The following is a 56,365-nucleotide window of genomic DNA, read 5'->3' on the forward strand; positions in this document are numbered from 1 at the left end:
TCGCTCAGGCGACCGGGACGACGTTCACGACCTTGCGACCACGGCTGGTGCCGAACTCGACCGCACCGGCGGCGAGGGCGAACAGCGTGTCGTCCTTGCCACGGCCGACGCCCGCGCCGGGGTGGAAGTGGGTGCCGCGCTGGCGGATGATGATCTCACCGGCGTTCACGACCTGGCCGCCGAAGCGCTTGACGCCGAGCCGCTGGGCATTGGAGTCGCGACCGTTCCGGGTGGACGATGCGCCCTTCTTGTGTGCCATCTCTCTTCAGTCCCTTACTTCGCAGCGGCGGGGATGCCGGTGATCTTCAGCGCCGTGTACTGCTGGCGGTGACCCTGGCGACGGCGGTAGCCGGTCTTGTTCTTGTACCGCAGGATGTCGATCTTGACGCCCTTGTGGTGGTCCACGATCTCGGCCTGGACCTTGATCCCGGCCAGCACCCACGGGTCGCTGGTGACGGCTTCGCCATCGACCACGAGCAGGGTCGAGAGCTCGACCGCGTCGCCCACCTTGCCCGTGGAAATCTTGTCAACCTCGACGATGTCGCCGACGGCCACCTTGTGCTGGCGGCCACCGCTGCGCACGATTGCGTACACGCGGAACTCACTCTCTCGCTCGGATCGTCACTCCTGACGCCAGCCGTCCCTGCAAAGCGTGGGGGGCCTCTCCCGACCGCAGCCGGGAGGGAGGTGCTCAGGAATGGGCGCTAAAACGCCGAAGGTCAAGGTTACGGGGCGCCCCCGATGGGGTCAAACCGGGATGCGCATGGCGGGGGACGCGCCGCGGGCCGCCCCCCGGTGGGGGACGGCCCGCGTGCGGTGACCCGAGGTCAGGACGCCTCGGTGGGCGCCTCGGCCGTGGCCTTCGCGGCGGACTTCTTCGCCGCCGTCTTCTTCACCGCGGTCTTCTTCGCGGCCGTCTTCTTCGCGGCGGCCTTCTTGGCCGGGGCCTTCTTGGCCGCGGTCTTGCGCGGGGCCCGCTTCTTGGGCTCCGCCTCGGCCTCCGCCTCCTCCGCCGCTTCCGCGCCGGTGTCCGCAGGCTGCCCGTCGGGGGCCGGGATGACCACGACGGCGGCCTCGGCCTCGGCGCTGGACGGGCCCGAGGGCGCCGACACCTTGCGCGTGGCACGACGGCGCGGGGCGGGCGGCGCGACCTCGGCGGTCTCCGCCGCGGGCTCCTCGGCAGGGGTCTGCTCGGCGGCCGGCTCCGCCGCGGCCGGGACGACCACCGTCTCGGCCTCGCCGGCCGGGGCGCTGGGCGCGCTGACCTTGCGGGTCGCCCGGCGCCGGGTACGGGCCGGGGGCGCCGCCTCCGCGACGGCCTCCTCGGCCGCCGGAGCCTGCTCGGCGATCGCGGCGGCCTCCGCCGCCTGCGGCTCGGTGGCGGGGGCCGCAACCGGGACGACCGTGACGACCTCCGCCGTGGCGTCGGGCGAGCTCACCGGGGCGGTGACCCGCCGCGACGCGCGCCGCCGGGAACGCCGGCCGGCCGCCGCCTCGGCCTCCGCCGGGCTGCTGAACCACTCGTCGTCGTCGGCCCCGCCGACCGCGGGCACCAGCTCGGCCTCGGCGACCGCGGCCGGCTCCAACTCGGGGAGCCCTTCGGTCTCGTCGACCTCGTCGGCCTCGACCTCGGCGATGCCGCCGACCGCCTCGGCGGCCCCCGGCTCCTCGCCGCCGCCACGACGGCGCTTGCGCTTGCCGCCACCGCCGACCGCCGTGGCCTGGTCCATGTGGACGATGACACCGCGTCCGTTGCAGTGCACGCAGGTCTCGGAGAACGACTCCAGCAGGCCCTGGCCGACCCGCTTGCGGGTCATCTGCACCAGGCCGAGCGAAGTGACCTCGGCCACCTGGTGCTTGGTACGGTCCCGGCCCAGGCACTCCAGCAGGCGGCGCATGACCAGGTCGCGGTTGGACTCCAGCACCATGTCGATGAAGTCGATCACGATGATGCCGCCCAGGTCGCGCAGCCGCAGCTGGCGCACGATCTCCTCGGCCGCCTCCAGGTTGTTCCTGGTGACCGTCTCCTCGAGGTTGCCGCCCTGACCGGTGAACTTGCCGGTGTTGACGTCGACGACGACCATCGCCTCGGTCCGGTCGATCACCAGCGAACCGCCGCTCGGCAGCCAGACCTTGCGGTCCAGCGCCTTCAGCAGCTGCTCGTCGATCCGGTACGTGGCGAAGACGTCGACCTCGGAGCTCCAGCGGCCCAGCCGGTCCGACAGGTCCGGCGCGACGTTGGTGACGTAGTCGTGGATGGTCTCCCACGCGTTGTCACCGCTGACGACGACCTTGCTGAAGTCCTCGTTGAAGATGTCGCGGACGACCCGGACGGTCATGTCCGGCTCGCCGTACAGCAGCGACGGCGCGTTGCCGGTCTTGGCCCGCTTCTGGATGTCCTCCCACTGCGCCTGGAGCCGCTCGACGTCGCGGCGCAGCTCGTCCTCGCTCGCTCCCTCGGCGGCGGTGCGCACGATGACGCCCGCGTCCTCGGGGACGATCTTCTTGAGGATCTGCTTCAGCCGGGCGCGCTCGGTGTCGGGCAGCTTGCGGCTGATGCCGGTCATCGAGCCCTCGGGCACGTAGACCAGGTAGCGGCCGGGCAGCGAGACCTGGCTGGTCAGGCGGGCGCCCTTGTGGCCGATCGGGTCCTTGGTGACCTGCACCAGGACCGGCTGGCCCGACTTCAGGGCCGCCTCGATACGGCGCGGCCCGCCCGACATGCCCAGCGCCTCGAAGTTGACCTCACCGGCGTACAGCACCGCGTTGCGGCCCTTGCCGATGTCGACGAACGCGGCCTCCATGGACGGCAGGACGTTCTGGACCTTGCCCAGGTAGACGTTGCCGACGTAGGAGGTGGCCTGCTCCTTGTTGACGTAGTGCTCGACGAGGACACCGTCCTCCAGCACGCCGATCTGCGTCCGGTCGCCGTTCTCGCGCACGACCATCACCCGCTCGACCGCCTCGCGGCGGGCCAGGAACTCGGCCTCGGTGATGATCGGCACCCGGCGGCGGCCCTGCTCGCGGCCCTCCCGGCGGCGCTGCTTCTTGGCCTCCAGACGCGTGGAGCCCTTGATGGACTGCACCTCGTCGGCCGGCTCGGCCGCCTTGCGGGGCTCACGGATCTTGACGACCGTGCGCTCGGGGGCGTCCTCGCCCAGGGTCTCCTCGCTCCCGTCACCGCCACGACGGCGGCGACGGCGGCGGCGACGGCTGCTCGTGCTGTCGCCCGCGTGGTCCTCGGCGTCCTCCTCGCCCTCGTCCTCCTCGTCGTCCTCGCCGGCGGCGGTCTCCTCGCCGTCGGCGGCCTCGCCGCGACGGCGGCGACGGCCACCGCGGCGGCGACGGCGGGACGGGCGGTCGCCCTCGTGGTCGTCGTCCGCCTCGTGCTCGTCGGTCTCGGCCTCGTGCTCGTCGGCGTCGTGGTCCTGCTCGTCGGCGTCGTGCTCGTCGGCGATGTGGCCGGCGTGCGTGTCCGCGGCCACGGCCACGGCCACCTCGGCGGGCTCACCCCGGCGACGGCGGCGGCGACGGCGGCCGGCGCTCTCGGCGGCCGGGTACTCGTCGGTGTCGTGCCCGTCGGCGGCGTCGCTCTCGGGCTCCTGCTCGTCCTCGTGCTCGACGGGCCGCTCGGCCTGGGGCCGCTCCACCGGCGCCGTGCCGGGCGCCTGGAACACCGGCGCCTGGAACACCGCCATCGGCGGGCGGGTCGCACGGCGGCGGCCCCGCGACGGCGCGGGCTCCTCCTCAACGGGCTCGGCAGCCTCGGCGGCCTCGGCAGCCTCGGCGGCCTCGACACTGGGGTTCACGGCCTCGTGCCGCCCGCTGCCGGGCACCTCGTCCCGGACCTCGACGACCACGCTGCCGACGGGCACGCCGAAGGCCTCCGCCACGGCCTCGACGGCCCTGGCACGCGCTTCCTCGACGGTGTCGCCGTAGCCGCGGATCTCGTACGCGTCCTCGACCTCGACGGCCCAGCCGGTCCCGTCCTGGATCGCCTTGGCGGTGTAGGTGCGCGGCTGCGCCACGGCGGCGGGGGCCTCGGGGGCGGGCGCCTCCACGGCCTCCGCCTCCTCCTCACGCGGCGCGAGCGCGCCCGGCTTGAGGCGGCGCGAGCCGTCGTCGGCCGCGAGGAACGACGCGGCCGGGGCGGCGCGCTTGCGGCTGCGGCGCGCCTTGGGCTGCTCGGCGGCCGCGGCCTTGCGGGCCGGCTCCTGCAGTGCCTTCGCGGGAGCGTCCGCGGCGGCAGCGGCCTCGACGGGGGCGGCCGGCGACTCGGCGACGGCAGCCGGCTCGGGGCTGGCCACCTTGCGGGTCGCACGACGGCGGGTGCGCGCCGGGGCGGCGGCCGGCTCGGCCTGCTCGGCCGGGGCCTCCGCGTGCAGCGGCAGGTCCGCCTGAAGTTCCTTGGCCTGCGTGTCGGCGGCCTCGGCGGGCGCCGCGGTCTCGACCGGCTCGGGGCTGGCGACCTTGCGGGTCGCACGGCGCCGCGCACGGGGCGGCGCCGCGGACGGCTCGGCCTGCTCCGCGGGCGCGGTCTGCGGGGACGCGGTGTCCTGCGGGGACGCGGTGTCCTGCGGGGTCTCGGGGGTCTCGGCGCTCTGCGCCGGTGCGGCCGTCTTGCGCGTGGCACGACGACGGGCCGGAGCCGGCGCGGCTTCCGCCGTCTCCGCCTCCGCCTCCGCGGGCGCGCTCTCCGGCGCGGCGGCCTTGCGGGTGGCCCGGCGGCGGGTGCGCGCGGGTGCGGCCTCGGCCTCGGCGGATGCCTCGGCCGGTATGGCCGGGGCACCGGCGGGCGCGTCGGCCGCCTCGGGGGCGTTCACGGCGCCGGCGGGCGGACCCGCCGGCCGTGAGGCCGCGCGGCGCCGTCGGCGCGGAGCCGCCGTCGCCTCCGTGTCGGTGCCGCCGGTGCCACCGGTGGCGGTTTCGGGGGCGCCGTTCTCGGGCGCCTCGTTCGGCTCGTTGTTCTCGAGCATGCGGGCATTTCTCCCGTCACGCTCCCGGGCGCCGCGCCCTGATCCGGTCCACGGCGACCCGCGTCTTCGCGGTGCCGCCGCCCGGGGGCGCGGGCGCCACACGGGAGCTGTCGTATCGCTCGTCGGCACCGCCCTGACGGGCCGACGAAAGTCTCGTCTGATGCGTACTGCCGGTTCCGGGTCACCCCGAACGCCTCGGCGGCACAACGACGGCAGTCCTACGCTGAGCCTTCCGGTACCGTCGCGGCATCGCGGTCAGGCGCGAGCGGATCGGTCACCGTGCCGGTCTCCTCGTCGAGCGGCCCCTGCGCCAGCCTGGTCACCGCAGCGGGGACCGGCGGCGCGAGGTCGGCCACCGCACGGAGGCCGGACAGGACGTCGTCGGGTCGCACGGCAGGTGTCAAATGCCGAACAACCAGCCGCAGTATCGCACAAGGTGCTGGCCCAGGCCTATCGGCACCCTGTTCGAAGTCGCCGCCATGGCCCGCGGCGACCTGCGGGTCCACCACTTCGAGCCGGGTCACGGCGCCGCGCGCGTCGAAACTGCGCACACCGTTCTTCGTCATCCGCTGGACCTCGACGGCCCCGGCGGCCAGGAACGCGGCCACCGCCCGTTCGGCGTCGGCCCGCTCCACACCGTCCAGCCGCAGCTGCCACACCGACGCCTCCAGGCGCTCGGCGAGACCCGAGGTGCGGGCCTCCACGGCGTCGACGACGTCGAGACCGCCGGGCAGCGACTCGTCCAGCAGCAGGCGCAGCTTCTCCGGCTCACGGGCCTCGGCGAGCGCGATCTCCAGGTACTCGGCCTCGCTGCCGACGCCGGTGGGTGCGGCGTTCGCGTACGACACCTTGGGATGCGGGGTGAAACCGGCCGAGTACGCCATGGGCACCTCGGCGCGCCGCAGCGCCCGCTCGAATGCGCGCTGGAAGTCGCGGTGGCTGGTGAACCGGAGGCGGCCGCGCTTGGTGTAGCGCAGTCGGATGCGCTGCACCGCGGGTGCGGGCGGCGGGCCTTCGGGCTGTCGCTTGCCCAGTGTCGTTCAGTCCCTCGTACGTCTGGTCGCCCCGAGTGGGGCTGCTTGTCACCTTCCAGGTTACTGGGGGTTCCGGGCTTACGAATCCGCACCGTGCACCACGGGCCCCGCGACCGTCCCCGCGCCCCGGGCACCGCGGGCCCCGTGCCCGCACCGGCCGGCTGCCCCGTCACACCCGGAAGCGCAGCTTCCCCCCGCCGGCACCGTCGAGGATCCCGCCGTTGGCCTCGATGACCTTCCGCGAGGCCACGTTGCCTGCGTCGCACGTGACCAGGGCGGGATCGAGGCCGAGTTGACGGGCCAGCGGCAGGGCGGCACGGAGCATCGCGGTCGCGTGCCCCCTGCGCCGTGCGGACGGCCGGACGTCGTAGCCGACGTGGCCCAGCAGTTCGCCCCAGGGCGGGGTCAGTTGCGGGCGGACGGAGAGCCGGCCGAGGAAGGCGTCGCCGTCCACGTACCAGTACGTCACGCACAGGTCGACCGGGTCGCGGGTAGGGCCCCGGACCTTCGTCACGTGCTCGGCAAAGACCGCCGGGTCCCGCCAGCGGTCGCCGTACTCGCGCAGCGCGTTCCCGATCGCCGAGAGCTCGCCCCGGGCGCCGCGCCCCTCGGCCCGGAACTCCTCCATCGCGGCGACGTAGGACGCGTGGACGGCGGTGGTGGGACGCACGAGGGAGGGCGGCACGGCCCCAGTCTGCGTCACCGCCGGGCGGACGGCGCGGCCGGGCAGGTCCGTTCGCCGCGCGCGGCACTCCCCCGGCGCCGGGGGAACTGCGCTCCGGCGGGGAGAAGTTCGCCGGCCCCGCGCCGCGGGGTACCGGGGGCCTTCCCCGCGCCCCGCTCCCGGTTTGCGGGCCGCTGGGAGGGAGCCGATTCTGAGGGGGAGGCATGCCATCGGATCGGGTAGACCGAGCGCAGCGGTTGCGGAGCCTGCGGCGCGGAGCGCCGGCGCACCGGGGGGCCGTGGCCTGACCAGGGAGCGGATTCCAGATGAGGCTTGTCGTCGATCTCAACCGGTGCCAGGGATTCGCGCAGTGCGTCTTCCTCGCCCCGGACGTCTTCTCCCTCCACGGGAACGAAGCGCTGCTGTTCACCCCTCGCTTCGACGAGGCGCAACGCGAGCGGGTGGAGCAGGCCGCCGCCGCCTGCCCGGTCCAGGCGATCCTCGTCGACTGGTCGGACGAGCCGACGAAGGGGGTGGAGGCCCATGTCGGCTGACACGGACGTCGAGGTCCTGCGGCGCCGGGGACGCATCGTCGTCGTCGGTGCCTCGCTGGCCGGGCTGCGGGCCGCGGAGACCCTGCGCGACCGGGGTTTCACCGGATCGCTGACCATGGTCGGCGACGAGCCGTACGAGCCCTACGACCGGCCGCCGCTGTCCAAGCAGGCGCTGCTCGGGCGGGCCCGGCCCGAGGACACCGCGCTGCCGCGGCGGCGCGACATCGACGCCACGTGGCGGCTGGGCACCGCCGCCGAGGGCCTGGACCGGGACGCCAAGGTGGTGCGCCTGGCGGGCGGGGACACCGTCCCCTACGACCGCCTGCTGATCACCACCGGGACCCGGGCGCGACCCTGGATCCATCCGGAAGAGGCCGCGCTGGACGGCGTGTTCGTGGTGCGGACCCGTGACGACTCCGTACGCCTGCACCGCAGACTGACCGGGGGCGTCTCCCGCGTGCTGGTGATCGGCGCCGGATTCACGGGCTCCGAGGTCGCCTCCGCCTGCCGGGAGCTCGGCATCGAGGTCACGGTCGCCGAACGCGGCCCGGCACCGCTGGTGGGCGCCCTCGGCGGGGTCATCGGCGCGGTCGCGGACCGCATGCAGCGCAGGAAGGGGGTCGATCTGCGCTGCGGGATCAGCGTCACCGCACTGGAGGGTGACTACGTCGGGCGGCTCAGGCGCGCCCACCTGTCGGACGGCTCGGTGATCGACGTGGAGGTGGCGGTCGTCTCGCTCGGCGCCCTCCGCAACACCGAATGGCTCGCCGGCTCGGGGCTGGCCGCCGGTCCCCGGGGGATCGCCTGCGACGCCGGATGCCGGGTGTTCGACGTCAACGGCATCGTCACCGACGACATCTACGCCGCCGGTGACGTCGCCCGCAGCCCCCACCCGCTGTTCGACTACCAGTTCCTGTCGCTGGAGCACTGGGGCAACGCGGTCGAGCAGGCGGAGATCGCCGCCCACAACATGGTCTGCGCGAGCCCCGACCGCCGCCCCCACCTGTGGCTGCCGATGTTCTGGTCCTCCCAGTTCGGCGTCAACATCAAGTCCGTGGGCGTGCCCCCACTGGGAGACCAGCTGGTCGTGGCCCAAGGGGCCCTCGCCGAGGACCGGTTCGTCGCCGTGTACGGCTACCGCGGCCGCGTCATCGCCGCGGTGTCCTTCGACGGGGCCAAGTGGCTGGGCTTCTACGAGCAGCAGATCGCGGCCGGCGCGCCCTTCCCGCCGGACTACCGCACGGTCGACTGCCGCTCCGAGACCGCGCAGCCGGTCGACCCGGCCTTCCCGGATCCCCATCTGCCCACCCACGGGGCCACGGTCACGCTGACGGGCCACTCACCGAGTGAACGGCGCGTCGCCTTCACTCCGTCGCACGCCTGATCGCCGGCCCCGTGCCGCCCGGAGCCCCCAGGAGACGCCATGACGTCCGGCAGCATCATCGAGCAGATCACCGACTACGCCCATCGGGCCGATCCGTACCCGCTCTACGAGGAGCTGCGCAAGGTCCCGGTGAGGCTGCTGGACGACGGCACCTACGTGGTCAGCACCTACTACGAGGTGCGGAGCCTGGCCAACGACCCGCGGCTGAGCAACGACACGCGCAACCGGCCCGCGGGCTTCGCGCGCACCGGGCACGCGGACGACACCAACCTGCCGCCGAGCTTCATCTTCACCGACCCGCCGGTGCACGACCGGCTGCGCGACACCATCAACCGGCCCTTCGGCCCTCCGCACAGCCCCAGGTTCATCGAGGACCTGCGCGGGGACCTCACCAGGGTCGTCACCGAACTGCTCGACGCCTTCGAGGGCAAGGACCAGGCCGACATCGTCGACGACTTCGCCTATCCCCTCCCCGTCACCGCCATCTGCAAGGTGCTGGGCGTACCGCGCGAGGACGAATCGCGCTTCCATGTCTGGGCCGACGCCCTGGCGTCGTCCCTGGACCCCCGGGCCGGCGAGGCGGGCCGGACGAAGGGGCAGCAGGCACGGGAGGAACTGGGCGGCTACCTGGCCGACCTGATCGAGGCCAAACGCCGCCACCCCGGCTCCGGCATGCTCAGCGCGCTCGCGCCCGACATGACACCGGCCGACCTGGAGGCCACCGCGGTGCTGCTCCTGGTCGCGGGCCACGAGACCACGGTCAACGCGATCACCAACACGACGCTGACCCTGCTGCGCCACCCCGACGTGCTGGAGCGCTTCCTGAAGGAGCCGGACCTGGCCGTCCCGATCGTCGAGGAAGTGCTGCGGTACGAGCCGCCCGTGCAGTTCGTGCCGTGGACCACCGCGATCGCCGACATCGACATCGCCGGCACCACGATCCCCAAGGGCTCCCCGGTGTGGCTCATGCTGGCCGCGGCCAACCGCGATCCCAAGCGCTTCGAGGACCCCGACCGGTTCGACCCCGACCGCAAGGACAACGAGCACCTGGGCTTCTACACCGGCATCCACTACTGCTTCGGCGCCCCGCTCGCCCGGATGGAACTCCATCTGGCCGTGCCCGAACTGTTCCGCCGGGTCAAGTTCTCCCGGCTGCTGGAGGACCCGCCGCCGTACCGCGCCAACGCGGTGCTGCGCGGCCCCCGCCACCTCCCCGTCGCGATCGAGGGCCTCACGGCCTGAGCTCCTCGGCCCGTGAACCGGGCACGTAGTGGGCGAGGTAGGCGAGGAGCTCGGGATCGAGCTCGCCGGCCCGCTGTTTCCCGCCGATCGCGGACAGGAGTCTCGCCTCGGTCAGGAACCGGTACGCGAAGACCTCGACGCTCGGGGCGGTCCAGAAGATCTCGGGGCGGCGCGGCAGGACGATCTCGCCGTCGGGTCCGTACCTGAGCCCCGGCTCCTCGGTGAGATCCCGGTCGGAGCAGACGACGGCGGACTGCCCGCCGTGGTGCAGGTAGAGGTACCACATGATGCAGCTCTGCTGATCGCGGAAGAACAGCACCATGCGATCGTCGGGGGCGACGGGGCTGGGCAGCGGGCCGCTCACATCGGTCCAGGCGCCGCCGCCCTCGCGGTCGAGGCACCGGTGCAGGTGGGCCCGGGTGATCAGGGCCAAGAAGTCCGCCGGGAGCGAGAGGCCGTCCCTCGCCAGATCGGCCGTGATCCCATCCGTCACGGCGGTGCGGTGGTCGAGCGGATCGCCGGGTTCGCCGAACCAGGCGAAGTCGCCGACGAAGGAGTCCTCGTCCAGCGGCGGAATCGTCTCGAGCGGGTACGCCTGGAACCACGCGAAAGTGCGCCCTTGGCTGTCGTACGGCCGGTAGGGCCCGATCCCGTGCCCGGCCCAGAACGCCGGAAGGCGCAGCGCCTCAGGACCCTCGCCGATCCGGCGGAACGCTTCCCCGGGGTGCGCGTGCGCGGCGGGACGAGCCGTGAGAACGCGTGTCCCGCGGCCCGCCGGTGCAGGCGGCAGCCGGATGTCGGGACGGCCGAGTTCGTCCGGCGGCCGGACGTAGCCGGGGGCGTCCTCGGGACGGGGCCGGGGTGCGGCCGGGACGTCCACCCGGAAGCCGTCACGCCGCCGTTCCTCCGGCCACCGCGCGTCGATGGCCAGGGCCGCGGCAGTGCAGTCGGGGCACTCGTCCTCGAACCTGCCGCCCCACATGCCGAACTGGGAGCCGGTCATGTCCGGCCTCTCGATTCCGCAGAGCGTCCTGTCGAAGTAGCCGTACGCGTGCCGGCCGGCATCCGGCAGCATGTCCGTCCACGCCGCTTCCCACCGGAGGTCCCAACGGCAGTACCCGGGGCGGCTGATCTCGTGGTCCGGGGTCCCGAGCTGGGTCACCGCACAGCACCACGTGCAGACCCAGATCTCACGGCGCCACGGCGACGGCGGAAGATCCCACTTCGCCATCTCGTGATCGCAGACGTCACAGCGCATGGCGCAATGCTGTCACGCACGCCTGCGGTGAGCTGCGGCGCGGCATCACCAGGACGCCGGCCGGAGCGGGGCAGGCGACACCTGCCCCGCCCGCCTCAGTGCGTGTGACCGCCGGCAGCGGCCGCCGGGGCGGCGTTCTTGACCGTCAGCGGGAGCAGCTTCTTGCCGGTCGGGCCGATCTGGATGTGGGTGTCGAGCTGGGGGCACACCCCGCAGTCGAAGCACGGGGTCCAGCGGCAGTCGTCGACCTCGGTCTCGTCGAGGGCGTCCTGCCAGTCCTCCCAGAGCCAGTCCTTGTCCAGGCCGGAGTCCAGGTGGTCCCAGGGCAGGACCTCCTCGTAGGTGCGCTCGCGGGTGGTGTACCAGTCGAGGTCGACGCCCTGCTCGGGGAGCGCCTTCTCGCACATGCGGGCCCAGCGGTCGTAGGAGAAGTGCTCGCGCCAGCCGTCGAAGCGGCCGCCGTCCTCGTAGACGGCACGGATGACCGCGCCGACGCGGCGGTCGCCGCGGGAGAGCAGGCCCTCGATGATGCCGGGCTTGCCGTCGTGGTAGCGGAAGCCGATGTTGCGGCCGTACTTCTTGTCGCCGCGGATGGCGTCGCGGAGCTTCTCCAGGCGGGCGTCGGTCTCCTCGACGCCGAGCTGCGGGGCCCACTGGAACGGGGTGTGCGGCTTGGGCACGAAGCCGCCGATGGAGACCGTGGCGCGGATGTCGTTCTGGCCGGTGACCTCGCGGCCCTTCTGGATGACGTTCTTGGCCATGTCCGCGATCTGCAGGACGTCCTCGTCGGTCTCGGTGGGCAGACCGCACATGAAGTAGAGCTTCACCTGGCGCCAGCCGTTGCCGTAGGCGGTGGCGACGGTGCGGATCAGGTCCTCCTCCGAGACCATCTTGTTGATGACCTTGCGGATGCGCTCGGAGCCGCCCTCGGGGGCGAAGGTGAGGCCCGAGCGGCGCCCGTTGCGGGTGAGTTCGTTGGCCAGGTCGATGTTGAAGGCGTCGACGCGGGTGGACGGGAGGGACAGGCCGATCTTGTCCTCCTCGTACCGGTCGGCGAGGCCCTTGGCGACGTCGGCGATCTCGGTGTGGTCGGCGGAGGACAGCGACAGCAGGCCGACCTCCTCGAAGCCGGTCGCCTTCAGGCCCTTGTCGACCATCTCGCCGATGCCGGTGATGCTGCGCTCGCGCACCGGGCGGGTGATCATGCCGGCCTGGCAGAAGCGGCAGCCGCGCGTGCAGCCGCGGAAGATCTCCACGGACATCCGCTCGTGGACGGTCTCGGCGAGCGGGACGAGGGGCTGCTTGGGGTACGGCCACTCGTCGAGGTCCATGACGGTGTGCTTGGACACCCGCCACGGCACGCCGGAGCGGTTCGGCACCATGCGGGCGATCCGGCCGTCGGCCAGGTACTCCACGTCGTAGAACTTCGGCACGTACACCCCGCCGGTGCGGGCCAGCCGGAAGAGCAGTTCGTCGCGGCCGCCGGGGCGACCCTCGGCCTTCCAGGCGCGGATGACGTCGGTGATCTCCAGGACGGCCTGCTCGCCGTCACCGATCACCGCCGCGTCCAGGAAGTCGGCGATGGGCTCGGGGTTGAACGCCGCGTGCCCGCCGGCGAGGACGATCGGGTCGTCCTCGGTGCGGTCCTTGGCCTCCAGCGGGATGCCCGCGAGGTCCAGGGCGGTCAGCATGTTCGTGTAGCCGAGCTCCGTGGAGAAGCTGAGGCCGAGCACGTCGAAGGCCTTCACCGGGCGGTGGGCGTCCACGGTGAACTGCGGGACGCCGTGCTCCCGCATCAGCGCCTCCAGGTCCGGCCAGACGCTGTAGGTGCGCTCGGCGAGCACGCCCTCGCGCTCGTTGAGCACCTCGTAGAGGATCATGACGCCCTGGTTGGGGAGCCCCACCTCGTAGGCGTCCGGGTACATCAGCGACCAGCGGACGTCACAGGAGTCCCAGTCCTTCACGGTGGAGTTCAGCTCTCCGCCGACGTACTGGATGGGCTTCTGAACGTGGGGGAGAAGCGCTTCCAGGCGAGGGAAGACCGACTCGACAGGCATGAGAGGTGTCTTTCGTGAGCTGGCAGGGTGGTGACCATTCAGCGTAACGCGTCACGGTGGCCTCCCCGGCCGCCCACGGCTCCCCGGCGGCGGCCCCGCGCGGGCGCCGAAGGGGACCCGGTCACCCCGCCAGGCTGCCGCGGTCGGCCTTGTCCCAGGCCTTGGGCAGGGCGTCCTCCGCCGCGTCGGCGAGATCGCGTTCGACCTGGAACATCACGCCGTAGGGAAAGGTGTCCTCGCCGGCGGTGCGGGCGTCGCCGGCGAGCCGGGCGACGGCGTCGCGGCAGATGACGCTGTCCTGGTGCTCGCCGAGGACCTGCTGGACGGACTTCATGCGCTTGGTGTGCTTCCTGGCGGGCTTGCGCAGGCCGGCCACGGCCCGGGCCGCCTCGCTGCTGTAGCGGGCGCGCTTGGCGGCCTTGCGGGCCTCGTGGAGGGCAAGGTCGCGTTCATGGCCGCGTTCCATGGCGAGCGCGGGCTCGACGCGCTCGCGCAGGCGCCGGTGGTCGCGGCTGACGGCCTTGGCACCGGCGGAGGCGGCCGGCGCCTTGGCGCCGTCGCGGTACGGGGGGTCAGCGAGGAGGGCTTCCAGGGTGTCGAGGAGGCGGAAGTAGCGGGCGCCGCCGAGTTCCCGCAGGAGCTCGGCGCGGGCGCCCTCGTGGACGGGCGCGTCGCCGCCGACGCGCTCGGTCAGGTCGCCGGTGACGAGGTCGACGGGGAGGTCGTCGAGGCGGTCCCGGAGCCGCTCGGCGAGCACCTCGCGGTCGCGTTCCAGGCCGAGGACGCCGGCCAGCCACTTCAGTTCGTCGCCGATCGGGTCGGTGGCCCCGCGGTCGAGTTCGCGGCGGAAGCTCTTCAGGGCGCTGCGCAGCCGCCGGGTGGAGACCCGCATCTGGTGGACGGCGTCCGCCTCGTCGCGGCGGACGGCCGGGTCCCAGGCGGCGATGGCGTCGACCTGCTGGTGGACGTAGGTCATCGCCACGTCGCCCGCGGTGTCGACCGAAGAGGGCGGCGCGCTCGGCCGGGGAGCGGCCGTCAGGCGCTCGCCGAGGGCGCGGGCGAGTTTGGAGGGGCTGTCGGAGCGTCGCAGGCCGGCCTTGACGAGCCGCTTCTCCAGGGCGTCGAGCAGGCCCGTGCCGCCGTCGGCGAGTTCGGCCTCGACTTCGTCCCAGGAGGTCTCCGAGGTGGGGTGGCCGCCGTTGTCGAGGACGGAGGCGGTGACGTGGTCGCGGGCGATCTCCAGCAGCGTCCGGCCCTTGACGTCCAGCAGCCGGACCCGCTTGCGGGCGGTGCGCAGCCGTACGACGGGGACGAGTTCACGGCCGCGGACGACGGCGGCGATCTCGTCGGCGAGGGCCGCGGGGACGCGGGGGCCGCCCTTGCGTCCCTGCTTGCCCAGGGGGGCGTGCACCTCGGTACGCGTGTCGGCGAGGGTCGTGGGCAGCTTCAGGTGCCAGCCCGCGTCGTCGCCCCCGGTGCGCCGCCGCAGGGTGACGCGGCGGGTCGCCAGGCGAAGGTCGGTGGTGTCGTAGTACACCGCGTCGAGCTCGGCCGGTTCCATGACCCGGACGGACGCCACGCCCGGCAGTCCGTCCAGGTCCGGCTCCCGGCTCCGTCCGGCGGCCTCGTACTTGCGCTCGGTCTCCGCGACACGCTTTCCCATGACTGGACCGTAATCGCGGGTTGGGGCCACCGCAATGGTGCGTTCACCCAGTGGACTCGTTCAGGCGGACATGGGGCGCTGCATCTTCACTGCCTGGAGCAGTCCGACCGCGACCCAGACCGCGAACATCGAGGATCCGCCGTACGAGACGAAGGGCAGCGGCAGACCCGCGACCGGCATGATGCCCAGCGTCATGCCGATGTTCTCGAAGGCCTGGAACGCGAACCAGGCCACAACACCGGCGGCGATGATCGTGCCGTAGAGGTCGGTCGCGTTGCGCGCGATCTTGCAGGCGCGCCACAGGACGACGCCGAGCAGGACGATGATCAGCATGGCGCCGACGAAGCCGAGCTCCTCCCCCGCCACGGTGAAGACGAAGTCGGTCTGCTGCTCCGGCACGAACTGGCCGGTGGTCTGGCTGCCGTGGAACAGGCCCTTGCCGAGCAGCCCGCCCGAGCCGATGGCGATGCGCGCCTGGTTGGTGTTGTAGCCGACGCCCGCCGGGTCGAGCGCGGGGTTGGCGAAGGCGGCGAAGCGGTCGATCTGGTACTGGTCCAGGACGCCGAGCTGCCACACCGCGACGGCACCGCCGGCGCCCGCCGCGATGAGGCCGAGCACCCAGCGGTTGGAGGCCCCGGAGGCGAGGAGCACACCGAGCACGATGACCGCCATGACCATGACCGAACCCAGGTCGGGCATCAGCATGACGATGGCCATCGGCAGTATGGCGAAGCCCAGGGCCTGGGCAACGGTGCGGTGGTCCGGGTGGATCCGGTCGCCGGCGTCCACCCGGGCGGAGAGCATCATCGCCATGCTCAGGATGATGGTGAGCTTGGTGAACTCGGACGGCTGGAGGGAGAAGCCGCCGCCGAGCACGATCCAGGCGTGCGCGCCGTTGACCGTCGACCCGACCGGGGTGAGGACGGCCAGGACCAGCAGGACCGAGATCGCGTAGAGCACCGGGACCGCGCCGCGCAGCCGGCGGTGGCCGAGCGCCACGGTGCCGGCCGCCAGACCGAAGCCGATCGCGGTGTTGAGCAGGTGCCGCAGCAGGAAGTAGAGCGGGTCGCCGTGGGTGAGCTCGGTGCGGTTGCGGGTCGCCGAGTACACCAGGGCGGCGCCGATCATCGACAGCGCGAGCGCCGAGCCGAGCAGCACCCAGTCCATCCGGCGCACTGTCGAGTCGCGCGCCATGAGCTTGCCGAGGGCGCCCTTCTCCGGGGTGAAGCGCCGCATGGCGTAGCCGCCGGTGCTCATGCCCCGTACCTCCTGCCCAGCAGGAACCTCTCGGAGCGGTCCGGGGGCAGCGCGGCGGCCGTGTACACACCGTCGCCCGGGGCGGACGGGACGGCGGGCACGTCCCAGGCGGCCTTGCGGGCCTGGATCGTGCCGTCCGCGGTGATCTTGGGCAGCGCGGTCTCGGGGTGCGGGAGCAGCGCCTTCTTGTTGTTGATCGACCCGTCCTTCTGGACGCCGTACATCGCCTCGTAGATGGCGCGGACGGCCGGGCCGGAACCGCCGGAGCCCGTACCACCCTGGGAGATCGTCATGATGACCGCGTAGTCCTTGGTGTACGTCGTGAACCACGAGGTGGTCTGCTTGCCGGCGACTTCCGCGGTACCGGTCTTGGCGTGCAGGGTGATCTTGTCCTGCGGCCAGCCGTTGAAGCGCCAGGCCGCGGTACCGCTGGTGACCACGCCCTTCAGGGCCTCGTTGATGTACTTCAGGGTGTTCGCGCTCGCCGGGGCCTTCGCGGTGACCTTCGGCTTGATCCTGGTGACCGTCTTGCCGTCGGCGCTGATGATCGCCTTGCCGATGGTCGGCTGGTACAGCTTGCCGCCGTTGGCGATGGCCGAGTAGATGCGGGCCATCTGGATCGGGGTGACGAGCGTGTCGCCCTGGCCGATCGCGTAGTTGACCGAGTCACCGGCGCGCATCACATAGCCGTCGACGCAGTTCTCGCGCGCGATCTGGCTGGCGTAGTCCTGCTTGTCGCTCTTGGCGACCTTGCACCAGTAGGTCTTGTTGGCCTCGAAGTAGTCGCGCTTCCACTGCCGGTCGGGGATCCGGCCGGTGACCTCGGAGGGCAGGTCGATGCCGGTCAGCGAACCCAGGCCGTAGGCCTTGGCGGTCTTGTAGAACCAGTCCGCGGGGTGCTTCTTGGGCTTGGTGCCGCCGTCCTTGAGCCACTGGTCGTAGGACAGGTGGTAGAAGACGGTGTCGCAGGAGATCTCCAGCGCGTGCGCCAGAGTGATCTCGCCCGCGCTCTCGCCCTCGAAGTTGTTGAAGACCCGGCCGCCGATGGTCATCGACGACGGGCAGGGGTAGTGCCCGTTGATGGAGTAGCCGGCCTTCACCGCGGCCGAGGTGGAGATCGCCTTGAACGTCGAACCGGGGGCGGACTGACCCTGTATGGCCCTGTTCAGCAGCGGGAAGTTGGACTTCTTGCCGGTGAGCTTGGCGTAGTCCTTGGCCGAGATGCCGCCGACCCAGACGTTGGGGTCGTAGCTCGGGGCGCTGGCCATCGCGATGACCTGGCCGGTGTGCACGTCCATGACGACGACCGCGCCGGAGTCCGCCTTGTAGTAGCTGCCGGTGACGGAGTCGAAGGTCTTGCGGGCGACCTTCATCGCCTGGAGCAGTTCCTTCTCGGCGACCGACTGGACGCGGGCGTCGATGCTGGTGACCAGGTTGCTGCCGGGCACGGCGGCGGTCTCGCCGGCCTTGCCGATGACCCGGCCGAGATTGTCCACCTCGTAGCGGGTGACACCGGCCGTGCCGCGCAGCTGGGTGTCGTACGTGCGCTCCAGGCCGGAGCGGCCGATCTGGTCCGAGCGCAGCAGCGACCGGCCCTGCTTCTCCGCGTCGGTGATCTCGTCGTCGGTGACGGGCGAGAGGTAGCCGAGCACCTGGGAGGCGTTGGCCCCGAACGGCGAGGTGTAGCGGCGCACGGCGGTGGGCTCCGCGGTGACGCCGGGGAAGTCCTCGCGGCGCTCCATGATCTGCAGCGCCTGCTGGGTGGTGGCCTCGTCGGTGATGGGGATCGGCTGGTACGGGGAACCGTTCCAGCACGGCTTGGGGGTCTGCGAGTCGCAGAGGCGCACCTTCCCCATGACCTCGTCCGGCTGCATGTGCAGCACGGACGCCAGCCGGGTGAGCACCGCGCGGCCGTCGTCCTTCTGCTTGAGCAGGTCGGTACGGCTGGCGGAGACCACCAGGCGCGTCTCGTTGTCGGCCAGCGGAACGCCCTTGGCGTCCAGTATCGCCCCGCGCACGGCGGGGGTGACGACTTCCTGGACGTTGTTGCTGTTGGCCTGCGCGGTGTAGTCGTCGCCGTCGCGGATCTGAAGGAACCACAGGCGGCCGCCGAGGGTGAACAGCAGCGACAGCACGAGGATCTGCAGGACCACCAGGCGGATGGTGACGCGCGGCGTGCGCCCGGTCTCGGGGATGTTGCTCACAGCCGCCGCCCTCCCTTGGCGACGCTCCCCACCTTGCCCAGCAGGCTCGGGCGCTGGCCGCCGATGCGGGCACCGAAACCGCTCGCCGAGGTGTCGTCGGCGAGCGGGTCGTTGTCCAGCCGGCGGGCCAGGCCCATGATCCAGGGCACGGTGAAGGGCGCGAGCAGCAGGTCGTACAGGGCGGCCGTGAACAGCAGCTTGCCCAGGCCCACATGCTGCGCCGCGGTGTCGCCGACGAGGGCGCCGACGAGGGCGTACAGCACGGTGGACCCGATGGCCGCGGCGACGACGACGAGCATCGGCCGGGTGGCCGAGCGCAGTTGGCCGGTGTCGGGCTTGGCCAGGCCCGCGGCGTAGCCGATGACGCACAGCACGAGCGCGTAGCGCCCGGCGGCGTGGTCGGCGGGCGGGGCGAGGTCGGCGAGCAGGCCGGCGCCGAACCCGATGAGGGCACCGGCGACATGGCCGTACGTCAGTGCGAGGCCGAGCACGACCAGCAGCAGCAGGTCGGGCACCGCTCCGGGCAGGTGCAGCCGGGCCAGCACGCACACCTGGATCACCATGGCGGCGACCACCAGGCCGGTGGAGAGCAGCACGCGCTTCATCGGACCTCCTCCTGCCCGTCGGGCGTGAACCCCGGGGACCGGGAGGGGTCGACGCTCGGCGTCACCGTGACGGTGACCGTCGGGACCGGCTTCGGGCCGGCGGGCAGCACCGAGTCGCGGGGGTCCTTGCGCGGGCCCTGGACGACGACGCCGACGATGTCGAGCTTGGTGAAGCCCACGAACGGGGTGACCTCGAGGGTGCGGGTGAGACCGCCGCCCGCGCGGTCGACCTTGGAGACGGTGCCGACCGGGACGCCCGGCACGAACGGCTTGTCGGCCTGCGAGCCGAAGGTCACCAGCCGGTAGCCGTTGCGCACGTGCGCCTTGCCGTTGAGCAGCTGCACCTGCATGGGGCGGTTGCCCTGGCCCGAGGCGAAGCCGAGTTCGGAGGACTTCTCCAGCCGGGTGCCGACGGTGAAGTCCGGGTCGCAGGCGAGCAGCACGGTGGAGGTGGACGGCCCGACGGTGGTGACCCGGCCGACCAGGCCGTCGCCGTTGATGACGGTCATGTCGCGTTCGATGCCGTCGCCCGCGCCGGCGTCGATGGTGACCGTCCACGAGAAGCCCTGCGCGGCTCCTATGGCGATGACCTGCGCGCCCTTGACGCGGTACTGGCCGGCCCCGGCGGTCTTGAGCAGCTTGTCGAGTTCGCGGGCGCGGGCGCGGGTGGCGTCCTTGCTGCCGAGCTGCTGCTTCAGCTCGGCGTTCTGCCGCTCCAGTTCGCTGATCCGGCTGCTGCGGTCGCCTGAGTCGCGTACCGCGTCCACCGCGTTGTCCACCGGATCGACGGCCGCCGCGACCCCGTTCTCCACGGGGCCGAAGACGGCGGCCGCGGCGGACCGGGCACCGTCCAGCGGTGAGTCCTCACCCCCGCGGATGTCGACGGTGATCAGCGCGAACGCGATCGCCACCAGCAGCACCAGCAGAAGCCGGCTCTCTCGTGTGTCCCTCACGGGGGCCAGTCCGTGCCTTCCTCGTCAGAGCGTGTGGGCCGTGGGCCCGGTGTGCCGTGCCGGAGAGGAGAACGATCCGGCGTACGGGCGGGAGTTCGCCCGTACGAAGGATCGTGCGAACTCACCTGCGCGGCTGCGCGTCCAGGACCTGCTGGAGTGCCTCGAACTCCTCGACGCACTTGCCGGCGCCCAGCGCCACGCAGTCGAGCGGGTTCTCGGCGATGTGGATGGGCATGCCCGTCTCGGAGCGCAGGCGCTCGTCGAGACCGCGCAGCAGCGCGCCGCCGCCGGCCAGGACGATGCCGCGGTCCATGATGTCGCCCGACAGCTCGGGCGGGCACTTGTCGAGGGTCGTCTTCACCGCGTCGACAATGGCGTTGACCGGCTCCTCGATGGCCTTGCGGACCTCGGCGGCGGAGATGACCACCGTCTTGGGCAGGCCGGAGACCAGGTCGCGACCGCGGATCTCGGTGTGCTCCTCGTCGTCGACCGAGAAGGCCGAGCCGATGGTGAGCTTGATCGATTCGGAGGTGCGCTCGCCCAGCAGAAGGCTGTACTCCTTCTTGATGTGCTGGATGATCGCGTTGTCCAGCTCGTCGCCGGCGACCCGGATGGACTGCGCGGTGACGATGCCGCCGAGCGAGATGACGGCGACCTCGGTGGTGCCGCCGCCGATGTCGACGACCATGTTGCCGGTCGCCTCGTGGACCGGGAGCCCGGCGCCGATCGCGGCCGCCATCGGCTCCTCGATGATGTGCACCTGGCGCGCGCCGGCCTGGGTGGCGGCCTCGATGACCGCGCGGCGCTCGACGCCGGTGATGCCGGAGGGAACGCAGACCACGACCCGCGGACGGGCCAGGTAGCGCCGCTTGTGGATTTTGAGGATGAAGTAGCGCAGCATGCGCTCGGTGATCTCGAAGTCGGCGATCACCCCGTCCTTGAGAGGACGGACCGCGACGATGTTGCCGGGGGTCCGGCCGATCATCTTCTTCGCCTCGGAGCCGACCGCGAGGATGCCGCCGGTATTCGTGTTGATGGCGACGACGGACGGCTCGTTGAGGACGATCCCGCGACCCCTGACGTACACCAGCGTGTTGGCGGTGCCGAGGTCGACAGCCATGTCACGACCGATGAACGACATGTTGTTCGCCATGAGGGTACGTCTGGCCTTCCCGAGCTGGAGCAGTGTGGGGGTGAGCACGGCGGGGCGCTGTGCGCGAAGCCTGAGGAGCGGAGATTCCATCCTAGTCGCGCCCGTCGGGGCGCGGGGTCAGGGATCCGCCGCCATTGTCGTCAGAACACACAGCGGCCCCCGGCAATGGTGACGCCGTGTCGGCGGAATTGGTTCCCCCGTACGACCGGCATATGCCGCCAGGTGGCCGGGAAAAATTCCGGCCACCCATTGCGCTGATCGGGCGTCAGCGGGGAATCCGGGGCGAATGGCGCCGGGGATCAGGCCAGGCCGGGAAAGAAGATCTTGATCTCCCGCTCGGCCGACTCCTCGGAGTCGGAGGCGTGGATCAGGTTCTCCCGGACGATGGTGCCGAAGTCGCCGCGGATCGAGCCGGGCGCGGCGGCGATCGGGTCGGTCGGGCCGGCCAGCGCGCGCACACCCTCGATGACACGCTCGCCCTCGACGACCAGGGCCACGGACGGGCCGCCGGCCATGAACTCCATCAGCGGCTCGTAGAAGGGGCGGCCCACGTGCTCGGCGTAGTGCTGCTCCAGGACCTGCCGCTCGAGCGTGCGCAGCTCCAGCGCGGTGATGCTCCAGCCGGCCTTGCGCTCGATGCGGCCGAGGATCTCGCCGACCAGGCCGCGACGAACGGCGTCCGGCTTGAGAAGGACGAGGGTGCGCTGCGACACGGTGTGACTCCTATGTGCGGGGTAGCGGGTACGACGACATTACCGGGCGCCGGTAGGCGCCTCGGCCCACCCCCTTGGCACCGGGTCAGGCCGTCCGCGCCGTCCCCGCCGCCCGTGCCGCCTTTGCCTGGTCGACCTTGCGGCCGTAGTGGACGGCCGCCCACCACAGCGCGGCGAAGACCAGGCCGAGGAAGAACATCACCGGCAGGACCAGGCCGCTCAGGACCAGCCCCGCCTGGAGCACCCAGCCGACCGCCAGACCGCCGCGGCGGCCCAGCATTCCGCAGAGCAGCACGCACAGTGCCATCGCCACGCCGCAGACCGCCCACACGGTGCCCGCCGACAGGTCCGGCTGTTTCATCGCGACCAGCCCCGCGAAGCCGATCACGAAGAATTCACCGATCAGAGTGCTCGCGCACAAGGTCCGCATCCGCTTGGTTCCGCTTCCCGCTCGTCACTTGCGGCCCAGCAGCAGCCGGGCCTCTCCCACGGTGACCACCGAACCGGTGATCAGCACCCCGGCGCCGGAGAACTCGCCCTGGTCCTCGGCCAGCGTGACCGCCGCCTCGATCGCGTCGTCCAGACGCGGCTCGACCTGCACCCGCTCGTCGCCGAAGACCTCGACCGCGAGCGCGGCCAGCTCGTCCACGTCCATCCCGCGCGGCGTGGAGTTGCGGGTCAGCACGACCTCCGCGAAGACCGGCTCGAAGGCCTCCAGCAGCCCGCGCACGTCCTTGTCGCCGCTCGGGCCGATGACACCCACCAGATGGCTGAAGCCGAACGCCTCCGCGAGCGAGGCGGCGGCCGCCCGCGCGCCCGCGGGGTTGTGCGCCGCGTCCAGCACCACGGTCGGGCTGCGGCGGACGACCTCCAACCGGCCCGGCGAGGTGACGGACGCGAAGGCCGCGCGGACGGTGTCGATGGCCAGCGTCCGGTCGTGCTCGCTGCCGATGCCGAAGAACGCCTCCACCGCCGCCAGGGCCACGGCCGCGTTGTGCGCCTGGTGCTCGCCGTGCAGCGGCAGGAACACTTGCTCGTACTCGCCGCCCAGGCCGCGCAGTGTCAGCAACTGCCCGCCGACCGCGACCTCCCGGTGCACGACGCCGAACTCCATGCCCTCCCGGGCGACCGTCGCTCCCACCTCCACCGCGCGCTGCAGCAGCACCTGCGCGGCCTCGACCGGCTGCTGCGCCAGCACGACGGTCGCGTCCTTCTTGATGATCCCGGCCTTCTCCACCGCGATCTCGCCCGTGGTGGAGCCCAGCCGGTCGGTGTGGTCCAGGGAGATCGGGGTGACGACCGCGACCGAGGCGTCGATGACGTTGGTGGCGTCCCAGCCGCCGCCCATGCCGACCTCGACGACGGCGATGTCGACCGGCGCGTCGGCGAAGGCCGCGTAGGCCATGCCCGTCATCACCTCGAAGAACGACATGCGGTGCGGCTGCGACCCGTCGACCATCGCCACGTAGGGCTGGAGGTCGCGGTAGCTCTCGATGAACCGCTCCGGCGCGATCGGCCGGCCGTCCAGGCTGATGCGCTCGGTCACCGACTGCACGTGCGGGCTGGTGTACCGGCCGGTGCGCAGGTCGAAGGCGAGCAGCAACCGCTCGATCATGCGCGCGGTGCTGGTCTTGCCGTTGGTGCCGGTGATGTGGATCGAGGGGTACGAGCGCTGCGGCTCGCCCAGGATGTCCATCAGGGCCGTCATGCGGTCCAGCGACGGCTCCAGCTTGGTCTCCGGCCAGCGGCCCGCCAGCTCCGTCTCGACCTCGCGCAGGGCCTTGTCCAGCTCCGGATCGGCCGGACGGCCGGGGATGTCGTCGTCCGGGGGCACCGGTCCCCCGGTCCGCAGCGTGCGGCTGCCCGCCTCGATGACCGCGAGATCCGCCTCGCGGACGGGCCCTGCCCCCTCGTCCTCGTCGTCACCGGCCTCGTCGGCGTCGGCGTTCAGGCCGAGCGCGGTCAGCGGGTCGGAGAGGGCGGCACCCTCGGGGTCGGGGTGGGGGTCATGGCCGTTGCCGGGGCGCGAAGTACTCACGCCACCAGTCTACGAACCGGGCGGACCGGTCCGGGCCGCGGGCGGGCGCTCACGCCCACCCGCGGCTCCCGGTCACGCCTGCGGCAGGCCGGCAAGCTGGGCGGTGATGCGGGCGATGTCCGCCTCGGCCGTCTCCAGCCGGGTGCGGATCTTGGCGACCACCGGGTCGGGCGCCTTGGCCAGGAACGCCTCGTTGCCGAGCTTCGCCGTGGCCTGCGCCTTCTCCTTCTCCGCCGCCGCGAGGTCCTTGGCGAGCCGCTTGCGCTCGGCCTCGACGTCGATGACACCGGACAGGTCCAGCGCGACCGTGGCGCCCGCGACCGGCAGGGTGGCGGTGGCCGCGAAGCCCTCGTCCTCCGGCTGGAGGCGCAGCAGCTGGCGCACCGCGGCCTCGTGGGCGTCCAGGCCGGTGCCGGCCAGGTCCAGGCGGGCGGGGACCCGCTGGCCCGGCTGGAGGCCCTGGTCGGCACGGAACCGGCGGACCTCGGTGACCAGCGACTGGACCGCGCCGATCTCCTTCTCGGCGGCCGCGTCGCGGAAGCCGGAGTCCTTCGGCCAGTCGGCGGTCACGAGCGTCTCGCGGCCGGTCAGCGTCGTCCACAGCGTCTCGGTGACGAACGGGACGACGGGGTGCAGCACCCGCAGCAGCTTGTCCAGCACTTCGCCGAGCACGCGCCGCGACACCTCGGCGGCCCGGCCGCCCGCCATGAAGGTGGTCTTGGACAGCTCCACGTACCAGTCGAACACCTCGTCCCACGCGAAGTGGAACAGGACGTCACTGAGCTTGGCGAACTGGTAGTCGTCGTAGAGCGCGTCGACCTCGGCCACCGTCGACTCCAGCCGGGACAGAATCCAGCGGTCGGTCGCCGACATCTCCTGCGGCGCGGGCAGTTCGCCCTCGACCGTGGCGCCGTTCATCAGCGCGAAGCGCGTGGCGTTCCAGATCTTGTTGGTGAAGTTGCGGGAGCCCTGGACCCAGTCCTCGCCGATCGGCACGTCGGTGCCGGGGTTGGCGCCGCGCGCGAGGGTGAAACGCAGCGCGTCGGAGCCGTACTTGTCCATCCAGTCCAGCGGATTGACCACGTTGCCGAAGGACTTCGACATCTTCTTGCCGTTCTGGTCACGGACCATGCCGTGCAGGGCGATGGTGTGGAACGGCGGGGTCCCGTCCATCGCGTAGAGGCCGAACATCATCATCCGGGCGACCCAGAAGAAGAGGATGTCGTAGCCGGTGACCAGGACGGAGTTCGGATAGAACTTCTCCAGGCTCTCGGTCCGCCCGGGCCAGCCGAGCGTGGAGAACGGCCACAGGCCGGAGGAGAACCAGGTGTCCAGGACGTCGGTGTCCTGCGTCCACCCGTCCCCGGAGGGGGGCTGCTCGTCCGGGCCGACGCAGACGACCTCGCCGTTCGGCCCGTACCAGACCGGGATGCGGTGGCCCCACCACAGCTGGCGCGAGATGCACCAGTCGTGGAGGTTGTCGACCCAGTCGAAGTAGCGCTTCTCCATCTCCTGCGGGTGGATGGCGACCCGGCCGTCGCGGACCGCGTCACCGGCGGCCTTGGCGAGCGGGGCGACCTTGACCCACCACTGCATGGACAGCCGCGGCTCGATGGTGGTCTTGCAGCGCGAGCAGTGCCCGACGGAGTGGGTGTAGGGGCGCTTCTCCGCGACGATGCGGCCCTCGGCGCGCAGCGCGGCGACGATGGCGCTGCGCGCCTCCAGCCGGTCCAGGCCCTGGAAGGGGCCGTGCGCGGTGATGATCGCGTGCTCGTCCATGACGGCGAGGTTCGGCAGGCCGTGGCGCTGGCCGATCTCGAAGTCGTTGGGGTCGTGCGCCGGGGTCACCTTGACGGCGCCGGTGCCGAACGCGGGGTCCACGTGCTCGTCCGCGACGATCGGGATGCGGCGGCCGGTGAGCGGCAGTTCGATCTCGGTGCCGACCAGGTCGCGGTAGCGCGGGTCCTCGGGGTGGACGGCGACCGCGGTGTCGCCGAGCATCGTCTCGGCGCGGGTGGTGGCCACGACGATCGACGCGTCGCCCTCGCCGTAGCGGATGGAGACCAGCTCGCCCTCGTCGTCCTGGTACTCCACCTCGATGTCCGAGATGGCGGTCAGACAGCGCGGGCACCAGTTGATGATCCGCTCGGCGCGGTAGATCAGCTCGTCGTCGTAGAGCTTCTTGAAGATGGTCTGGACGGCCTGGGACAGCCCTTCGTCCATGGTGAAGCGCTCGCGCGACCAGGCGACGCCGTCGCCGAGGCGGCGCATCTGCCCGGAGATCTGGCCGCCCGACTCCGCCTTCCACTGCCACACGCGCTCGACGAAGGCCTCACGCCCGAGGTCGTGGCGGGACTTGCCCTCCTTGGCGAGTTCGCGCTCCACGACGTTCTGGGTGGCGATGCCGGCGTGGTCCATGCCGGGCTGCCACAGCGTCTCGAAGCCCTGCATGCGCTTGCGGCGGGTGAGGGCGTCGATCAGTGTGTGCTCGAATGCGTGGCCCAGGTGGAGGCTGCCGGTGACGTTGGGCGGCGGGATGACGACGGTGTACGGCGGCTTGTCGCTCGTGGCGTCCGCCTCGAAGTAACCGCGCTCTACCCAGCGCTCGTACAGCGGCCCCTCTACCTCGGCCGGCGCGTACTGGGTCGGCAGTTCGGGGATCGCGCTGTTCGGCCCGCTCGCGGCGGCCTGCTGAGTGTTGTCGGTCACGGCGCTCAGTTTACGGGCGCGGCCGCCCCGCCAACGAATCCCCTGCCATCGCGGGGCACGGGCGGGACCGGACGGCCAAAGGAGTGACCGTACACGGACAAGGGTAGGGGAGATCCGCGGGCGCCTGCCCGGTCGCCGCACGGCGGGGCCGTTTCGCCCTGAATGATGCCAACCGGGGGTCCGTACGTTCTTGTTACCGATTCCTGACGGCCCGGATGTAAAGACGGGTTAAACAAGCGCCAGGATGAGCACCAGACAGCAGTGAACAACGAGGGGACCCCCGCATGAGCTTCAACCAGCCGCCTCCCCAGCCGGGTTGGGGAGGCCAGCCCGGCTACGGCCCTCCCCCGCAGCCGCCCACCCAGCCGCAGCCGCAAGTCCCGCCCGGCTACGGAAGCGCGCCGCAGGACGGTTACGGCTACCCGCCGCAGCCCGCGCAGCCCCCGCAGGGCGGTATCCCGCAGCAGCCCGGTGCATGGGGTCAGCAGCCCGGGGCCTGGGGCGCCCCGCCCCCTCCCCCGCCCTCCGGCGGCGGCAAGGGCAAGGTGGCCGGCATCGTCATCGGGGTCGTTCTCGCGATCGCCCTGATCGGCGGCGGACTGGTGTTCCTGCTGGGCGGCAAGGGCGGCGGCCTCGGTGGCGGTGGCGGCGACTACACGCTGTCGATGCCGGCCACACTGCTGGGCGGCGAATACACCAAGGACGCGTCCAACGGCGCCAACTCCGGTCTCAGCAACGGCGAGTCGGGGAACGACGCGGGGATCAAGAGCGCCAAGACGGTCTCGGGCGCGTACAAGAACTCCTCGAACTCCCAGCTGGTCGTCTCCGGCGCCTACGGCGACATCACCGACCCCGGCGCCGCCCTCGACGCGATGCTGACCGGCTTCAAGAACAGCGCCGCCTCCTCGGCGGGGCAGGAGCCCACCGAGCAGCACCCGGCGGGCTTCGACGGGGCCGTCATGAAGTGCGGCACCTTCGGTTCCGGCGGCGTCACGTTCCCGTACTGCGCCTGGGCCGACGACAGCACGGTCGCCATGGCGATGAACATGAACCTGGACATCCTCGGCAGCACCCGGACCCCTTCGGTCGCCGAGTGGGCCGACAGCACCGTGAAGATCCGCGACGAGGTCCGCGTCAAGAAGTAGCACCGCGAGAACCCGAAAGGGGGCGCCCGGCCTTCGCCGGGCGCCCCCTTCACGTGTACGACGGGAGCGCTACGCGCTCTTCTGCTCGCCCTTGCCGATGATGCGCGGCTCGCGCGGCACCAGGGTGGGGTTCACATTGGAGTGAACGACGTCCTCGGTGATGACCACGCGGGCGACGTCCTTGCGGGACGGCACCTCGTACATGACCGACATCAGCACCTCCTCCATGATGGCGCGCAGACCCCGCGCACCGGTCTGGCGGAGGATGGCCTGGTCCGCGATGGCCTCCAGGGCGGTGCGCTCGAACTCGAGCTCGACGCCGTCGAGCTCGAACAGCCGCTGGTACTGCTTGACCAGGGCGTTGCGCGGCTCGACGAGAATCTGCAGCAGCGCCTCGCGGTCGAGGTTGTGCACGCTGGTGATGACCGGCAGACGGCCGATGAACTCGGGGATCATGCCGAACTTGACCAGGTCCTCGGGCATGACCTCGGAGAACTGGTCGGCCGCGTCCATCTCACGCTTGGAGCGGATGGTCGCGCCGAAGCCGATGCCCTTGGCGCCCGCGCGGGACTCGATGATCTTCTCCAGGCCGGCGAAGGCGCCGCCCACGATGAAGAGCACGTTGGTCGTGTCGATCTGGATGAACTCCTGGTGCGGGTGCTTGCGCCCGCCCTGCGGCGGCACCGAGGCCGTCGTGCCCTCCAGGATCTTCAGCAGCGCCTGCTGCACGCCCTCGCCCGAGACGTCGCGGGTGATCGACGGGTTCTCGCTCTTCCGGGCGACCTTGTCGATCTCGTCGATGTAGATGATCCCGGTCTCGGCCTTCTTGACGTCGTAGTCGGCCGCCTGGATCAGCTTCAGCAGGATGTTCTCGACGTCCTCACCGACGTAGCCGGCCTCGGTCAGCGCCGTGGCGTCCGCGATCGCGAACGGCACGTTGAGCATCCGGGCCAGGGTCTGCGCCAGCAGGGTCTTGCCGGAGCCCGTGGGACCCAGCAGCAGGATGTTCGACTTGGCGAGTTCGATGCCGTCGTCGTGACCGCGCCCGCCGCTGTTCTCGCCGGCCTGCACGCGCTTGTAATGGTTGTAGACCGCGACGGAGAGCGCCTTCTTCGCCGGCTCCTGGCCGACGACGTAGCTCTCCAGGAACTCGTAGATCTCGCGCGGCTTGGGGAGATCCTCCCAGCGCACCTCGGAGGACTCGGCGAGCTCCTCCTCGATGATCTCGTTGCAGAGATCGATGCACTCGTCGCAGATGTACACACCGGGCCCTGCGATGAGCTTCTTCACCTGCTTCTGGCTCTTTCCGCAGAACGAGCACTTGAGCAGGTCGCCGCCGTCACCGATGCGTGCCACGAGGTGCTTCCCCTTCGCCTGGGTCCCGTCAGTTCGACGAGTCCTGGTGCTTGCCTATCGACGGTACCTTGCCGCGCCCCCAGTGCGGGCCCCCCTTGGGACGACTGGGCCGTGACCTGCACAACCCCGCCGCCCCAAGAGGGGACTTTCGTGCCTCACGAGACCCAAAGGGCCTCTGGCGGTCCTCAGACCGCGACGCTCGAACTCTTGCGAGTCGAGACGATCTGGTCGACCAGACCGTAGGAGAGGGCCTCCTCGGCGGTGAGGATCTTGTCGCGCTCGATGTCGTCGCGGATCTTCTCGATCGGGGTGCTGGAGTGCTTGGCGAGCATCTCCTCCAGCTGCGCACGCATGCGCAGGATCTCGTTCGCGGCGATCTCCAGGTCGGAGACCTGACCGCGACCCGTCTCGCTGTAGGGCTGGTGGATCAGGATGCGGGCGTTCGGCAGCGCCATGCGCTTGCCGGGCGTACCGGCGGCCAGCAGCACGGCCGCGGCGGACGCCGCCTGGCCCATGCAGACCGTCTGGATGTCCGGCTTGACGAACTGCATCGTGTCGTAGATGGCCGTCAGCGCCGTGAAGGAGCCGCCGGGGCTGTTGATGTAGACCGAGATGTCGCGGTCCGGGTCCATCGACTCCAGGCACAGCAGCTGCGCCATGACGTCGTTGGCGGACGCGTCGTCGATCTGCACGCCCAGGAAGATCACGCGCTCCTCGAAGAGCTTCGCGTACGGGTCGTACTCGCGAACGCCCTGGGAGGTGCGCTCGATGAAGCGCGGGACGACATAGCGGGCCTCGGCGGCGCCCATGCGGTCGTACATACCGCTGCCGGGGAAGTTCTGGGTGGTCACGTTCACCGTCCTGATGATGAGCAGTGGGCTGGGGTCGGTCCTGCGGGGCTGATCGGGCTCAGGCCCGGTCAGGCGCCCGTGCCGCCGCCGCCCGGTACGTTCACCGCGTGCGTGATGACGTCGTCGATCAGGCCGTACTCCTTGGCCGCGTCGGCGGAGTACCAGCGGTCGCGGTCGGAGTCGCGGGTGATCTCCTCGACACTACGGCCGGAGTGCTGCGCGATCAGCTCGGCCATGCGCTTCTTGGTGCGCAGGAGCTGCTCGGCGTGGATCTTGATGTCGGACGCCGAACCGGCGAGGCCGGCGGACGGCTGGTGCATCAGGATGTCGGTGTTCGGCAGCGCGAAGCGCTTGCCCGGCGTACCGGCCGTCAGGAGGAACTGGCCCATGGAAGCGGCCAGGCCCATGGCGATGGTGACCACGTCGTTCTTGATGAACTGCATGGTGTCGTAGATCGCCATGCCCGCGGTCACGGAACCGCCGGGGCTGTTGATGTAGAGGTAGATGTCCTTGTCCGGTTCGGCGGCAAGGAGGAGCAGCTGCGCGGTGATCTTGTTGGCGATGTCGTCGTCAACAGGCTGGCCGAGGAAGATGATCCGCTCGCCGAGCAGCCGGTTGTAGACCTGGTCGCCGAGGCCACCGATGGTCGGCTCGCCGGCGGCGGAAGGCATCGGAGTCGTCACGTATCCACCTGCTCGTTGTCGGACGGTTGTGAGCCGTCTCAGGGACTTCTCGTAGGGCACGGGCCCTCGTACTTACGGACCCTAACGCGCAGGTGGGGCCCCGCAATCCCCCACGCGAAACTGTTCGCTGTGAGCGCAGGCTCGCCCTACGCCGTGAGCGAACCCGAGCAGAACGGGCCCGGACGCGGAGGGCGTCCGGGCCCGTTCTACGACGCATCGGGCGGCGCGGGGCTCAGGCCTCGGCGTCGTCCTTCTTCACCTCGGCCGCGGGCTCGTCAGCGGCCTCGGAGGACGCCTCGACCGTCGTGGCGGTCTCGTCGGTGTCGTCCTCCTCGTCCTCCAGGTCGACGACCTCGCCGTTGGTGTCCTTGACCGTCGCGGCCTCGACCACCAGGGCCAGCGCCTTGCCGCGGGCGACCTCGCCCACCAGCAGCGGCACCTGACCACCCTCGACGACGGCCTGGGCGAACTGGTCGGGGCTCATGCCGGAGGAGGCGGCACGGCGCATGAGGTGCTCGGTGAGCTCCTCCTGGTTGACCGACAGCTTCTCCTTGGAGACCAGCTCGTCCAGCACGAACTGGGTCTTGATGCCCTTCTTCGCCTGCGACTCGATCTCCGCGTCGTACTCCTCGCGGGTCTTGCCCTCGCGCTCCAGGAACGCGTCCCAGTCCAGGCCGAGGGCCGGGAACTGGTGGTGCTCCAGGTTGTGCGTACGGGTCTCGATCTCGTCCGTGAGGAGCTTCTCCGGCAGCGGGATCTCCACCAGCTCCAGGAGGGCGTCGAGCACCTTCTCCTGCGCCTGGGTGGCCTGGTCGTACTGCTTGATGCGCTCCTGGCGCTTGACGGCGTCGGCGCGCAGCTCCTCCAGCGTGTCGAACTCGCTGGCCAGCTGGGCGAAGTCGTCGTCCAGCTCCGGCAGCTCGCGGGACTGGACGGAGGTCACGTCGACCTTGACCTCGGCGGTCCGGCCGGCCGCGGAGCCGCCCTTCAGCTCGGAGGAGAAGGTGGCGGAGCCGCCGGCCTCGACGCCGGTCACGGCCTCGTCGATGCCGTCGAGCAGCTGACCGGAGCCGATGGTGTAGCTGACGCCCTTGGCGACGCCGTCCTCCAGCACCTCGCCGTCGACCTTGGCCTCCAGGTCCACGACGACGACGTCGCCGTCGGCGGCGGCGCGCTCGACCACCGTGGTGGACGCGAAGCGCTCGCGCAGCTGCTCCAGGGACTTCTCGACGTCCTCGTCCGACACCTCGAGGGCGTCGACGGTGACCTCGATGCCGGAGTAGTCCGGGATCTCGATGACCGGACGGATGTCCACCTCGGCGGTGAACTTCAGTTCCTCACCGTCGTTGAACTCGGTGATGTCGACCTCGGGCTGACCCAGGACGTTGAGCTCGCCCTCGTTGACAGCCTCCGTGTAGAACTTCGGCAGGGCGTCGTTGATGGCCTCTTCGAGGACCGCGCCGCGGCCGAACCGCTGGTCGATGACACGCGCGGGGATCTTGCCCTTACGGAAGCCCGGCACCGTGACCTGCTGGTTGATCTTCTTGTACGCCGCGTCGAGGCTGGGCTTGAGCTCCTCGAAGGGCACCTCGACAGTGAGTCGAACCCGGGTCGGGTTCAGAGTCTCGACGGCGCTCTTCACGGTTGGGTCTCCTTGGGGGCTTTACGTTGATGGGCGGCCGCTCGGTGATCATGCGGATTCGGCGAATGCGGTCGCATGCCGGGTGGCCGACAACCCATCCTACCGGTACCACAAACGTGCGGCCGGGCCTCTCCGGCGCATGGCGCCGGGGACTGGTCGGGGTGGCCGGATTCGAACCGACGACCTTCCGCTCCCAAAGCGGACGCGCTACCAAGCTGCGCCACACCCCGTCGGTGCGACACGTAGAGTACATGCCCCCGCACACCCTGGCGCCCATATGTGCGGGTACGCGGAAGCCAGGTCGATCGGCTACGATGCGGTGTGCCAGAATGACTGGCCGTTGCGGGCGTAGCTCAATGGTAGAGCCCCAGTCTTCCAAACTGGCTACGCGGGTTCGATTCCCGTCGCCCGCTCTGCACGACGAAGGCCCAGGTCAGGGGAGGTTTCCCCGGCCTGGGCCTTCGTCGTTCCCAGGGGTGGATCGATCAGGGCCGCCGCGCCGCACGGACCGCGCCGGCCGCCGGCCCGGTGTCACCGCCGCGGGGGAGTATCCGACGGGGCGACCGGGTGGTGTGCCGGTCGCGTGTTCTGTGTCGGGACGGAGGAGGTGCAGGCGGAGTGACCGAGGTCGAAGAAGTACAGGCGGCCTGGGGACGGATCGTGCGCTGGCTCAGGGTCAACGCGCCGTCCACGGCCGAGGCACTGCGCGGTCCGGCGGCGGACGCGGACATCGCGGCTCTGCGCGACTCGCTGGGCTTCGAGGTGCCCGACGTGCTCGAGGTCCTGCTGCGGATGAACAACGGAAGCTGCGCGAAGGACACCACGCAGACTCTCCCCAACGGGCGTGTGGTACCGCTCAGTCACGTGGATTCGGTGATCTTCCCGTTCGGCAAGGTGTACCTGGGATGCGAGGAGATCGTCGCGACGCGCGCCTGGCTGCTGGACCTGGCACAAGAGGCCGAGGGCTACTGGCAGCCGTACTGGATCCCGGTCATCCGGGACTTCGAAGGCGCCTACTACGGCTACGCCTTGGACGCTTCCGGGTCTTCCGGGTCTTCCGGGGTCCCCGTGCATCAGTACGTCGAGGGCGGCCCGTACGAGACCCGTCCGCGGCTTTCCCTGGGCGCGTTGCTGACGTCGTTCGCCGACGGAATGGAGCGCGGTGACTGGGATGTGCAGCGCCCGCGGGTGGTGAACGGGTCTCTCAGGTGGCGGGAGGAGTGACCAGACGCGTGGACGACCTTGGTACCCGGTGCTTCCTCGGCCCCACGCGCACTTCCCCTCTCTGGTGACCCCGAAAGGCCACTGTCCCGACGGGCCTCCCCCACAGCGACCCGACGGTTGTCGTACCCGGCGGCTACGGTGACCGCGACCGATCGGGAAACACGAAAGGGCGAGCCATGGGTGCCAGCGGGTGGGACTACGTCACCTCGTACCGAGGAAGCCTCCAGGCGACCCTGACGGCCCTGCAGGGCGAGGTGTTCCAGGAGCTCTACGGCAGCGGCGAGGAGTACGGGAGCCTTGAGGAGCTCCACGCCGACGAGGAGTTCATGGGCGAGGAGGGCACTCACTCGATCCTGGACATCGAACGCGTCGTCGAGACGAAGAGGCGCCTGCGCAGTCCCCGAACGGACGAGTACGGCACGATACGGCCGCTGGCTCCCGCCCGGCTCATCCATCACTTCGGCACCGAACGTCCGACCGTCGACCAGTACAACGACACGCTGGCCCGGTCCTACGAGGCCATGGCGACCAGCCGGCCCGGAGAGGAGGACACGACGCTGCTGGGTGAACTCCGGACGCGCTGGACGGGCTTCTGCGTGCTCCTGTACACCGACGACCGGCCCACCCACGTGGGCTTCTTCGGCTTCTCCGGGGACTGACACGCCGTACGGCGACGGACAGGTGAAGGACGAACGAACGCGCCGAAGGTGATCCGCCGAACGGGCTGTACCGTGCAGGCATCACCCCGGACCGGCTCCAGGTTCCGGGACCGTCGTCCGTTCACCGTCCGGCCGGAAGTGCCATGCCCCCTCCCCGTCCCAGCGACCCGCCGGCCCGTGCGTTCACCTACGGCGCCGTCGGCGCGACACGACCCGCCGAGGAACACTGGGCGCCCGGGCGCACGGGCCTGCGCCCGTATGCGTGCACCGTCGTCATCGGTCACGGGGAGCGGGACTGGTGTGCCGCTGCCGACGCGGTGCTGCGCTGGGGGGTCAAGCGGCGCAGCGGCTTCACCGTCACGGGCTGTGGCGGGGCCGGGGAGCGGGTCACCGTGGGGGCCGAGTACCGGATCACCGCGGGCCGCGGCCCGTTCACGGTCCGGGAGCCGGTGCGTGTCGTGGCGGTGGTGGACCTGCCGGATCGCTGCGGCTTCGCCTACGGCACCCTGCCCGGGCATCCCGTCCGCGGCGAGGAGGCCTTCGTCGTCCACCGCTCCCCCGACGACACGGTCGCGCTGACGATCCGCTCCCTGACCCGTGCCGCTCCGCACGGTCCGTGGCGGCCGCTGTTCCCCGTGCTGCTCGTGGCGCAGCGCTTCTTCCGGCTCCGCTACCGGCGTGCCCTGATGGCCTCGTCCTGAGGGAACGCCGGGGCGTCGTGGTACGGCCGGACGACATCGCCAAGGGCGTCCTGTACCTGGTCAGCGACGACGCGGCCATGGTCCACGGCATCACGCTCCCCGTGGACGGCGGCATCTCCGCCACCCGCCCGGCCTGAGGCCCCGCACCGCGGGAGGCGGCGCGTACGCGGGCGGGGGCCCCGGCCGTCCCCGCGCACGCGCCGGGCGAGCGCTTCACGACGGCCGCCGCGGGTCCCTCCCCGCGCGCTCGGAGGGATCGGTCGACGCGGCCACCAGCACGAGGAGGCTGCCCCCGGCGGAGAACAGCGCCGCACCGGCGGTGAACCCGCGGATCTCGGCCCGGTCGGCCCTGTCGTACGCGGCGTCGCTCAGGACGACCCGTTCACCGCCTGGGTGCCCACCGTCCTTCCGCACGGCGTAGTGGACGCCGTGCGCGTCCGTCCGGACCTGTTCGGTGCCCGCCCCGGCAAGGCCCAGCAGAGTCAGGGCGAACACCACGGCGTAGCACCACTTCAGGCCCGCCGGGAGGTCCCACACGAACCACAGCAGCCGGCCGTCGTTCCCCGGGCCGAGGAGCCTCGCGCCGCCCGCGGAGAACCGGGAACGTACGACGGCGGCGGCGAAGACCAGGAGGACGGCGAGCAGAAGGGCGAGCGGGACGCCTCGGGGCAGCCGGTCCGGGCCCGGCAGCCAGGTCGCGGCGGTGAGCAGAAGGGCGAGCACGCACAGCGCGCAGGCGAGAAGGAAGTGTGCGAGACGGCCGCGCTCCAGTCCCAACGATCCCCACCGGTCCACGGGGCAGGACGATAGGCCTTCGCGGTGATCGCGGTCCAGGGTGCGCACACCGCAAGTCGCCGCGCATGCCGGGCCGTTCAGTCCGTTCAGTCCGCGACGTCGATCCCGGCGAACCCCGCCCAGTTGCGCCCGATGCGCCCCCAGCGGGGCAGGGCGGCGGCAGGTCCGCCCGCCGGCGGCGGCTCGTCGCGGAGCCGGCCGGTGAACAACGGGCGCAGGTCGGTGTCGCGTTCGGCCCAGGCGGCGGAGAACTGGCTGCGGGTGACGCGGAGGCTGCAGTTGAGCTGGGCGACGGCCGCCCGGGCGCAGTCCTCGCGCCACTCGTCGCCGGACCAGGTCACGGACCCCGCGGGGGGTGCCGCGTTCAGCGCGAGACTCAGGAAGCACGCGGCGTTGTAGTAGACCAGGTACCCGGCGGAGGCGCGGTTGGGTACGCGGTGGCCCGGCGCCGGACCGGTGATCAGCGCCTCGGCGTGGCTGCGCGCCCCGGGTCCCCGGCGGTGCCACGGCCGCGGCGCGGGGGCGCCGCCGCCCGCGTGGCCGCCGCCCCGCCGGTGGTCCGCGTGCAGCATGCGGCGCATCCCCCAGTCGGGCCCGCCCCACAGCCGGCCCCAGCGGGCCCACACCCCGCCCGTCACCTCGCCGGCCACGGTGACGAACGCCTTGCGCAGCCGGTCGGGATCCGGCTGCCGGTTCATCCGCAGTTCCTCGGCGGCCTCGGCTATGCGCACGGCCGCGAGGAACGAACGGCGGCGGGTGCGCAGCGCCGGGCGCGGCCGCTCCATGGCGAACCACTGGCGCCAATAGCGGCGTTCGCCGAGGTTGCGGCGGCCGAGGAGCCAGGTGCGGGCGTAGCGGCGGGCCATGGCCGACCACGACAGGCGGTTCAGGAGCAGCCGCAGGTGCTCACGCGAGTCGCGCTCGTAGTCCTCGGGCCGGTGGCGGCCGCCGGCCCGCGCGCGGTTCTGCTCGGCGCAGGCGATGGACAGCCGGTAGGCGGTCTCGACGTGCTCGGGCCACAGCTGGATGCAGTCCTCGTAGATCTCGATGGCGTGCTGGATGTGGGCGGCCGGCTCCTCCGCGCCCCCGTCCTGGCCCATGAGCTCCAGGACACCGGCCTGGTGGAGACGGACGGTGAGGTTCCCGGGGACCAGCGCGGCGGCCTCCTTGTAGTGCCGCAGCGCGTGGCGGTAGTGGGCGCTCTCCTGGGCGTGGTCGCCGCGCTTCTTCGCCGCCAGCGCCTCCTCCTGCGCCCGTACGCCCATGCGGTGGAAGCGGTACGAGTCGTAGTCGTCGCCCCAGCTCTCCCAGCGGGGGATGCGGTCCTGCGAGCGCGGGTCGCCGAGGATCTTCACCGTGCAGTAGCAGGCGATGCGCTCGTACAGCCGCCGGTCGCGCCGCCGGACCTCCTCGTCCGTGGCTCCGGGGCCGGTCTCCTCGCCCTCCATGATGGTGGCGGCCACCACGGTGTTCTTGGGCATGTAGAGGATGCGGACCGAGAAGCGGGGCGGCTTGTCGTCGGCGGACAGGCAGTGCAGCATCACGTGGTACGCCCGCGGCCGGAAGAGGGCGAGGCGCTTCATCACGTCCACCCAGCCGTGCGGGGAGGACGTCGTCTCCGGCGCCGGGTCGGGGCCGGTGGGTGTGCCGCTGCCGGGGGTCAGGACGCGCGGGCCGAGCGCGTCGGCGGCCATGTGCTCCGTGATGTACGCGGCCAGTTCCCTGGTGCGCGCGGGCTCCTGGGCGTGGCCGGGGGCGGGCTCCCCCGCGCCGTGACCGCCGCCGTTGCCGCGGTGGCCGGCTGCCTGGCCACCGAGCAGGCCGCGGTCCTCCGAGACCACCACCGGCAGCAGGCGGTTGCCGCGGTGCCGCAGCAGCAGGCCGGAGCCCAGGCGTACCGCGACCACGAGCACGATCACCGCGAAGATGCCCAGCACCCAGACGGCGGTGCCGCCCGACTGCTGCCAGAAACCGTCCCAGAAACCGGCGTCGCCGGCCGTGCCGGACGCCGCGGATCCCCACCCCATGGCACATCCCCCCGTCACACTCTCCCCGAACGCATGTTTCCCGCCACGGGAGATCGACAATCCGCCATGCGCGCCGGTGCCGACCGCCGTGCGCCGTGCGCCGTGCGCCGGGGGGATGTTCGCGGGATCAGCGACCGGGTGCGCCGCTCCCCTCCGGCGCCCGGTCGAGGAGCCAGTCGAGCGCGTCGGGGGCGGCGGCGAGCACCGAGACATGGCCCTCCTCCGGCAGGACGCGCAGCTCGGCGGTGGGCATGCGGCGGGCGAGCCACGTCGCGTGAGCGGCCGGGACCATGCGGTCCCGCCCGCCGTGGAGGAGGAGCACGGGCGTGCGGATCCCGGCCGGGTCGAAGCCCCAAGGGGCGACATAGGCGAGGTTGTCGTCGATCATGCCGTCGGGTGCGCCCTCCAGTGCCCGGCCGGCCACCCCGGCGAGCCAGGCCCATTCCGCGGCGAGCGCGGAGCGGTCGGCGGGGCTGAACATCTCCGGGTCGAACTCGCTGGTGGCCAGGTACTCCTCCAGCGGGCCCCGGCCCGCCGCCGACGCGCTCAGCTCGGCCACGCTCGTCGGGCACATCCCGGCGAGCCAGTCGAGCCCTTCGGCGCCGTACGGGGCGAGGCCGGACCCGCTGACCGTCGCGGCCACGCGGTCCGGGAGCAGCGCGGCGCACGCCAGGGCGTGCGGGCCCCCGCCGGAGTGGCCGAGGACGGCGAACCGGGCGATGCCGAGGGCGTCGGCGACGGCGGCGACGTCCGCCGCCGCGGCCGCGATGTCCCGGCCCGGCTGCGGGGTGGAGCCGCCGTACCCGGGCCGGTCGTACGAGAACCAGCGGATGCCGCGCTTGCGCGCGGCCTCGAAGAGGGGTTCCGGCGGGTCGCCCACGTTGGGCGTGCCGTGCAGCCAGGCGACGGCGAGGCCGTCGGCGCCGGTCGCCGGACCGGTGTCGTAGAAGTGCAGGGTGCGTCCGTCGCGCAGTGTGGTGTCCGCTTCGGTGACCATGCGCCGAGTCTAGGAACCGCCACTGACACCGGTACGGCGTTCGGCCGCGGTGCTCAGCCGGCCGGCTGGTGGGCCGCCGGGAGGCCGGGCCGATGGTGGGCCGCCAGCGCGCGGACGTGGAAGGCGTGGACGATCTCGGCGACGCCGAGGACGACCAGCCACACACCGGACACCAGGGTGAGGGCGGCGAGGGAGCCGAAGGGCGAGACGATCAGGACGATGCCCGCCACAAGAGTGATCGCGCCGAAGAAGATCTGCCAGCCGCGGGCCGGCAGGCCCTCGGTGGAGATCGCCGCGGCGACCAGCATGATGCCGCGCAGCAGCCAGCCGAAGCCGATCCACAGGGCGAGCAGCAGCAGGGACTGCGCGGCCCCGCGGAAGCAGATCAGGCCGAGCAGGATGCTCAGGGCGCCGGTGACGAAGTGCAGCACCCGCATCCCGCCCGGCACATGCGGGCCGAAGGCGCCGGCCAGCTGGAACACGCCGCTGACCAGCAGGTAGATCCCGAAGAGGACACCGATCACGAGCAGCGTCTCACCGGGCCACGCCAGGACGCAGACGCCGAGGACGATCGCGGCGACGCCGGCGGTGAGAAGGACCTGCCAGCCCCTTTTCGACAGGGCGCCGAGGAATCCCGCCGGTGTCCCGGCGGCATCCTGGGGAGGGTTGGTGGTCATGACACCCGCCTTTCACGGAAGGACTCGAGGACCCTGCGGGAGCCCGTTCATCGTGCGTCCCTCCGGCCATGTCCGCCAGCCGTCCACATTGTTCGGAAGGGGCCGCTTATGCGGCGGGCGCCCGGGCAGGCGCCCGTGAGTACCACTGGACCCCGCCGCCCGCCGACGAGTGGATGCGGAGGGCCGAGAGGAGACTTCATGAACGCCCCGACGCCCCACGAGAACCACCGGGCCGGCGAGACCCGCGAGAGCTTCGAGCACGCGGCCCCGTCCGAGGACGCGCCGTCCGCGCAGCAGATCGCCGAGACCGAGGCGGTGCTGGCCGACCTGGCGGGCAGGACGGCCCTGCTGCCGCAGGTGCCGCCGGCCGAGGGCGAGCCGGCCCGTCCCGAGGGGGCCGTCTCGCTGCCGGTGATCGAGCAGGACGGGACCCAGTACATCCCGGTCTTCACGGCCGAGGAGACGCTCGTGGCGGCCGGCGGGGATCCGGCGACCGCACTGCGGATATCCGTCGCCGAACTCGCCGCCAACTGGCCGGCCGACGAACTGTGGCTCGCGGTCGACCCGTCCACCGAGGAGGGCCTGGCCCTGCCCCCGGACCTGGTGCGGGCGCTGCCCGTCTTCGCCGGGGTCGTCGGGGACGCCTGACAGGCGCCCGCCCGGCCGAGCGCGGCTACTCGACGGGCACGCCCTGCGGCCCCTTGATGCGCTTCATGATCATCTGCGAGTTGACCTCGCTCACTCCCGGCAGCGAGATCAGCGTCTCGGTCCAGAAGCGCTCGTAGGCGTCGCTGTCCTTCACGGCGATGCGCAGCAGGCAGCCGGGCGCGCCGTACAGCCGGTACGCCTCCACGATGTCCGGCGTGGCCCGGACCTGGGTCTCGAACGCCTCGACGGACGCGCGGTCCCGGCGCACCTCCACGGAGGCGAAGACCTCGAAGCCGCGGCCCACGGCGGCCGGGTCGACCACCGCGCGGTAGCTCTGGATCACGCCGTCCTCCTCCAGTTGCCGCACCCGGCGCAGACAGGGCGAGGGGGTCAGCCCGACGCGGGCGGCGAGTTCCTGGTTGGTGAGCCGGCCGTCCGCCTGGAGCTCGCGCAAGATACTTCTGTCGATGGCGTCCATGTCGGCGATTTCTACCACGCTTACGCGATCTACGCGGGCTGATTCGCAATCGCGTGCCGGAACCTTGCGCATATCCTTGCGGCGGTTGACTGGGCGCGCACGCGAGCGAGGGACACGTGAAGCACATCGTCGTGATCGGCACCGGCGGCACGATCGCCAGCCGGTGGCAGGGGGTCGGTTACGCGGCCGAGGCCGCCGGCCGCGAGGTGCTGGCGGCGGGAGCGGTCCCCGAGGGCGTCGAGGTGACCGTCCGCGACCTGTTCACGGTGAACAGCTCCCGGCTGACCACCGCCCACCAGATGCTGCTGCTGCACACGGTGCACGAGGTGCTGGCCGACCCCGCCGTGGACGGCATCGTGGTCACGCACGGCACCGACACCATGGAGGAGTCCGCCTTCCTGCTGGACCTCCACCACGACGACCGCCGGCCGGTGGTGTTCACCGGCGCCCAACTGCCCCTGGACGCCGCCGACGGCGACGCCGCGGGCAATCTGTACGACGCCCTGCTGACCGCCGCGACCGCCCAGGACGTCGGCGTGGTCATCGCCTTCGGCGGCTTCGTGCACGCAGCCCGCGGCACCGTCAAGGCGCACACGCTGGACGTGCAGGCCTTCGCCGACCCGTCGGGACGGCCGCTGGGACGGGTCAAGTTCGGCGCGATCGCCTGGGACGGGCCGCACGCGCGGGCCGCCGCGCTGCCCCTGCCGGGCACCGGGACGCCGGCGCCGCGCGTCGACATCGTCATGCACCACGTCGACGCCGACACCGTGCTCTTCGACGCCGCGCTGACCGCCGGCGCCCAGGGCATCGTGCTGGTGGGCACCGGCGCGGGCAACGCCACCCCCGAGTTCACCGAGGCCGTGCGGCGGGCGGTGGACGCGGGCGTGCTGGTCGCCGTGAGCACCCGGGTCGCGGCGGGGCCGGTGGCGCCGATCTACACCGGCGGGGGCGCCGTGGACCTCGCGGCGGCCGGCGCCGTGCTGGCCGGCACGCTGCGCGCCGGGCAGGCGAGGATCGCGGTGCTCGCCGCGCTGCTGTCGGCGGCGGACCCCGCGGAACGCACCGGGGCACTGCGGCGCATCGTCGGGACCGCGCAGGAGCGCACGCCCGCGAGCGTCTGAGCCCGCGTCAGCTCCGGCTGCCGGGGGACGTCGCGGGCCGTCCGGCCCGCACCGTCAGAAGTTGATCTGGTTGATGGTGTCCGCCAGCGAGTCCAGGAACTTGGTGATCGCGGGCGCCATGCCCGTGGAAGCAAGGAAGAAGCCGAACAGGGCGGCGATGATCGCCGGTCCGACTTTGAGTGACTTGCCCCTGATGAGCACGACCATGATGATCGCCAACAAGAGCACCACGGACAGGGAGATGGCCACTGGGGATCACATCCTCGGTCTGACGCCTCATCGTTCCGGGGGAACAGCGGCAGCCGCGCCCCCGCGACGTCCATCGTGCCACCTGCCACCGACACCGAGACCCCGCAGGGCTCACCTTCCCCGCAGACCGGGGACGCACACCTGTGACGCGGGGCACCCCGCCCGCCCGAGGGCCGCCGTGAGACGGCTTCCCGCGCCCTTCCGCCGGGGCGAACAAGGCAATTGGGCGGCCCACCACAGATGAATGTCCGTCACATCATTGCCGTACACACTCAGTTGACGCGCGAGCCGTCGCCGCGGGCGCCGGGACATGGGCATTCCGCCCCGTTCAGCCCTTTGATGCGGGACATGAACGGACGAATGCGACACGGGAATGGGACGTCAACTCCGGGGTAGCCGAGACGTCATCCCCATTCCGCAGAGAATTCACGCGACAGGTTTCAGCTCGCCATGGCGCCTCGCACGTTCCAGCCCCCGCAGACGGACACCCTGCCCACGCAGGAGTCCGACGGCACCTCCGCGCCGCCGGTGCCGCACAGGACCACCGCGCCCGGCGGTACCGGTGCCCCCGGCGACCGCGACCCCTTCTTCGACAACGCCAAGTACCTCGCCGTCGTCCTGGTCGCGATCGGTCACACCTGGGGACCCCTCACCGGCGGCAGCCGCGCCACCGAGGCGCTGTACCTGCTCGTGTACGCCTTGCACATGCCGGCGTTCATCGTCATCTCCGGCTACTTCTCCCGGAACTTCGACGCCCGCCCGGACCGGCTCAGGCGCCTCGTCACCGGTGTCGTCGTACCGTACGTGCTGTTCGAGACGGCGTACGGCCTCTTCAGGCGCTGGGCGGAGCACGACCCGTCGCGGCCGATCAGCATCCTCACCCCCTGGTACCTGACGTGGTTCCTGGCCGCCCTGTTCATCTGGCGGCTGACCAGCCCGATCTGGCGGATCGTGCGGCATCCCGTCGCGGTGGCCCTGGTGATCGCCGCGGTCGCCACCGCCTCGGCCGGCATCGGGGAGACCCTGGACCTCCAGCGCGTCCTGCAGTTCCTGCCGTTCTTCGTGGTGGGCCTGTGCGCGAAGCCCGAGTGGTTCCACGTCCTGCGCGGCCGCCGGATGCGGGTGCCGGCGGCGCTCGTTCTGGTCGCGGCACTGGCCGCCGCCTACCGGGTGGCGCCCCCGGAGCTCGCGCACTGGCTCTACCACGGTTCGTCCACCGACCAGTTGGGGGTGCCCTGGTGGGCCGGGGTGGTGGCGACCGCCGGGCTCTTCTGCCTCTCCCTGCTGCTGACCGCGTGCTTCCTCGCCTGGGTGCCGCGCCACCGCACATGGTTCACCGCCCTGGGGGCCGGGACGCTGTACGGCTACCTGCTGCACGGCTTCGTGGTGAAGACCGCCCTGTCCCTGGGCTGGTTCGACCTCCCGTGGATACGCACCGCGCCGGGCAGGGCGATGTGCACCCTGGTCGCGGCCGCCGTGGTCACCGCGCTGTGCACACCGCCGGTGCGGAGGCTGTTCCGCTGCGCGGTGCAGCCAAGGGCGGCCTGGGCGTTCCGCCGTACCGGGGCCGTCAGTCCCGGCACACGATGAGCAGGGCGCGGTCGTCGTTGACGTCCTTGGCGACCGCCTCGATCAGCTGCCAGGCCGAACCCTTGAAGCCGTGCGCGACATAGCGGTCGGCCTCGCCGATGAGCCGGTCGATGCCCTCGGCGAGGTCGCGGCCGGCGGCCTCCACCAGGCCGTCGGTGAACAGCAGCAGCACGTCGCCGGAGCGCAGCGTGCCCTTCACGCCGTGGAACTCGGCCCCGTCGTAGACGCCCAGCAGCGGGCCCTCGGCGGCCTTCTCCTCCCAGCGGCCGGTACCGGCGCTCAGCTGCATGCCGGGCAGGTGGCCCGCGGAGAGCAGTTCGTAGTCCCCGGTCTCCAGGTCCAGCACCAGGTGGACGGAGGTGGCGAAGCCCTCGTCCCAGTTCTGCCGCAGCAGGTAGCCGTTGGCGGCGGTGAGGAAGGCGTGCGGCGGGAGCGAGCCCAGCAGCCCGCCGAAGGCACCGGACAGCAGCAGGGCCCGTGAGCCCGCGTCCATGCCCTTGCCGGAGACGTCGGTGAGGACGGCCTCCAGGATCCGCCCCCCGGTGGTGCGGGTGGCGACCACGAAGTCGCCGGAGAACGACTGGCCGCCGGCCGGGCGCAGCGCCATCTCCGCGTGCCAGCCGTCCGGCAGCCGCGGGATCCTGCTCTGCACCCGGATGCGCTCGCGCAGGTCGAAGAGCATGGTCCCGCCGCGCATCCAGGGCACGCCGACCCGGGCGCGGAACTGGGCGACGACCAGCCCGGCGAGCGCGACCGCCGCCACGACCAGCACGGTGCCCGGGGTGACCCGGCCCACGCCGTCCCGGTAGGGGCCCAGCACCGCCGACTCCACGACCAGCGCCACCGCCGAGCTGCCGTACAGCAGCAGCAGGCTCGACGGCCGCAGCAGCAGCCCGCCGAGGAGGACGGGGAGCACCAGCGTGGTGGGCGGGCACCACTGCGGGGTGAGCACCGTGCCCCAGGCGATCACGGGGACGCAGAGCAGCAGGACGACCAGCGCGAGCCAGTCGGCGGCGTCCCCGCGGAAGTAGTCGACGGCGGATTTGCGCAGGCCGACGCGGGCCCGGTGGACGGTCCTCCCCCACCTGGCCCTCAAGCCGTCTCCTACCGGGCGTTGTGCCATGTTCCCGGCGACCCTATCCACTGTCACCCGTTCTCCGCAGCGCAGGTCCCCCCGGCGGTTCGCGCTCCCGTCGCAACCCGCGGCGAAAATCACTCGCCGGTGCGGGAGGCCGCTGGTAGTCAGGAAACATGACGGTGGACTTGCGGGTACTCGAACCCGGGCAGTGGGACACGTGGTTCGGCACGCTGGAGCGGGCCTTCGGCAGCGCGGCCGAACCGGCGGAGGAGCGGGAGTTCGACCGCTCCGTGACGGAGACCGGGCGGTCGCTGGCCGCCTGGGACGGCGACGAGATCGTCGGCACGGCGGGGGCCTTCTCCTTCCGGCTGGCGGTGCCGGGCGGGGCGGTGGTGCCCGCGGCCGGCGTGACGATGGTGAGCGTGGCCGCGACGCACCGGCGGCGCGGGGTGCTCACCGCGATGATGCGGCGGCAGCTGGACGAGGTGCGCGGGCTCGGCGAGCCGCTGGCCGTGCTGACCGCCTCGGAACCGGCGATTTACGGCCGCTTCGGCTACGCGGTGGTCACCGACCAGATGATCGTGGACATCGACACCGTGCGCGCCGGGCTGACGGTGCCGGACGGCGCCGACGACGTGACGCTGCGCTTCACGGACCCCGAGGCGTCGCTCCCGGAGTGCGAGGCGGTCTACGCGCGACTGGTCCCGGGCCGCCCGGGCATGCTGGAGCGCCGCCCCGGATGGGAGCGCAAGGGGGTGCTGGACGCGGAGGCGTACCGCGACGGGGCGTCGAACCTCCAGTGCGTGCTCGCCGAGCGCGACGGCGAGGTCGTCGGCTACGTGCGCTACGCGGTCAAGAGCTCCTGGAACGCCCACGGCCCGGACGGCACGGTCGTGCTGCGCGACCTGGAGGCCCTGGACCCGGCCGCCCGCGGCGCCCTGTGGCGCTACCTGTTCGGCATCGACCTGACCTGCCGGATCACCTCCCGCAACCGCCCGGCCGACGACGCGGTCCTGCACATGGTGGAGGACGTGCGCCGCTGCGGCGTGCGCTTCAAGGAGGGCATGCTGCTGCGCCCGGTCGAGGTGGGCGCCGCGCTCGCGGCCCGTACGTACACCGCGCCGGTGGACGTCGTGCTGGAGGTCACCGACCCCTTCTGCCCCTGGAACGAGGGCCGGTGGCGGCTCTGCGGCGACACCAAGGGCGCCTCGTGCGAGCGCACCACCGACCCCGCGGACCTCGCGCTGTCGGCACGGGAGCTGGGCGCGGCGTACCTGGGCGGCACCTCGCTCACGGCGCTGGAGCGGGCCGGCCGGGTGCGGGAACTGCGCGGCGGGGCGCTGAAGGAGACGTCGGTCGCCTTCGCCGGCGACATCGCGCCGTGGCTGCCGCACGGCTTCTAGGCCGGATCCGGGCCGCGTCGTCGCAGAGGCACCCCGGCTGCCGCTGGGGGTGCCCCCAGGTGCGGCACATCGCGAGGCGGGGGCACCTTCGGGTCAAGCCGGGGAAGCGTCGGGGGACAGGGGCACCTCCCAGCGGCAGCTGGGAGGTCACCCGGCGACGCGGCCAGTCGCGGCTAGGCCGCGGTCGGCTGGCAGCCCGGGCACCAGAAGAGGTTCCGCGCCGCGAGGGTGGCGGTGCGGACCTCGGTGCCGCAGACGAGGCAGGGCATGGCCGCGCGGCGGTAGACGTAGACCTCGCCGCCGTGGTCGTCGACGCGCGGCGGCCGGCCCATGGCCTCCGGCGTGTGCTCGGGCCGGACGGTGTCGATCCGGTTGTTGCGCACGCCCTCGCGCATGAGGGCCACCAGGTCGTCCCAGACCGCGCCCCACCGCTCGCGGCCGAGGTCGCGGCCCGCCGTGTACGGGTCGATGCCGTGTCGGAAGAGGACCTCGGCGCGGTAGACGTTGCCGACGCCCGCGACGACCTTCTGGTCCATGAGCAGGGCGGCGACGCTGGTGCGGCTGCGCGCGACGCGGGACCAGGCGCGGTCGCCGGTGTCCGCGGGGCGCAGCGGGTCGGGGCCGAGGCGGTCGTGGATCGCCTGCTTCTCCCCGTCCGTGATCAGCTCGCAGGCGGTGGGGCCGCGCAGGTCCATGTGGTGGTTGCCGGTGGCCAGCCGAAGCCGCACCTGGCCGACGGGTGCGGCACCCGGCCCGGCGCCGAAGGCGCACTTGCCGTACAGGCCCAGGTGGACGTGGACCCAGCCGAGCGGCCCGAAGCCCAGGAACAGGTGCTTGCCGTGCGCCTCGGCACCCAGCAGCACCTGGCCGTCCAGCAGCGCGGCGCCGTCGGAGAACTTGCCCTGCGGACTGCTCGCGCGGACCACGCGGCCGCCGAAGCGCTCCTCGTGGTCCGCGGCGAGGCGGTGGATCGTATGCCCTTCGGGCATGCCCGGATCAGCCCTCCCGGGGGTCGGCCGGGACGGGCGGCAGTTCGCCGGTGGCCTCGTAGGCGGTGAGCATGGCGATCCGGCGGGAGTGGCGCTCCTCGCCGGAGTACGGCGTGCCCAGGAAGACCTCGATGAAGCGGGTGGCGTCCTCACGGGAGTGCATACGGGCACCGACGCTGATGACGTTGGCGTCATTGTGCTCGCGGCCCAGGGTCGCGATCTCCTCGCTCCACGCGAGCACGGCGCGCACGCCCTTGACCTTGTTGGCCGCGATGGCCTCGCCGTTGCCGGAGCCGCCGATGACGATGCCGCGGCTGTCGGGGTCGGCGGCCGCGCCCTCGGCGGCGCGCAGGCAGAACGGCGGGTAGTCGTCCTGGGCGTCGTAGACGTGCGGTCCGCAGTCGACGGGCTCGTGGCCGTTGGCCTTGAGCCACTCGACGAGGTGGTTCTTCAGTTCAAAGCCGGCATGGTCGGAGCCGAGGTACACGCGCATAGCGTCGAGTGTGGCACGGCCACCCCCGAGGGTGCCGACCCGGGTGCTCCGAGTGAGGGGGGTGAGGACGGTGCGTGGTGTACGTGGGGGAGATCTGAGGTTGATCCGAGGGTAGGACAACAAAACGGAGTCGAAGGTTCCCGCCGTCGCCGCGGCCGTGTTTCATGCCACCCCATGAGTACACGTCCCCCCACATCAGTGGCCGGCACCCCCACGGCCGTCCACGAGACCGTGCCGGAGTCCGGCTCCGGCCTGCAGGCCGGGCTCAAGAACCGCCATCTGTCGATGATCGCGATCGGCGGTGTCATCGGCGCGGGCCTGTTCGTGGGCTCCGGTTCCGGCATCGCCGCCGCGGGTCCCGGCATCCTCGTCTCGTACGCCCTCGTCGGCGTCATGGTCGTCTTCGTGATGCGCATGCTCGGGGAGATGGCCGCCGCGCACCCGGCCTCGGGCTCCTTCTCCGCGTACGCGGACCGCGCGCTCGGCCGATGGGCCGGCTTCTCCATCGGCTGGCTCTACTGGTTCTTCTGGGTCGTGGTGCTGGCGGTCGAGGCGACCGCCGGTGCCAAGATCCTGGAGGGCTGGGTGCCCGCCGTGCCGCAGTGGGCCTGGGCGCTGATCGTGATGACCGTGCTGACCGCGACCAATCTCGCCTCGGTCGCCTCCTACGGCGAGTTCGAGTTCTGGTTCGCCGGCATCAAGGTCGTGGCCATCGCGGGCTTCATCGTGCTGGGCGCGCTCGCCGTCTTCGGCGTGCTCCCCGGCGCGCACAACGACGCCGTGGGACTGGCGCATCTGACCGACCACGGCGGCTTCCTGCCGAACGGGCCCGGCAGGATCCTCACCGGTGTGCTGCTGGTCGTCTTCTCGTTCATGGGCAGCGAGATCGTCACCCTGGCGGCCGGCGAGTCCGCGGACCCCGAGCGTGCCGTCACCAAGGCCACCAACAGCGTGATCTGGCGGATCGGCGTCTTCTACCTCGGGTCGATCCTCGTCGTCGTCTCACTGCTGCCGTGGAACGACCCGGCGATCGCCAAGGACGGCTCCTATGTCGCGGCGCTGAACACCATCGGCATCCCGCACGCCGGCCAGATCATGAACGTGATCGTGCTGACCGCCGTGCTGTCCTGCCTCAACTCCGGCCTCTACACGGCCTCCCGCATGGCGTTCTCGCTCGGCGGGCGCGGCGACGCGCCCAAGGCGTTCGCCCGGACCAGCGCCCGCGGTGTGCCGCGCGCGGCGATCCTCGGCTCGGTGGTCTTCGGCTTCGTCGCCGTCTTCTTCAACTACCGTTACCCGGACACCGTCTTCCTCTTCCTGCTCAACGCATCGGGCGCCATCGCGCTGTTCGTCTGGCTGGTGATCTGCTTCTCGCAGCTGCGCATGCGCCGGATCATCCTGCGCGAGGCGCCGAAGCGCCTGCGGGTGCGGATGTGGCTGTACCCGTACCTGACCTGGGCGACGATCGCGATGATCGTGTTCGTGCTGGGGTACATGCTCACCGACGGCACCGACGGCGGGGGCCGCGACCAGGTGGTCGTCTCGGTCCTGCTGGCGCTGGGCGTGATCGGCGTCGCGGTGGTCCGCCAGCTGGTTCACAGGGGCCGGAAGGACGCGGTCACCTCCTCGTAGACCGACAGCGCGGCGGGCTCGACGGCCGCGTCGTACCAGATGTTGACCTGGTACGACTTGCCCGCCTCGGTGAACCCGAGCTGCCGTGCCTTCCACGGCGTGCCGGCCTGCGAGAAGGAGTAGTCCCACACGACGGCCGGGCGGCCGCGGAACGTCGTCCGCTCCAGCCGGATCTTCCGGTAGCCGGGCACGTCGTGGGAGTTCGCCTCGAAGTCCTGCCACTGCTGGAGGAGATCGCCACCGCGTGCGAGTGCGTACGAGGCGGCGATCTCCTGCCGTCCGTCCGGGGCGTGGTAGTGGACGTTGGACGGGCTCTTGGCCGTACGCGTCCAGCCGTGCGGGGGCTGCCAGGCGAAGCCGGTCTCGTTGCGGCCGGGGACCGACGCGGTGGTGGGCGCCGTGGCGGGCGGCGCCGTGGCGCTCGCCGGGGGGCGGCTGGTGCCGGCGACGACGGGCCCCTCGCGGTGGCCGGTGCGGGAGGCGGTGAGCACGACCACGGTCGCGGCGACGGCGGCGGCGGTCAGGCCCGCGCCGGCGAGCAGGGCGGCGCGGCGGAACCGGGCGCGGGGCGGTTCGGGCATCCCGGCCGGTTCCGGCGGGGGTAGGGGATCGGGCTCCGGTGCGGGCTCGGGCGCCGGCTGCTCGCTCTTCGCGGCCGCGTACGCCTCCCAGCCGGGCGGAACTGCGTCCTCCGGTTCCGGTGCGGGCGGCGGCGCCTCGCCCACCGCGAGCGTGGGGACGTACCCCTCCTCGGCGGGCGGCGGGGCCTGCCGGGTCACGACGGTGGGCCCGCCCGCGGGACCGGCGAGGGCGGTCAGCGCCTCGTCGAGCAGGTCGAGGGTCGGCCGCTCCTCCGGGTCCTTGCGCAGCAGCGCCGCCAGCGTCTCGCGCAGCGGGCCTGCCTCCGGGGGCAGTTGGGGCTCCTCGTACAGCACGGCGTGCAGGGTGGCCAAGGTGGTGGGGCGGGCGAAGGGCGATTGCCCGGCCAGCGCGGCGCACAAGGTGGCGCCCAGCGACCACAGGTCGGACGGCGGCCCCTGCTGCCGGCCCTCGATGCGCTCCGGGGCCATGTAGTCCGGGGAGCCGATGAGCATCCCGGCCATGGTGAGCGCGGCGGAGTCCTGGATCGCGGCGATCCCGAAGTCGGTGAGGACCACCCGCCCGCGGGTGTCGATCAGGACGTTGCCCGGCTTGATGTCCCGGTGCAGCACGCCGACCGCGTGGACCTCGCGCAGCGCCCGTGCCAGGCCCGTCGCGATCCGCACCGCCTCGGCGCGGTCGACCGGGCCGTCCTGCACGAGCACCTGCTCCAGGGAACGGCAGTCGACCAGTTCCATCACGATCCAGAGCCGGTCGGCCTCCTGGACCACGTCGTAGACACGCACCACGTTGGGGTGGTCGATGCGGGCGGTGGCGCGCGCCTCGCGCAGGGTGCGCTCGCGGCGGACGCGCGCGTCCTCGGCCGCCATGTCGTCCAGCCGCATCTCCTTGACCGCGACCTGGCGGTCCAGCACCTCGTCGACGGCCCGCCACACCCGGCCCATCCCGCCCTGGCCGATCGTCTCCGCCAGCCGGTAGCGGCCCACCACCAGCCGGCCCCGCACGTCGCCGCTCGCGTTTCCCACCATGCCCGGACTCCCCACTGCGGGAGGAATTCCCCCTGCCCCTCAATTCCTGTCCGGTATCGCATCATTCACGACGGGTCCGGGACAGAAGTATGAACTTGCCACCATCACAGCATAGATGCCCCGAATCTTGTGGTACCTCTTCACAGATACCGCTGATGCGGAGGCAAGAAGGGGGAAGCGCAATGCGCCTTTTCGATCGGCGAATTCACGTTCGGCGGACGGCCGCGGCGGTGGCCGTGCTGGGACTGGCGTTCGCCGGGCCCGCGTTCGGGGCCGAGCCCGTACCCGGCAGCGGCCAGGGAGGCACCCCGGGGCCGAAGGTCCCCGCGGGGGTGAAGGTGGCCACCGAACTGCCGTCCCGGATCTCCGTCGACAACACGACGGGGAAGACCTCGATCACCGCGACGGTCCTCAACAAGGGGAAGAAGGAGTCCCCTCGACTCACGCTGCTGGTCGTCGGTTTCGACGCGATGAGGATCACCGGGGTGAAGGGCTGCGACCCGATCCCCGAGGGCAAGCTGCCCAAGGGCTCCAACAGCGGCTTCAGCTGCGACGTCGGCACACTGGCCGCCGGGAAGAACCGGAGCTACCCGGTGTCCGCGACCTACGACCTGAAGGGCAAGGGCAGGATCTGCCTGCCCGTCATGGACGGGGACGGCGCGCTGCTGTGGCAGCAGGGCCCCGTTCCCTTCGGCACCAGCAAGCCGACGCCCAACGCACCCGACACCCCGCTGCTGCTGGGCACCGACAACGTGCCCTTCGGCCCCGACTCCTCCGCCCGTCCGAGCCCGGGCGCCTCGGGCACCCTGCCCAGTACCGGCGCCCCCGGCCGCACGGCCGTCCTCGCCCTGGGCGGCGGCCTGCTGCTGGCCGCGGGCGGCGCGGGCCTGTGGCTGACCCGGCGTCCGCGGTCGGCCCGGCACTGACCGGCCGCGCCGGCACGACGGAGGGGGCGGCCGTCGGCCGCCCCCTCGGTCGTTGCGTACGGGTCGTACGGTCAGCCGCGGCGGCCGACGAGCTTCCAGGCCGCGGGCAGCGCGCCCATGGCCAGCGCCGCCTTGAGGGCGTCGCCGATCAGGTAGGGCGTGAGGCCCAGGGAGACGGCCTGGCCGAGCGAGAGGTGCGCGGCCAGCGCGAGGTAGGGGACTCCGACGGCGTAGACAACGGCGCTGCCGAGCACCATCGTGCCGGCCGTGCGCCACACGTTGCGGTCCGCGCCGCGGCGGGCCAGCCCGCCCACGACGGCGGCGGCGAGCGCCATGCCGAGGATGTAGCCGAAGCTGGGCGCGCCCGCGCCCGACGAGCCGTCCGCGAACCACGGCATCCCGGCGACGCCGGCCACCGCGTACAGGGCGAGCGCGAGCAGGCCGCGGCGGGCGCCGAGCGCGGTGCCGACCAGCAGTGCCGCGAAGGTCTGCCCCGTCACGGGCACCGGCGAGCCGGGCACCGGCACCGACAACTGCGCGGCCAGGCCGGTCAGTACGGCGCCGCCCAGAACGAGGGTGGCGTCCCGCAGCCGCGACGCGGGGATCAGGTCGGCGAGGACCGGGTGGGTGCGTACGGCGGAAGCGGCGGGAACTGCGGTGGCCATCGGTACTCCGCGGAGTGAGGGTCTGTTCGGTCACCGCGACGTTAACCCGGCTCCCTCGTCCCGATCATCGTCGGCCGAGCACAAAGCCCCGATCACCGTGGTGGTGACATCCCTACAAGGAACCACGCGACACGTGAGCTTCGTCACGGGAAGGCGAAAAGGCCGCTGTGGGATCTCTCCAATCGGTGGCGCCGGGCGCCTCACGCGACAACCGGGCCGCGCCCGGCCCCGCGGGGGCGGCGCCGGCGCCCCGCTCTTATCCTTCTGCGACGGCGCCCCGCTCCGGATGCCGCCCGATCGCACCGAACTGGAGGCGTGCCCGACCCGATGAGTGCCCCGTCGCCGTCCCCCGCGTCTCCGTCCGCCCCGTCCCGGGTCACCGTGGTCGGCGAGGTCCTCGTCGACCTGCTGTGGCGCTCCGGGGAGCGCGCGGTCACCCCGCTGCCCGGCGGCAGCCCGGCCAATGTGGCGGTCGGCCTGCGGCGGCTCGGCCGGCCCACCACGCTGGTCACGACCTGGGGCGAGGACCCGCCCGGCGAACTGGTCCGGGACCATCTGGCGGCGACCGGGATCGATGTCGTCCGCGCGCCGGGGCCGACGGGGCGGACCACGCTGGCGATGGCGTACCTGGACCGGGAGGGCTCCGCCTCGTACGACTTCCTGGCCTCCTGGGACCCCGAGGACCTGGCCGTGCCGTCCGACACCGCCGTGCTGCACACCGGATCGCTGGCCACCGTCATCGAGCCGGGGGCGGGCCGGGTGCTGGAGCTGTGCCGGGACCTGCACGCGCTCCCCGGGCGCACCGTGGTCGCCGATCTCAACGTGCGGCCCGCGGTGCAGCCGGACCGGCTCGCCTACCGCAAGGCGTGCCTCCGGCTGGCCGGGGTCACCGATGTGGTCAAGGCCAGCGACGCCGACCTGGCCTGGCTCTTCCCGCGCCTCGATCCCACCGAGGCGGCCCGGGTCCTGCTGGCCGAGGGGCCGCGGCTGGCCGTCGTCACCCTGGGCGCCGGGGGCGCCACGGCGGTCACCCGGGACGCGGTCGTACGGGTGGCGGCGCCGCGAGTGGCGGTGGTCGACACCATCGGGGCGGGCGACGCCTTCCAGGCCGCGCTGCTGGACGCGGTGGCCGCGTCCGGCGTGCCGACCGCCCCGGAGCGGCTGTCCGAGGTGCTGACCCGCTGTGTCACCGCGGCCGCGATCAACTGCACCCGGGTGGGCGCCGATCCCCCGACGCGGGCCGAACTCGACGCCGCCTGCCCCGCCGGATAATCGCGGGCCCCGGAACCCGTGCGCTGGTTAGGCTCCCGCCATGGGTGACGCGAGGCCGACCGGGCAGGTACTGATCTTCGACGCGGACGACACGCTCTGGGAGAACAACGTCGTCTTCGAACGGGTGATAGAGGACTTCCTCGACTGGGTCGACCACCCGGTGCTGGACCGGGGCCGGATCAGGGCGCTGCTCGACGAGATCGAGGCGGCGAACGCGCTCGTCCACGGGTACGGCAGCAAGGTGTTCCTGCGCAGCCTCGGCGAGTGCCTGGAACGGCTTCGGGAGCGGCCGAGGACGGCGGATGAGGCCCGCCGCATCGACGAGCTGGCGCTGGCCTTCACCGAGCACCGTGTGGAGCTGATGCCCGGGGTCGCTGACACCCTCGACGCGCTCGGCGGCAGACACGAACTGCTGCTGCTCACCAAGGGCGACACCGAGGAGCAGTCCCGCAAGGTCGAGGCGTCGGGGCTGGCCGGCCGGTTCCGCGGGGTGCACATCGTCCCGGAGAAGGACGTGGAGACCTACCGGGGGCTGATGGCGCACTACGGCTTCGTGCCGGAGGCCACGTGGATGATCGGGAACTCCCCCAAGTCCGACATCATCCCCGCCCGTGAGGCGGGGATGAACGCCGTCCACATCCCCAACGCCCACACCTGGGTGCTGGAGCAGTCCGAGATCGACCCGGCCGACAAGCGCGTGCTGCGGCTGACGGCCTTCCCCGAACTGCTCCGCCACTTCTGAGCGGCCCCGGGTGCCCCGGAGGGACGATCAGTCGAAGATCGGGCCCTGGGTGCGGGTCCGCTTGATCTCGTAGAAGCCGGGGGTCGACGCGACGAGCAGCGTGCCGTCCCACAGGCGGGCCGCGGCCTCGCCCTTGGGGGCGGGGGTCACGACCGGGCCGAAGAAGGCGATCTGCTCGCCGTCGGCGCCGGGGACCGCGATGACCGGGGTGCCGACGTCCTGGCCGACCTTGGAGATGCCCTCCTGGTGGGAGGCGCGCAGCTCGGTGTCGTAGACGTCACTGCCGGCGAAGTCGGCCAGGTCGGCGGGCAGGCCCGCCTCCTCCAGGGCGGCGACGATCACGTCGCGGTCCTTGTGGCCCAGGCCCTGGTTGTGGATACGGGTGCCCAGGGCGGTGTAGAGGGGGCCGAGCACCTTGCTGCCGTACTTCTGCTCGGCGGCGATGCACACGCGGACCGGGCCCCAGGCGGTGGTGAGGAACTCGCGGTACTCCTCGGGCAGGTCGCGGCCGTCGTTGAGCACGGCCAGGCTCATCACGTGCCAGCGCACCTCGACGGGGCGCACCTTCTCCACCTCCAGCATCCAGCGGGAGGTCATCCACGCCCAGGGGCAGGCGGGGTCGAACCAGAAGTCCACCGGGGTCGGGGTGGTGGCGTCTGTGGTCTCGGTCACGGTTGTCTCCTCGGGGCATGACACATCGACACGTGGTGCGGAACAGGGAACACTCCCGGCCGCATCGCCATTCCCGTGCGGTGGCCCCGGGGGCCGCGTGCGAAGATGCCTGGCGTCCACAAGACGGACCCCACAACGACGTGCCAAGGATGGAGACCCCGTGCCCGGTGAGAACCTCACGCGTGACGAGGCCCACGAGCGGGCCCGGCTGCTCGCCGTGGACGGCTACGAGGTCGCGCTCGACCTCCGGTCGGCGGTCCGGGCGGAGGAGCCGGCCTACCGTTCGGTGACCACGATCCGCTTCCGCTGCGCCGAGCCGGGCACGGCGAGCTTCGCGGACCTGGTGGCGCCCTCGGTCACGTCGGTGGTGCTCAACGGGCGGGAGCTGGACCCCGCGGAGGTCTTCGACGGGGCGCGGATCGCGCTGCCGGACCTGGCCGCCGACAATGTGCTGGTCGTCGACGCGCAGTGCGCGTACAGCCGCACCGGCGAGGGTCTGCACCGCTTCGCCGACCCCGAGGACGGCGAGGTCTACCTCTACACGCAGTACGAGCCGGCCGACGCCCGCCGGGTCTTCGCGAACTTCGAACAGCCCGACCTGAAGGCGCCCTTCACCTTCTCGGTGACCGCCCCGGAGTCCTGGGTGGTGCTGAGCAACGAGCGGGTCACCGGTGTCTCGGACGGCGGCGAGACCCGGCACTTCGCGCCGACCCGGCCGATCTCGACGTACATCACGGCGGTCGTCGCCGGGCCGTACCACATGGTGCACGACAGCTACCGGCGCACCCTGGCGGACGGCACGGAGCTGGAGATCCCGCTGGGCGCCCTGTGCCGCAAGGGCCTGGCCCGGCACTTCGAGGCCGAGGACATCTTCACCGTCACCCGGCAGGGCCTGGACTTCTTCCACGACCACTTCGACTACCCGTACCCCTTCGGGAAGTACGACCAGGCCTTTGTGCCGGAGTACAACATCGGCGCGATGGAGAACCCGGGCCTGGTCACCTTCCGCGAGGAGTACGTCTTCCGCGGCAAGGTCACCCAGGCGTCGTACGAGGCGCGGGCCAACGTCATCCTGCACGAGATGGCGCACATGTGGTTCGGCGACCTGGTCACCATGAAGTGGTGGGACGACCTGTGGCTCAAGGAGTCGTTCGCCGACTTCATGGGCGCGTTCTCGCTCGTGGAGGCGACCCGCTACAAGGACGGCTGGATCACCTTCGCCAACCGGCGCAAGGCGTGGGCCTACCGCGCCGACCAGCTGCCGTCCACGCACCCGGTCACGGCCGACATCCGCGACCTGGAGGACGCCAAGCTCAACTTCGACGGCATCACCTACGCCAAGGGCGCCTCGGTGCTCAAGCAACTGGTCGCCTACGTGGGCCGGGACGCGTTCCTCGAGGGCGCGCGGCGCTACTTCAAGCGGCACGCGTACGGCAACACCGGGCTCGGCGACCTGCTGTCGGTGCTGGCGGAGACCTCGGGGCGCGACATGGCCGAGTGGTCCCGGGCGTGGCTGCAGACCGCGGGCGTCAACTCGCTGACGCCGCAGGTGTCGTAC

At 72.1% G+C, this 56,365-nt stretch carries 50 protein-coding genes and 2 tRNA genes (1 of these 52 only partly in view); 18 read left to right on the plus strand and 34 right to left on the minus strand.

Annotated elements, in window-relative coordinates; all coding sequences use genetic code 11:
• Positions 1 to 4 precede the first annotated feature (4 nt).
• The 5 genes from rpmA to ABZ883_RS18030 all read right to left on the minus strand — a co-directional run bounded on the left by rpmA (position 5) and on the right by ABZ883_RS18030 (position 6,695).
• The gene (gene rpmA, locus ABZ883_RS18010; RefSeq protein WP_319664657.1) at positions 5 to 259 is read right to left on the minus strand and encodes a 50S ribosomal protein L27; all 255 of its coding nucleotides are present in this window, start codon (positions 257 to 259) and stop codon (positions 5 to 7) included.
• Between the two features lie 14 nt (positions 260 to 273).
• The gene (gene rplU, locus ABZ883_RS18015) at positions 274 to 594 is read right to left on the minus strand and encodes a 50S ribosomal protein L21 (RefSeq protein ID WP_360906893.1); all 321 of its coding nucleotides are present in this window, start codon (positions 592 to 594) and stop codon (positions 274 to 276) included.
• A gap of 233 nt (positions 595 to 827) precedes the next feature.
• On the minus strand, positions 828 to 4,976 hold the full coding sequence (locus ABZ883_RS18020; protein WP_360906895.1) for an Rne/Rng family ribonuclease: 4,149 nt from the start codon (positions 4,974 to 4,976) through the stop codon (positions 828 to 830).
• Between the two features lie 218 nt (positions 4,977 to 5,194).
• On the minus strand, positions 5,195 to 5,968 hold the full coding sequence (locus ABZ883_RS18025; protein ID WP_360906897.1) for a TIGR03936 family radical SAM-associated protein: 774 nt from the start codon (positions 5,966 to 5,968) through the stop codon (positions 5,195 to 5,197).
• A gap of 211 nt (positions 5,969 to 6,179) precedes the next feature.
• Positions 6,180 to 6,695, minus strand: a complete 516-nt coding sequence (locus ABZ883_RS18030; protein WP_360906899.1) for a GNAT family N-acetyltransferase — start codon at positions 6,693 to 6,695, stop codon at positions 6,180 to 6,182.
• A gap of 305 nt (positions 6,696 to 7,000) precedes the next feature.
• Here ABZ883_RS18030 and ABZ883_RS18035 point away from each other — a divergent pair, with 305 nt between their 5' ends.
• The 3 genes from ABZ883_RS18035 to ABZ883_RS18045 are packed head-to-tail and all read left to right on the plus strand — an operon-like array spanning position 7,001 to position 9,854.
• Positions 7,001 to 7,228: a ferredoxin gene (locus ABZ883_RS18035; protein WP_360906901.1), complete on the plus strand. Its 228-nt coding sequence runs from the start codon at positions 7,001 to 7,003 to the stop codon at positions 7,226 to 7,228.
• Positions 7,218 to 8,612, plus strand: a complete 1,395-nt coding sequence (locus ABZ883_RS18040; protein WP_360906903.1) for an FAD-dependent oxidoreductase — start codon at positions 7,218 to 7,220, stop codon at positions 8,610 to 8,612. Before ABZ883_RS18035 ends, ABZ883_RS18040 begins: the two co-directional genes overlap by 11 nt.
• Before the next feature lie 39 nt (positions 8,613 to 8,651).
• Positions 8,652 to 9,854: a cytochrome P450 gene (locus ABZ883_RS18045; RefSeq protein ID WP_360906905.1), complete on the plus strand. Its 1,203-nt coding sequence runs from the start codon at positions 8,652 to 8,654 to the stop codon at positions 9,852 to 9,854.
• Here the strand turns inward: ABZ883_RS18045 and ABZ883_RS18050 are convergent.
• From ABZ883_RS18050 to ABZ883_RS18105, 12 genes are all read right to left on the minus strand, one after another.
• Entirely contained in the window at positions 9,844 to 11,016 is a 1,173-nt protein-coding gene (locus tag ABZ883_RS18050; RefSeq protein ID WP_360906907.1) for a hypothetical protein, read from the minus strand. The genes ABZ883_RS18045 and ABZ883_RS18050 overlap by 11 nt on opposite strands.
• 191 nt (positions 11,017 to 11,207) lie before the next feature.
• Complete coding sequence (locus ABZ883_RS18055; RefSeq protein WP_360906909.1) at positions 11,208 to 13,169, minus strand: TIGR03960 family B12-binding radical SAM protein; 1,962 nt, start codon at positions 13,167 to 13,169, stop codon at positions 11,208 to 11,210.
• Positions 13,170 to 13,290: 121 nt separating this feature from the next.
• Complete coding sequence (locus ABZ883_RS18060) at positions 13,291 to 14,832, minus strand: CYTH and CHAD domain-containing protein (RefSeq protein ID WP_360906911.1); 1,542 nt, start codon at positions 14,830 to 14,832, stop codon at positions 13,291 to 13,293.
• Between the two features lie 60 nt (positions 14,833 to 14,892).
• A complete protein-coding gene (rodA, locus tag ABZ883_RS18065; RefSeq protein WP_360906914.1) occupies positions 14,893 to 16,089 on the minus strand; it encodes a rod shape-determining protein RodA in 1,197 nt (398 codons plus the stop codon).
• Positions 16,086 to 18,293, minus strand: a complete 2,208-nt coding sequence (mrdA, locus tag ABZ883_RS18070) for a penicillin-binding protein 2 (RefSeq protein ID WP_360906916.1) — start codon at positions 18,291 to 18,293, stop codon at positions 16,086 to 16,088. The genes rodA and mrdA overlap by 4 nt, the downstream gene beginning before the upstream one ends.
• Positions 18,290 to 18,898: a rod shape-determining protein MreD gene (mreD, locus tag ABZ883_RS18075; RefSeq protein WP_360906918.1), complete on the minus strand. Its 609-nt coding sequence runs from the start codon at positions 18,896 to 18,898 to the stop codon at positions 18,290 to 18,292. The genes mrdA and mreD overlap by 4 nt, the downstream gene beginning before the upstream one ends.
• Positions 18,895 to 19,851: a rod shape-determining protein MreC gene (gene mreC, locus ABZ883_RS18080; protein ID WP_360906920.1), complete on the minus strand. Its 957-nt coding sequence runs from the start codon at positions 19,849 to 19,851 to the stop codon at positions 18,895 to 18,897. Before mreC ends, mreD begins: the two co-directional genes overlap by 4 nt.
• A gap of 121 nt (positions 19,852 to 19,972) precedes the next feature.
• A complete protein-coding gene (locus ABZ883_RS18085) occupies positions 19,973 to 20,992 on the minus strand; it encodes a rod shape-determining protein (RefSeq protein ID WP_360907006.1) in 1,020 nt (339 codons plus the stop codon).
• Between the two features lie 311 nt (positions 20,993 to 21,303).
• On the minus strand, positions 21,304 to 21,717 hold the full coding sequence (gene ndk / locus ABZ883_RS18090) for a nucleoside-diphosphate kinase (RefSeq protein ID WP_360906922.1): 414 nt from the start codon (positions 21,715 to 21,717) through the stop codon (positions 21,304 to 21,306).
• 85 nt (positions 21,718 to 21,802) lie between these two features.
• Entirely contained in the window at positions 21,803 to 22,147 is a 345-nt protein-coding gene (locus tag ABZ883_RS18095; RefSeq protein WP_360906924.1) for a DUF4233 domain-containing protein, read from the minus strand.
• A 24-nt stretch (positions 22,148 to 22,171) separates the two neighbouring features.
• Positions 22,172 to 23,668 (minus strand): folylpolyglutamate synthase/dihydrofolate synthase family protein, encoded by a 1,497-nt coding sequence (locus ABZ883_RS18100; RefSeq protein WP_360907008.1) that lies wholly within the window; start codon positions 23,666 to 23,668, stop codon positions 22,172 to 22,174.
• Positions 23,669 to 23,827: 159 nt separating this feature from the next.
• Entirely contained in the window at positions 23,828 to 26,464 is a 2,637-nt protein-coding gene (locus ABZ883_RS18105; RefSeq protein ID WP_360906926.1) for a valine--tRNA ligase, read from the minus strand.
• Between the two features lie 284 nt (positions 26,465 to 26,748).
• On the opposite strand from ABZ883_RS18105, the gene ABZ883_RS18110 reads away from it, so the two are divergent.
• The gene (locus ABZ883_RS18110) at positions 26,749 to 27,609 is read left to right on the plus strand and encodes a hypothetical protein (protein WP_360906928.1); all 861 of its coding nucleotides are present in this window, start codon (positions 26,749 to 26,751) and stop codon (positions 27,607 to 27,609) included.
• Positions 27,610 to 27,678: 69 nt separating this feature from the next.
• Here the strand turns inward: ABZ883_RS18110 and clpX are convergent, their stop codons facing one another.
• From clpX to ABZ883_RS18135, 5 genes are all read right to left on the minus strand, one after another.
• The gene (gene clpX / locus ABZ883_RS18115; protein ID WP_360906930.1) at positions 27,679 to 28,965 is read right to left on the minus strand and encodes an ATP-dependent Clp protease ATP-binding subunit ClpX; all 1,287 of its coding nucleotides are present in this window, start codon (positions 28,963 to 28,965) and stop codon (positions 27,679 to 27,681) included.
• A gap of 185 nt (positions 28,966 to 29,150) precedes the next feature.
• Positions 29,151 to 29,786: an ATP-dependent Clp protease proteolytic subunit gene (locus ABZ883_RS18120; RefSeq protein WP_360907010.1), complete on the minus strand. Its 636-nt coding sequence runs from the start codon at positions 29,784 to 29,786 to the stop codon at positions 29,151 to 29,153.
• 98 nt (positions 29,787 to 29,884) lie between these two features.
• Positions 29,885 to 30,487, minus strand: coding sequence for an ATP-dependent Clp protease proteolytic subunit (locus ABZ883_RS18125; RefSeq protein WP_319661580.1), 603 nt, complete (start codon positions 30,485 to 30,487; stop codon positions 29,885 to 29,887).
• Positions 30,488 to 30,731: 244 nt separating this feature from the next.
• On the minus strand, positions 30,732 to 32,141 hold the full coding sequence (tig, locus tag ABZ883_RS18130; protein WP_360906932.1) for a trigger factor: 1,410 nt from the start codon (positions 32,139 to 32,141) through the stop codon (positions 30,732 to 30,734).
• A gap of 153 nt (positions 32,142 to 32,294) precedes the next feature.
• A tRNA-Pro gene (locus ABZ883_RS18135) sits at positions 32,295 to 32,371 on the minus strand.
• Positions 32,372 to 32,483: 112 nt separating this feature from the next.
• On the opposite strand from ABZ883_RS18135, the gene ABZ883_RS18140 reads away from it, so the two are divergent.
• The 5 genes from ABZ883_RS18140 (at position 32,484) to ABZ883_RS18160 (ending at position 34,862) form a co-directional block, all read left to right on the plus strand.
• Positions 32,484 to 32,554: transfer RNA gene (locus tag ABZ883_RS18140), tRNA-Gly, on the plus strand.
• Between the two features lie 205 nt (positions 32,555 to 32,759).
• Complete coding sequence (locus tag ABZ883_RS18145; protein WP_360906934.1) at positions 32,760 to 33,365, plus strand: SMI1/KNR4 family protein; 606 nt, start codon at positions 32,760 to 32,762, stop codon at positions 33,363 to 33,365.
• A gap of 176 nt (positions 33,366 to 33,541) precedes the next feature.
• On the plus strand, positions 33,542 to 34,024 hold the full coding sequence (locus tag ABZ883_RS18150) for a hypothetical protein (protein WP_360906936.1): 483 nt from the start codon (positions 33,542 to 33,544) through the stop codon (positions 34,022 to 34,024).
• A 143-nt stretch (positions 34,025 to 34,167) separates the two neighbouring features.
• Complete coding sequence (locus ABZ883_RS18155; protein ID WP_360906938.1) at positions 34,168 to 34,725, plus strand: DUF1990 domain-containing protein; 558 nt, start codon at positions 34,168 to 34,170, stop codon at positions 34,723 to 34,725.
• Positions 34,726 to 34,742: 17 nt separating this feature from the next.
• Complete coding sequence (locus ABZ883_RS18160; protein ID WP_360906940.1) at positions 34,743 to 34,862, plus strand: SDR family oxidoreductase; 120 nt, start codon at positions 34,743 to 34,745, stop codon at positions 34,860 to 34,862.
• Between the two features lie 76 nt (positions 34,863 to 34,938).
• Here the strand turns inward: ABZ883_RS18160 and ABZ883_RS18165 are convergent, their stop codons facing one another.
• From ABZ883_RS18165 to ABZ883_RS18180, 4 genes are all read right to left on the minus strand, one after another.
• Positions 34,939 to 35,520, minus strand: a complete 582-nt coding sequence (locus tag ABZ883_RS18165; protein WP_360906942.1) for a hypothetical protein — start codon at positions 35,518 to 35,520, stop codon at positions 34,939 to 34,941.
• An 86-nt stretch (positions 35,521 to 35,606) separates the two neighbouring features.
• Positions 35,607 to 37,547 carry a tetratricopeptide repeat protein gene (locus tag ABZ883_RS18170; protein ID WP_360906944.1) on the minus strand — a complete coding sequence of 647 codons (1,941 nt, stop codon included), beginning with the start codon at positions 37,545 to 37,547 and terminating at the stop codon, positions 35,607 to 35,609.
• Between the two features lie 127 nt (positions 37,548 to 37,674).
• On the minus strand, positions 37,675 to 38,544 hold the full coding sequence (locus ABZ883_RS18175) for an alpha/beta hydrolase (RefSeq protein WP_360906947.1): 870 nt from the start codon (positions 38,542 to 38,544) through the stop codon (positions 37,675 to 37,677).
• 53 nt (positions 38,545 to 38,597) lie between these two features.
• Positions 38,598 to 39,221 carry an HdeD family acid-resistance protein gene (locus tag ABZ883_RS18180; protein WP_360906949.1) on the minus strand — a complete coding sequence of 208 codons (624 nt, stop codon included), beginning with the start codon at positions 39,219 to 39,221 and terminating at the stop codon, positions 38,598 to 38,600.
• A gap of 198 nt (positions 39,222 to 39,419) precedes the next feature.
• Between ABZ883_RS18180 and ABZ883_RS18185 the strand changes: the two genes are divergently transcribed.
• Complete coding sequence (locus ABZ883_RS18185; RefSeq protein WP_360906951.1) at positions 39,420 to 39,869, plus strand: SseB family protein; 450 nt, start codon at positions 39,420 to 39,422, stop codon at positions 39,867 to 39,869.
• A gap of 25 nt (positions 39,870 to 39,894) precedes the next feature.
• Here the strand turns inward: ABZ883_RS18185 and ABZ883_RS18190 are convergent, their stop codons facing one another.
• A complete protein-coding gene (locus ABZ883_RS18190) occupies positions 39,895 to 40,347 on the minus strand; it encodes an Lrp/AsnC family transcriptional regulator (protein WP_360906953.1) in 453 nt (150 codons plus the stop codon).
• A 116-nt stretch (positions 40,348 to 40,463) separates the two neighbouring features.
• Between ABZ883_RS18190 and ABZ883_RS18195 the strand changes: the two genes are divergently transcribed.
• A complete protein-coding gene (locus tag ABZ883_RS18195) occupies positions 40,464 to 41,468 on the plus strand; it encodes an asparaginase (protein WP_360906955.1) in 1,005 nt (334 codons plus the stop codon).
• A gap of 54 nt (positions 41,469 to 41,522) precedes the next feature.
• On the opposite strand, the gene ABZ883_RS18200 is transcribed toward ABZ883_RS18195, so the two are convergent.
• A complete protein-coding gene (locus ABZ883_RS18200; protein WP_360906960.1) occupies positions 41,523 to 41,717 on the minus strand; it encodes a hypothetical protein in 195 nt (64 codons plus the stop codon).
• 450 nt (positions 41,718 to 42,167) lie between these two features.
• Between ABZ883_RS18200 and ABZ883_RS18205 the strand changes: the two genes are divergently transcribed.
• On the plus strand, positions 42,168 to 43,307 hold the full coding sequence (locus ABZ883_RS18205; protein ID WP_360906962.1) for a hypothetical protein: 1,140 nt from the start codon (positions 42,168 to 42,170) through the stop codon (positions 43,305 to 43,307).
• Here ABZ883_RS18205 and ABZ883_RS18210 read toward each other — a convergent pair.
• Positions 43,288 to 44,430, minus strand: a complete 1,143-nt coding sequence (locus tag ABZ883_RS18210; RefSeq protein WP_360906964.1) for a PP2C family protein-serine/threonine phosphatase — start codon at positions 44,428 to 44,430, stop codon at positions 43,288 to 43,290. The two genes, ABZ883_RS18205 and ABZ883_RS18210, sit on opposite strands and share 20 nt — an antisense overlap.
• 128 nt (positions 44,431 to 44,558) lie before the next feature.
• Here ABZ883_RS18210 and ABZ883_RS18215 point away from each other — a divergent pair, with 128 nt between their 5' ends.
• Complete coding sequence (locus ABZ883_RS18215) at positions 44,559 to 45,788, plus strand: GNAT family N-acetyltransferase (RefSeq protein WP_360906966.1); 1,230 nt, start codon at positions 44,559 to 44,561, stop codon at positions 45,786 to 45,788.
• 173 nt (positions 45,789 to 45,961) lie between these two features.
• Here ABZ883_RS18215 and ABZ883_RS18220 read toward each other — a convergent pair whose 3' ends face one another.
• A complete protein-coding gene (locus tag ABZ883_RS18220; protein WP_360906968.1) occupies positions 45,962 to 46,777 on the minus strand; it encodes a DNA-formamidopyrimidine glycosylase family protein in 816 nt (271 codons plus the stop codon).
• Between the two features lie 7 nt (positions 46,778 to 46,784).
• A complete protein-coding gene (locus ABZ883_RS18225) occupies positions 46,785 to 47,270 on the minus strand; it encodes a ribose-5-phosphate isomerase (RefSeq protein WP_360906970.1) in 486 nt (161 codons plus the stop codon).
• Between the two features lie 174 nt (positions 47,271 to 47,444).
• On the opposite strand from ABZ883_RS18225, the gene ABZ883_RS18230 reads away from it, so the two are divergent.
• On the plus strand, positions 47,445 to 48,902 hold the full coding sequence (locus tag ABZ883_RS18230; RefSeq protein WP_360906972.1) for an amino acid permease: 1,458 nt from the start codon (positions 47,445 to 47,447) through the stop codon (positions 48,900 to 48,902).
• Here the strand turns inward: ABZ883_RS18230 and ABZ883_RS18235 are convergent.
• Positions 48,866 to 50,530: a serine/threonine-protein kinase gene (locus tag ABZ883_RS18235; protein ID WP_360906974.1), complete on the minus strand. Its 1,665-nt coding sequence runs from the start codon at positions 50,528 to 50,530 to the stop codon at positions 48,866 to 48,868. The genes ABZ883_RS18230 and ABZ883_RS18235 overlap by 37 nt on opposite strands.
• A 182-nt stretch (positions 50,531 to 50,712) precedes the next feature.
• On the opposite strand from ABZ883_RS18235, the gene ABZ883_RS18240 reads away from it, so the two are divergent.
• Positions 50,713 to 51,456: a hypothetical protein gene (locus tag ABZ883_RS18240; protein WP_360906976.1), complete on the plus strand. Its 744-nt coding sequence runs from the start codon at positions 50,713 to 50,715 to the stop codon at positions 51,454 to 51,456.
• 71 nt (positions 51,457 to 51,527) lie between these two features.
• Here ABZ883_RS18240 and ABZ883_RS18245 read toward each other — a convergent pair whose 3' ends face one another.
• The gene (locus tag ABZ883_RS18245) at positions 51,528 to 52,121 is read right to left on the minus strand and encodes a biotin transporter BioY (RefSeq protein ID WP_360906978.1); all 594 of its coding nucleotides are present in this window, start codon (positions 52,119 to 52,121) and stop codon (positions 51,528 to 51,530) included.
• 327 nt (positions 52,122 to 52,448) lie between these two features.
• On the opposite strand from ABZ883_RS18245, the gene ABZ883_RS18250 reads away from it, so the two are divergent.
• A complete protein-coding gene (locus tag ABZ883_RS18250; RefSeq protein WP_360906980.1) occupies positions 52,449 to 53,393 on the plus strand; it encodes a carbohydrate kinase in 945 nt (314 codons plus the stop codon).
• 40 nt (positions 53,394 to 53,433) lie between these two features.
• Positions 53,434 to 54,135 (plus strand): HAD family hydrolase, encoded by a 702-nt coding sequence (locus ABZ883_RS18255; RefSeq protein WP_360906982.1) that lies wholly within the window; start codon positions 53,434 to 53,436, stop codon positions 54,133 to 54,135.
• Positions 54,136 to 54,162: 27 nt separating this feature from the next.
• Here the strand turns inward: ABZ883_RS18255 and ABZ883_RS18260 are convergent, their stop codons facing one another.
• On the minus strand, positions 54,163 to 54,807 hold the full coding sequence (locus ABZ883_RS18260) for a DsbA family protein (RefSeq protein WP_360906984.1): 645 nt from the start codon (positions 54,805 to 54,807) through the stop codon (positions 54,163 to 54,165).
• A 160-nt stretch (positions 54,808 to 54,967) separates the two neighbouring features.
• Here ABZ883_RS18260 and pepN point away from each other — a divergent pair, with 160 nt between their 5' ends.
• Positions 54,968 to 56,365, plus strand: partial view of an aminopeptidase N gene (gene pepN / locus ABZ883_RS18265; protein ID WP_360906986.1) — the 5' portion only. Its footprint extends 1,185 nt past the window's final position; the window shows 1,398 of its 2,583 coding nt (coding positions 1–1,398); its start codon is at positions 54,968 to 54,970; the stop codon falls past the right edge of the window.

It is taken from the genome of Streptomyces sp. NPDC046977, assembly GCF_040644455.1.
Lineage (GTDB): Bacteria > Actinomycetota > Actinomycetes > Streptomycetales > Streptomycetaceae > Actinacidiphila.

What these genes read in the sequence shown, in the direction of transcription:
- rpmA (WP_319664657.1), bottom strand. Translation starts at nt 259, where the DNA reads ATGGCACACAAGAAGGGCGCATCGTCCACCCGGAACGGTCGCGACTCC.
- ABZ883_RS18020 (WP_360906895.1), bottom strand. Translation starts at nt 4,976, where the DNA reads ATGCTCGAGAACAACGAGCCGAACGAGGCGCCCGAGAACGGCGCCCCC.
- ABZ883_RS18035 (WP_360906901.1), top strand. Translation starts at nt 7,001, where the DNA reads ATGAGGCTTGTCGTCGATCTCAACCGGTGCCAGGGATTCGCGCAGTGC.
- ABZ883_RS18040 (WP_360906903.1), top strand. Translation starts at nt 7,218, where the DNA reads ATGTCGGCTGACACGGACGTCGAGGTCCTGCGGCGCCGGGGACGCATC.
- ABZ883_RS18045 (WP_360906905.1), top strand. Translation starts at nt 8,652, where the DNA reads ATGACGTCCGGCAGCATCATCGAGCAGATCACCGACTACGCCCATCGG.
- ABZ883_RS18055 (WP_360906909.1), bottom strand. Translation starts at nt 13,169, where the DNA reads ATGCCTGTCGAGTCGGTCTTCCCTCGCCTGGAAGCGCTTCTCCCCCAC.
- ABZ883_RS18060 (WP_360906911.1), bottom strand. Translation starts at nt 14,832, where the DNA reads ATGGGAAAGCGTGTCGCGGAGACCGAGCGCAAGTACGAGGCCGCCGGA.
- rodA (WP_360906914.1), bottom strand. Translation starts at nt 16,089, where the DNA reads ATGAGCACCGGCGGCTACGCCATGCGGCGCTTCACCCCGGAGAAGGGC.
- mreD (WP_360906918.1), bottom strand. Translation starts at nt 18,898, where the DNA reads ATGAAGCGCGTGCTGCTCTCCACCGGCCTGGTGGTCGCCGCCATGGTG.
- ABZ883_RS18085 (WP_360907006.1), bottom strand. Translation starts at nt 20,992, where the DNA reads ATGTCGTTCATCGGTCGTGACATGGCTGTCGACCTCGGCACCGCCAAC.
- ABZ883_RS18095 (WP_360906924.1), bottom strand. Translation starts at nt 22,147, where the DNA reads ATGCGGACCTTGTGCGCGAGCACTCTGATCGGTGAATTCTTCGTGATC.
- ABZ883_RS18110 (WP_360906928.1), top strand. Translation starts at nt 26,749, where the DNA reads ATGAGCTTCAACCAGCCGCCTCCCCAGCCGGGTTGGGGAGGCCAGCCC.
- ABZ883_RS18120 (WP_360907010.1), bottom strand. Translation starts at nt 29,786, where the DNA reads ATGTACGACCGCATGGGCGCCGCCGAGGCCCGCTATGTCGTCCCGCGC.
- ABZ883_RS18125 (WP_319661580.1), bottom strand. Translation starts at nt 30,487, where the DNA reads ATGCCTTCCGCCGCCGGCGAGCCGACCATCGGTGGCCTCGGCGACCAG.
- ABZ883_RS18150 (WP_360906936.1), top strand. Translation starts at nt 33,542, where the DNA reads ATGGGTGCCAGCGGGTGGGACTACGTCACCTCGTACCGAGGAAGCCTC.
- ABZ883_RS18155 (WP_360906938.1), top strand. Translation starts at nt 34,168, where the DNA reads ATGCCCCCTCCCCGTCCCAGCGACCCGCCGGCCCGTGCGTTCACCTAC.
- ABZ883_RS18170 (WP_360906944.1), bottom strand. Translation starts at nt 37,547, where the DNA reads ATGGGGTGGGGATCCGCGGCGTCCGGCACGGCCGGCGACGCCGGTTTC.
- ABZ883_RS18175 (WP_360906947.1), bottom strand. Translation starts at nt 38,544, where the DNA reads ATGGTCACCGAAGCGGACACCACACTGCGCGACGGACGCACCCTGCAC.
- ABZ883_RS18180 (WP_360906949.1), bottom strand. Translation starts at nt 39,221, where the DNA reads ATGACCACCAACCCTCCCCAGGATGCCGCCGGGACACCGGCGGGATTC.
- ABZ883_RS18185 (WP_360906951.1), top strand. Translation starts at nt 39,420, where the DNA reads ATGAACGCCCCGACGCCCCACGAGAACCACCGGGCCGGCGAGACCCGC.
- ABZ883_RS18190 (WP_360906953.1), bottom strand. Translation starts at nt 40,347, where the DNA reads ATGGACGCCATCGACAGAAGTATCTTGCGCGAGCTCCAGGCGGACGGC.
- ABZ883_RS18205 (WP_360906962.1), top strand. Translation starts at nt 42,168, where the DNA reads ATGGCGCCTCGCACGTTCCAGCCCCCGCAGACGGACACCCTGCCCACG.
- ABZ883_RS18210 (WP_360906964.1), bottom strand. Translation starts at nt 44,430, where the DNA reads ATGGCACAACGCCCGGTAGGAGACGGCTTGAGGGCCAGGTGGGGGAGG.
- ABZ883_RS18215 (WP_360906966.1), top strand. Translation starts at nt 44,559, where the DNA reads ATGACGGTGGACTTGCGGGTACTCGAACCCGGGCAGTGGGACACGTGG.
- ABZ883_RS18220 (WP_360906968.1), bottom strand. Translation starts at nt 46,777, where the DNA reads ATGCCCGAAGGGCATACGATCCACCGCCTCGCCGCGGACCACGAGGAG.
- ABZ883_RS18225 (WP_360906970.1), bottom strand. Translation starts at nt 47,270, where the DNA reads ATGCGCGTGTACCTCGGCTCCGACCATGCCGGCTTTGAACTGAAGAAC.
- ABZ883_RS18230 (WP_360906972.1), top strand. Translation starts at nt 47,445, where the DNA reads ATGAGTACACGTCCCCCCACATCAGTGGCCGGCACCCCCACGGCCGTC.
- ABZ883_RS18235 (WP_360906974.1), bottom strand. Translation starts at nt 50,530, where the DNA reads ATGGTGGGAAACGCGAGCGGCGACGTGCGGGGCCGGCTGGTGGTGGGC.
- ABZ883_RS18240 (WP_360906976.1), top strand. Translation starts at nt 50,713, where the DNA reads ATGCGCCTTTTCGATCGGCGAATTCACGTTCGGCGGACGGCCGCGGCG.
- ABZ883_RS18245 (WP_360906978.1), bottom strand. Translation starts at nt 52,121, where the DNA reads ATGGCCACCGCAGTTCCCGCCGCTTCCGCCGTACGCACCCACCCGGTC.
- ABZ883_RS18250 (WP_360906980.1), top strand. Translation starts at nt 52,449, where the DNA reads ATGAGTGCCCCGTCGCCGTCCCCCGCGTCTCCGTCCGCCCCGTCCCGG.
- ABZ883_RS18255 (WP_360906982.1), top strand. Translation starts at nt 53,434, where the DNA reads ATGGGTGACGCGAGGCCGACCGGGCAGGTACTGATCTTCGACGCGGAC.